Source organism: Streptomyces sp. NPDC059740 (assembly GCF_042733155.1).
Classification (GTDB): Bacteria; Actinomycetota; Actinomycetes; order Streptomycetales; family Streptomycetaceae; genus Streptomyces.
In genome coordinates this window covers 1-57,671 of record NZ_JBHWGP010000002.1, presented here as the reverse complement: position 1 = coordinate 57,671, position 57,671 = coordinate 1, and the positions used below count along the sequence as shown (strand labels likewise).

47 protein-coding genes and 2 tRNA genes (1 of these 49 running past the window's edge) are annotated in these 57,671 nt (G+C 73.3%); 36 read left to right on the top strand and 13 right to left on the bottom strand.

Features of this window, described 5'->3' with window-relative positions; genetic code table 11:
- The 3 genes from ACFV3R_RS03085 to ACFV3R_RS03075 all read left to right on the top strand — a co-directional run.
- Positions 1 to 107 carry the 3' portion of a histidine phosphatase family protein gene (locus ACFV3R_RS03085; protein ID WP_385575458.1) on the top strand. Its footprint begins 547 nt before the window's first position, so only the last 107 of its 654 coding nucleotides appear in the window; the start codon falls outside the window, past its left edge; its stop codon occupies positions 105 to 107.
- Positions 108 to 277: 170 nt separating this feature from the next.
- Positions 278 to 350: transfer RNA gene (locus ACFV3R_RS03080), tRNA-Ala, on the top strand.
- 446 nt (positions 351 to 796) lie between these two features.
- Complete coding sequence (locus ACFV3R_RS03075; RefSeq protein WP_385574466.1) at positions 797 to 1,030, top strand: hypothetical protein; 234 nt, start codon at positions 797 to 799, stop codon at positions 1,028 to 1,030.
- A gap of 24 nt (positions 1,031 to 1,054) precedes the next feature.
- On the opposite strand, the gene ACFV3R_RS03070 is transcribed toward ACFV3R_RS03075, so the two are convergent.
- Positions 1,055 to 2,467 (bottom strand): glycosyltransferase 87 family protein, encoded by a 1,413-nt coding sequence (locus tag ACFV3R_RS03070; protein ID WP_385574463.1) that lies wholly within the window; start codon positions 2,465 to 2,467, stop codon positions 1,055 to 1,057.
- Between the two features lie 268 nt (positions 2,468 to 2,735).
- On the opposite strand from ACFV3R_RS03070, the gene ACFV3R_RS03065 reads away from it, so the two are divergent.
- The 7 genes from ACFV3R_RS03065 to ACFV3R_RS03035 all read left to right on the top strand — a co-directional run bounded on the left by ACFV3R_RS03065 (position 2,736) and on the right by ACFV3R_RS03035 (position 15,226).
- Positions 2,736 to 2,808: transfer RNA gene (locus ACFV3R_RS03065), tRNA-Ala, on the top strand.
- A 512-nt stretch (positions 2,809 to 3,320) separates the two neighbouring features.
- Complete coding sequence (locus tag ACFV3R_RS03060) at positions 3,321 to 5,273, top strand: protease pro-enzyme activation domain-containing protein (protein ID WP_385574460.1); 1,953 nt, start codon at positions 3,321 to 3,323, stop codon at positions 5,271 to 5,273.
- A 425-nt stretch (positions 5,274 to 5,698) separates the two neighbouring features.
- The gene (locus tag ACFV3R_RS03055; protein ID WP_385574457.1) at positions 5,699 to 8,602 is read left to right on the top strand and encodes a leucine--tRNA ligase; all 2,904 of its coding nucleotides are present in this window, start codon (positions 5,699 to 5,701) and stop codon (positions 8,600 to 8,602) included.
- Positions 8,603 to 8,872: 270 nt separating this feature from the next.
- Entirely contained in the window at positions 8,873 to 9,685 is an 813-nt protein-coding gene (locus tag ACFV3R_RS03050) for a hypothetical protein (RefSeq protein WP_385574453.1), read from the top strand.
- A gap of 212 nt (positions 9,686 to 9,897) precedes the next feature.
- On the top strand, positions 9,898 to 10,758 hold the full coding sequence (locus tag ACFV3R_RS03045) for a DegV family protein (protein ID WP_385574450.1): 861 nt from the start codon (positions 9,898 to 9,900) through the stop codon (positions 10,756 to 10,758).
- A 680-nt stretch (positions 10,759 to 11,438) separates the two neighbouring features.
- Positions 11,439 to 12,269: a helix-hairpin-helix domain-containing protein gene (locus tag ACFV3R_RS03040; RefSeq protein WP_385574447.1), complete on the top strand. Its 831-nt coding sequence runs from the start codon at positions 11,439 to 11,441 to the stop codon at positions 12,267 to 12,269.
- 95 nt (positions 12,270 to 12,364) lie between these two features.
- Positions 12,365 to 15,226: a ComEC/Rec2 family competence protein gene (locus tag ACFV3R_RS03035; RefSeq protein WP_385574444.1), complete on the top strand. Its 2,862-nt coding sequence runs from the start codon at positions 12,365 to 12,367 to the stop codon at positions 15,224 to 15,226.
- 324 nt (positions 15,227 to 15,550) lie between these two features.
- On the opposite strand, the gene ACFV3R_RS03030 is transcribed toward ACFV3R_RS03035, so the two are convergent.
- Positions 15,551 to 15,796 carry a hypothetical protein gene (locus tag ACFV3R_RS03030; RefSeq protein ID WP_385574441.1) on the bottom strand — a complete coding sequence of 82 codons (246 nt, stop codon included), beginning with the start codon at positions 15,794 to 15,796 and terminating at the stop codon, positions 15,551 to 15,553.
- Positions 15,797 to 15,980: 184 nt separating this feature from the next.
- Here ACFV3R_RS03030 and holA point away from each other — a divergent pair, with 184 nt between their 5' ends.
- Positions 15,981 to 16,964, top strand: a complete 984-nt coding sequence (holA, locus tag ACFV3R_RS03025) for a DNA polymerase III subunit delta (RefSeq protein ID WP_385574438.1) — start codon at positions 15,981 to 15,983, stop codon at positions 16,962 to 16,964.
- 484 nt (positions 16,965 to 17,448) lie between these two features.
- Here holA and rpsT read toward each other — a convergent pair whose 3' ends face one another.
- Complete coding sequence (gene rpsT, locus ACFV3R_RS03020) at positions 17,449 to 17,715, bottom strand: 30S ribosomal protein S20 (protein ID WP_385574436.1); 267 nt, start codon at positions 17,713 to 17,715, stop codon at positions 17,449 to 17,451.
- Positions 17,716 to 18,011: 296 nt separating this feature from the next.
- Between rpsT and lepA the strand changes: the two genes are divergently transcribed.
- Positions 18,012 to 19,880 (top strand): translation elongation factor 4, encoded by a 1,869-nt coding sequence (gene lepA / locus ACFV3R_RS03015; RefSeq protein ID WP_385574434.1) that lies wholly within the window; start codon positions 18,012 to 18,014, stop codon positions 19,878 to 19,880.
- Between the two features lie 380 nt (positions 19,881 to 20,260).
- A complete protein-coding gene (locus tag ACFV3R_RS03010) occupies positions 20,261 to 22,147 on the top strand; it encodes an AMP-dependent synthetase/ligase (RefSeq protein WP_385574432.1) in 1,887 nt (628 codons plus the stop codon).
- Between the two features lie 122 nt (positions 22,148 to 22,269).
- Here the strand turns inward: ACFV3R_RS03010 and ACFV3R_RS03005 are convergent, their stop codons facing one another.
- On the bottom strand, positions 22,270 to 22,851 hold the full coding sequence (locus tag ACFV3R_RS03005; RefSeq protein WP_385574430.1) for a sugar O-acetyltransferase: 582 nt from the start codon (positions 22,849 to 22,851) through the stop codon (positions 22,270 to 22,272).
- Between the two features lie 201 nt (positions 22,852 to 23,052).
- Here ACFV3R_RS03005 and ACFV3R_RS03000 point away from each other — a divergent pair, with 201 nt between their 5' ends.
- A complete protein-coding gene (locus ACFV3R_RS03000; RefSeq protein ID WP_385574427.1) occupies positions 23,053 to 25,707 on the top strand; it encodes a SpoIIE family protein phosphatase in 2,655 nt (884 codons plus the stop codon).
- A 148-nt stretch (positions 25,708 to 25,855) separates the two neighbouring features.
- The gene (gene hemW, locus ACFV3R_RS02995) at positions 25,856 to 27,088 is read left to right on the top strand and encodes a radical SAM family heme chaperone HemW (protein WP_385574423.1); all 1,233 of its coding nucleotides are present in this window, start codon (positions 25,856 to 25,858) and stop codon (positions 27,086 to 27,088) included.
- A gap of 42 nt (positions 27,089 to 27,130) precedes the next feature.
- Here hemW and ACFV3R_RS02990 read toward each other — a convergent pair whose 3' ends face one another.
- Together ACFV3R_RS02990 and ACFV3R_RS02985 are read right to left on the bottom strand one after the other, a co-directional pair.
- On the bottom strand, positions 27,131 to 27,970 hold the full coding sequence (locus tag ACFV3R_RS02990) for a DUF3097 domain-containing protein (protein WP_385574420.1): 840 nt from the start codon (positions 27,968 to 27,970) through the stop codon (positions 27,131 to 27,133).
- 28 nt (positions 27,971 to 27,998) lie between these two features.
- Complete coding sequence (locus tag ACFV3R_RS02985) at positions 27,999 to 28,757, bottom strand: MBL fold metallo-hydrolase (RefSeq protein WP_385574417.1); 759 nt, start codon at positions 28,755 to 28,757, stop codon at positions 27,999 to 28,001.
- A 308-nt stretch (positions 28,758 to 29,065) separates the two neighbouring features.
- On the opposite strand from ACFV3R_RS02985, the gene hrcA reads away from it, so the two are divergent.
- From hrcA to ACFV3R_RS02960, 5 genes are all read left to right on the top strand, one after another.
- Complete coding sequence (gene hrcA, locus ACFV3R_RS02980; RefSeq protein ID WP_385574414.1) at positions 29,066 to 30,082, top strand: heat-inducible transcriptional repressor HrcA; 1,017 nt, start codon at positions 29,066 to 29,068, stop codon at positions 30,080 to 30,082.
- The gene (gene dnaJ / locus ACFV3R_RS02975; RefSeq protein ID WP_385574411.1) at positions 30,083 to 31,219 is read left to right on the top strand and encodes a molecular chaperone DnaJ; all 1,137 of its coding nucleotides are present in this window, start codon (positions 30,083 to 30,085) and stop codon (positions 31,217 to 31,219) included. It abuts the gene before it with no gap.
- A 140-nt stretch (positions 31,220 to 31,359) separates the two neighbouring features.
- On the top strand, positions 31,360 to 32,499 hold the full coding sequence (locus ACFV3R_RS02970; RefSeq protein WP_385574408.1) for an NAD(P)H-dependent flavin oxidoreductase: 1,140 nt from the start codon (positions 31,360 to 31,362) through the stop codon (positions 32,497 to 32,499).
- A complete protein-coding gene (locus ACFV3R_RS02965; protein WP_385574405.1) occupies positions 32,496 to 33,239 on the top strand; it encodes a 16S rRNA (uracil(1498)-N(3))-methyltransferase in 744 nt (247 codons plus the stop codon). The genes ACFV3R_RS02970 and ACFV3R_RS02965 overlap by 4 nt, the downstream gene beginning before the upstream one ends.
- Positions 33,240 to 33,270: 31 nt before the next feature.
- Entirely contained in the window at positions 33,271 to 33,798 is a 528-nt protein-coding gene (locus ACFV3R_RS02960) for a hypothetical protein (protein ID WP_385574402.1), read from the top strand.
- Positions 33,799 to 33,927: 129 nt separating this feature from the next.
- Here the strand turns inward: ACFV3R_RS02960 and ACFV3R_RS02955 are convergent, their stop codons facing one another.
- Positions 33,928 to 34,356, bottom strand: a complete 429-nt coding sequence (locus tag ACFV3R_RS02955) for an OsmC family protein (RefSeq protein WP_385574399.1) — start codon at positions 34,354 to 34,356, stop codon at positions 33,928 to 33,930.
- A gap of 409 nt (positions 34,357 to 34,765) precedes the next feature.
- Between ACFV3R_RS02955 and ACFV3R_RS02950 the strand changes: the two genes are divergently transcribed.
- The 10 genes from ACFV3R_RS02950 (at position 34,766) to ACFV3R_RS02905 (ending at position 45,303) form a co-directional block, all read left to right on the top strand.
- Positions 34,766 to 35,125: a histidine triad nucleotide-binding protein gene (locus tag ACFV3R_RS02950; RefSeq protein ID WP_385574395.1), complete on the top strand. Its 360-nt coding sequence runs from the start codon at positions 34,766 to 34,768 to the stop codon at positions 35,123 to 35,125.
- 5 nt (positions 35,126 to 35,130) lie between these two features.
- Positions 35,131 to 36,042 (top strand): ribonuclease Z, encoded by a 912-nt coding sequence (locus ACFV3R_RS02945; RefSeq protein WP_385574393.1) that lies wholly within the window; start codon positions 35,131 to 35,133, stop codon positions 36,040 to 36,042.
- Between the two features lie 177 nt (positions 36,043 to 36,219).
- The gene (locus ACFV3R_RS02940) at positions 36,220 to 37,305 is read left to right on the top strand and encodes an S-(hydroxymethyl)mycothiol dehydrogenase (RefSeq protein ID WP_385574390.1); all 1,086 of its coding nucleotides are present in this window, start codon (positions 36,220 to 36,222) and stop codon (positions 37,303 to 37,305) included.
- Positions 37,305 to 37,934 carry an MBL fold metallo-hydrolase gene (locus ACFV3R_RS02935; RefSeq protein ID WP_385574387.1) on the top strand — a complete coding sequence of 210 codons (630 nt, stop codon included), beginning with the start codon at positions 37,305 to 37,307 and terminating at the stop codon, positions 37,932 to 37,934. The genes ACFV3R_RS02940 and ACFV3R_RS02935 overlap by 1 nt, the downstream gene beginning before the upstream one ends.
- Positions 37,935 to 38,177: 243 nt before the next feature.
- A complete protein-coding gene (locus ACFV3R_RS02930; protein ID WP_385574384.1) occupies positions 38,178 to 39,350 on the top strand; it encodes a carbohydrate kinase family protein in 1,173 nt (390 codons plus the stop codon).
- A gap of 165 nt (positions 39,351 to 39,515) precedes the next feature.
- Entirely contained in the window at positions 39,516 to 41,630 is a 2,115-nt protein-coding gene (locus ACFV3R_RS02925; RefSeq protein ID WP_385574382.1) for a PhoH family protein, read from the top strand.
- 133 nt (positions 41,631 to 41,763) lie between these two features.
- Positions 41,764 to 42,261 carry an rRNA maturation RNase YbeY gene (gene ybeY / locus ACFV3R_RS02920; protein WP_385574379.1) on the top strand — a complete coding sequence of 166 codons (498 nt, stop codon included), beginning with the start codon at positions 41,764 to 41,766 and terminating at the stop codon, positions 42,259 to 42,261.
- A gap of 49 nt (positions 42,262 to 42,310) precedes the next feature.
- Positions 42,311 to 43,636 (top strand): hemolysin family protein, encoded by a 1,326-nt coding sequence (locus ACFV3R_RS02915; RefSeq protein WP_385574376.1) that lies wholly within the window; start codon positions 42,311 to 42,313, stop codon positions 43,634 to 43,636.
- A gap of 163 nt (positions 43,637 to 43,799) precedes the next feature.
- Positions 43,800 to 44,153: a cytidine deaminase gene (locus tag ACFV3R_RS02910; RefSeq protein ID WP_385574372.1), complete on the top strand. Its 354-nt coding sequence runs from the start codon at positions 43,800 to 43,802 to the stop codon at positions 44,151 to 44,153.
- A gap of 109 nt (positions 44,154 to 44,262) precedes the next feature.
- Complete coding sequence (locus tag ACFV3R_RS02905) at positions 44,263 to 45,303, top strand: GTPase Era (protein WP_385574369.1); 1,041 nt, start codon at positions 44,263 to 44,265, stop codon at positions 45,301 to 45,303.
- A 43-nt stretch (positions 45,304 to 45,346) separates the two neighbouring features.
- Here ACFV3R_RS02905 and ACFV3R_RS02900 read toward each other — a convergent pair whose 3' ends face one another.
- Positions 45,347 to 45,613, bottom strand: coding sequence for a protealysin inhibitor emfourin (locus tag ACFV3R_RS02900; protein WP_385574366.1), 267 nt, complete (start codon positions 45,611 to 45,613; stop codon positions 45,347 to 45,349).
- A 153-nt stretch (positions 45,614 to 45,766) separates the two neighbouring features.
- Positions 45,767 to 46,828, bottom strand: a complete 1,062-nt coding sequence (locus ACFV3R_RS02895; RefSeq protein ID WP_385574362.1) for a M4 family metallopeptidase — start codon at positions 46,826 to 46,828, stop codon at positions 45,767 to 45,769.
- A 352-nt stretch (positions 46,829 to 47,180) separates the two neighbouring features.
- Between ACFV3R_RS02895 and leuA the strand changes: the two genes are divergently transcribed.
- From leuA to ACFV3R_RS02870, 5 genes are all read left to right on the top strand, one after another.
- The gene (gene leuA / locus ACFV3R_RS02890) at positions 47,181 to 48,950 is read left to right on the top strand and encodes a 2-isopropylmalate synthase (protein ID WP_385574359.1); all 1,770 of its coding nucleotides are present in this window, start codon (positions 47,181 to 47,183) and stop codon (positions 48,948 to 48,950) included.
- A gap of 188 nt (positions 48,951 to 49,138) precedes the next feature.
- The gene (locus tag ACFV3R_RS02885) at positions 49,139 to 49,867 is read left to right on the top strand and encodes a TerB family tellurite resistance protein (RefSeq protein ID WP_385574356.1); all 729 of its coding nucleotides are present in this window, start codon (positions 49,139 to 49,141) and stop codon (positions 49,865 to 49,867) included.
- 101 nt (positions 49,868 to 49,968) lie between these two features.
- A complete protein-coding gene (gene recO, locus ACFV3R_RS02880; RefSeq protein WP_385574351.1) occupies positions 49,969 to 50,754 on the top strand; it encodes a DNA repair protein RecO in 786 nt (261 codons plus the stop codon).
- Between the two features lie 154 nt (positions 50,755 to 50,908).
- A complete protein-coding gene (locus tag ACFV3R_RS02875) occupies positions 50,909 to 51,742 on the top strand; it encodes an isoprenyl transferase (protein ID WP_385574347.1) in 834 nt (277 codons plus the stop codon).
- A 138-nt stretch (positions 51,743 to 51,880) separates the two neighbouring features.
- Positions 51,881 to 52,462: a YcxB family protein gene (locus ACFV3R_RS02870; RefSeq protein WP_385574344.1), complete on the top strand. Its 582-nt coding sequence runs from the start codon at positions 51,881 to 51,883 to the stop codon at positions 52,460 to 52,462.
- Positions 52,463 to 52,504: 42 nt separating this feature from the next.
- Here ACFV3R_RS02870 and ACFV3R_RS02865 read toward each other — a convergent pair whose 3' ends face one another.
- The 4 genes from ACFV3R_RS02865 to ACFV3R_RS02850 all read right to left on the bottom strand — a co-directional run bounded on the left by ACFV3R_RS02865 (position 52,505) and on the right by ACFV3R_RS02850 (position 55,994).
- Positions 52,505 to 52,948 (bottom strand): Fur family transcriptional regulator, encoded by a 444-nt coding sequence (locus ACFV3R_RS02865; protein ID WP_385574341.1) that lies wholly within the window; start codon positions 52,946 to 52,948, stop codon positions 52,505 to 52,507.
- 140 nt (positions 52,949 to 53,088) lie between these two features.
- Positions 53,089 to 53,973 carry a metal ABC transporter permease gene (locus tag ACFV3R_RS02860; protein WP_385574336.1) on the bottom strand — a complete coding sequence of 295 codons (885 nt, stop codon included), beginning with the start codon at positions 53,971 to 53,973 and terminating at the stop codon, positions 53,089 to 53,091.
- Between the two features lie 16 nt (positions 53,974 to 53,989).
- Positions 53,990 to 54,841, bottom strand: a complete 852-nt coding sequence (locus ACFV3R_RS02855) for a metal ABC transporter ATP-binding protein (protein ID WP_385574333.1) — start codon at positions 54,839 to 54,841, stop codon at positions 53,990 to 53,992.
- 145 nt (positions 54,842 to 54,986) lie between these two features.
- Positions 54,987 to 55,994: a metal ABC transporter solute-binding protein, Zn/Mn family gene (locus ACFV3R_RS02850; protein ID WP_385574328.1), complete on the bottom strand. Its 1,008-nt coding sequence runs from the start codon at positions 55,992 to 55,994 to the stop codon at positions 54,987 to 54,989.
- Between the two features lie 221 nt (positions 55,995 to 56,215).
- On the opposite strand from ACFV3R_RS02850, the gene ACFV3R_RS02845 reads away from it, so the two are divergent.
- The gene (locus ACFV3R_RS02845; protein WP_385574325.1) at positions 56,216 to 57,598 is read left to right on the top strand and encodes a glycine--tRNA ligase; all 1,383 of its coding nucleotides are present in this window, start codon (positions 56,216 to 56,218) and stop codon (positions 57,596 to 57,598) included.
- The last annotated feature ends 73 nt before the right edge of the window (positions 57,599 to 57,671 follow it).

Here is a 57,671-nt window from a genome sequence, read left to right as displayed (position 1 = left end):
TCTCCAACTGCTGCTGGTCCGTCCTGGGCGAGGGGGCCCGCGGCTGGCGGCTGCTGGAGCACAACGCGGGCACCCTGCCGGAGCCCGTCCTGGGCGACGACGACTGACGGCCGGGCGGCGGCCGTGCGGCCCTTCCACGCTCCGGAGCCGCGGCACGGCGGCCGGGGCGAGGGTCCCGGCCGCCCCGCAGGACCCGGATTTCCCATCCGGGCAGGTCGCAGGCTAGAGTTCTTCTTGTTCGCGGCGCCGCCCGGGAAACCGGCGGACAGCGCGACACGGGGCTATAGCTCAGTTGGTAGAGCGCCTGCATGGCATGCAGGAGGTCAGGAGTTCAATTCTCCTTAGCTCCACAGTTCGGATGATCCCGTCTGCGGAACGCCGGCCGATGGCCGGTGGACCGTGGGCGGGATTCTCTGTTTGTGCCGCGGACGTCACGAGGGTGGCCGCCTCCCGGCGCCGGCGTGCGGGCGCGGTGCGCGCGACATGCGAAGTGGGTAGAAGGACGGCGTGGCGGGTGCGGGGGCGGCCCCCTGCGGCGGTCCTGACTCCGTGTGAGGGGCGTGGCAGAATCGGACGGCGGCCGCCGGCAGGGGAGGAGAGGACGAGCGATGCCCAGGAGCGTCCCCGGGGCGGTCGGCCCCCTGCCCGGTGCAGCGGTGCCCGCACGCGACCTCACCGGCGGTCCCGCCCCGGCGATCCCGCGTCACGCAGCGGGCCGGGACCGGAGCGGCGGGGGAGAGACCTTGGCCATGACGGTCGGTGCGCTGACGGCGTGCGGCCACACCGGGAGCTGATCATGGGTGCCCACAGCCGGAAGTGCGACTGGTGCGGCAGCGGCACGCCCATCGTCCGCGACATGGAGCCCCTCAACCCCGAGTACCAGTACTGGTGCGAGGAATGCGCCCGGGCGCTCATCATCGTCGGCGACCCCATCGAGACCTACCGGGAACTCGACGGCGAACCCATCTACGGCCGGCTGCTGGAGGAGCACTGCACCCTCAAGCGCTTCTACTCCTTCGCAAGCGCCTGATCCTCCCCGTGCGCTGACCCGTTGTCAGCCGACCGACCCGGCCCGTGCCGCGGCCCCGGTCCGCGCCTGCGGGCCGGCGGCCGCTGCCCGTCCGGTGCCGGCCCGCAGCCGCACCGCCGCCATGGCCAGGAAGCCCAGTCCGGCCAGCGGATAGACGTCGGAGAGCAGCAGTTGGACGGGGCCCTGGTGCAACTCCTGGTGCGCGTGCCAGCGGTGCGGCACCCACCACAGGGCGAACGAGCACAGCGCCAGCGCCAGCCCGGCGCCCGCCGCCCACCAGCGCCGTCCCGCCGCCCGCCGCCACCCGCCCGCGTGCCGGGCCTGCGCGGCCGCCACCACGACCATCGGCGCCCCCCACACCCAGTGGTGCGACCACGAGATGGGGCTCACCAGCAGGGCCGTCACGGCGCAGGTCACCGTCGCCCAGGCGGCGTCCGGGCCGGGGCCGCCGGAGCGGTCTGCCCGCAGCGCGGTCGCGGTGGCCAGCCAGAGGCCGAGCGCGGCCACCACCACCGCCGCCACACTCCACACCGGGCCGGGCTGGGGGGTGTGGAGGAGGCGGGCGAAGGCGCCGTGGAGGGACTGGTCCGCGGTGATCTCGATGTCGCCGACGCGGTCCGTGGCGAAGACCACCTCGGTCCAGAAGCGGCGCGAGTCGTGCGGCAGCAGGGCCGCCCCCACGCCCACGGTCGCCAGGAACGTGACCGTCGCGGTGCAGGCCCGCCGCAGCCAGGGGTTCCAGGCCTCGCGCAGCCCCGTTCCCGAGCGCAGCGCCGTCACCGCCCTGGCCACCCCGACGAGGGCGAACCAGACGACGAAGAGGGCCGGTGTCAGCTTCACGCCCGCGGCGATCCCGGTCCCCACGCCCGCCAGCCGGCTCCCCGGCCGCCGCCGCACGTCCCACAGCACCAGCGCTGCCAGCAGCAGGTTGATCTGGCCGTAGCGCAGCGTCGTCCACACCGGCTCGCACCACACCGCCCCCGCCGACACCGCCAGGGTGACCGCCCAGTGGGCCGCCGGGCGACGCGGACCGGCCGCCTCGCCGCGCGGTGCGGCCGGGCGCAGCAGGGCGAGGCTCTGGTGCACCACGGCCACCAGCAGCAGGAGGTTGCCGGCGGTGGCCAGCGTCCGCATCGGCGCCACCCCGACGAGGGTGAGCGGGGTGAACAGCAGCGCGGCGAAGGGCGGGTAGGTGTTCTGCAGGTGTGCGGAGGTCGCCACCATGTCGTACAGGTCCCCGCCGGACCGGGCCGTGCCCCCCTCGGCGCGGTAGACCATCAGGTCCACCATCGTCACGTGCGCCAGCCGTTGGGCCACCCAGAACGCGGTGAAGGACAGCAGACACCCCGCGGCGGCGCCGAGGAGGGCGCGCGGACGCCGGACCCGGTGGGCCCGGCCGTGGGACTCGACGGAAGGCTGCGGCTCCAGCGCGGTCACGGCGGATGCTCCTGGGGGACGGGCCGGCGGTGGGGCTGCGGCGGGACGGGGTGCGGCCGGGAGGCCAGGGGACAACGGTAGAAGAAAGCGGACACGAGGGACCGGCAGGGGCCCGCCCGGCAACCCGCGTCGCCAGGGATCGTGGACGGCGGCCACCGGAGCCGGGGAACCGATTTGGCAGACCACCGGTGGGGGCGTGTAATGTTGTCGATGTCGCCGCGGGGGAAACCCGGCGGAAGCCCGGAGTCATCCTCCGGAACCGACACTCGGGGCTATAGCTCAGTTGGTAGAGCGCCTGCATGGCATGCAGGAGGTCAGGAGTTCAATTCTCCTTAGCTCCACACTTTCCAGTGAGGGCCGTCCGTAGCGGACGGCCCTCACCGCTGTGTGCGACGGGCCCCTCGGCCCGCCTCGCGGCCTCCGGCAGGTGAGCGGACCGCCCGCCGCCGCTGGTCCGGCCCGTGCCGCCTCCCCGGGGCGGCCCCGGGGCAGGTGCCCGCACGGCCGGGAGCACCGGGAGGCCGGCCCGCCGCATCGCCCCGGGCCGCAGGGCGCAGGTCCGCCGGGGTGTGGTGGCTTCGGCGCCCCGGCTCCTCCTCGTCGCCGGCGTACCCCCGTCCGCAGTCGGGTGTTCCCGCCGGGTCGGGAGGCCGGGGCCTTTCGTGAGGCGTCCACCGGTCCGGTGTCCACCGTCGAACAGGCCCGCGGCCACCTTTACTTGGTGCTTTCTTGGTGAACGCATGCCCCTGACATGAACAGATGATCGAAAGAGTGGCGCCCCACGTGTGTCTCCGCGCACGGACCTCGCTCGCGGCCCACCGCCGCCGCGACACGTCACATCGCAGGGGGTTCCATGAGAACTAGCCGCTCCAGAGCGCGCCTCACGCGCACCGGCCTGGCCTGGGCGGCGGCGCTGCCGCTGGTCGCCGGCACGCTCGCGCTCGGCGCACCCGCCGCCGAGGCCGCCGGCGGCCACAGCCGTCACGCCCTCCAGGGCACCAAGCCGCTGTGGGCCACCAAGGCCGCCGACCGCGGTGCCACCGCCGGCTCCGAGGACGTCACCGCCCGGGTCTACCTCGCGGGCCGTGACGCCCATGGCCTCGCCGCCTACGCCAAGGCGGTCTCCGACCCGCAGTCCGACTCCTACGGGCGGTACCTGACGCCCGCCCAGGTCCGTGCGCGCTACGGCGCGACCGAGCAGCAGACCGCCCAGGTGGTCGCCTGGCTCCGCAGCGCCGGCCTGAAGGTCACCCGCACCACCGACCACTACGTCGGTGTCAGCGGCGACGTCACGGCTGCCGAGAAGGCCTTCGCCACCGACCTGCACGACTACCGCAAGGGCAGCCACACCTACCATGCCCCCGCCGCCGCGGCCTCCGTTCCGGACTCCGTCAAGAACGCCGTCCTGACGGTCTCGGGCCTGGACAACGCCCCGCGCATGTCGCGGCACGACTCCCAGCTCCCGCCGCCGGGGCCGGTGTTCAAGAACGCGGGCCCGCTGTCCGCGTACCACGGCCAGAAGGTCGCCGAGGACCTCCCGTCGGCGTACGGCCAGAAGCAGCCCTACGCGGTCAAGGGCTACACAGGAGCGCAGCTGCGGGCCGCCTACGGCGCGAAGAAGTACACCGGCAAGGGCGTCACCGTCGCCATCACCGACGCCTACGCCTCGCCGACCATAGCCAAGGACGCCAGGCGGTACGCCAACCGCAACGGCGACCAGCCCTACCGCGCCGGGCAGCTCACCCAGGTCGTCCCCAAGAAGTACTCCAGCATCGAGGAGTGCGACGCGGCCGGCTGGTACGGCGAGGAGACCCTCGACGTCGAGGCCGTGCACGCCGTCGCGCCCGACTCCGACATCGTCTACGTCGGCGGGGCCTCCTGCAACGACAGCGACCTGCTGGACTCCCTGGGCAAGGTCGTCGACGGCCACCTCGCCGACATCGTCTCCAACTCCTGGGGCGACGTGGAGGCCAACGAGACCCCGGACGTCGCCGCCGCCTACGACCAGATCTTCCAGCAGGGCGCCGTCGAGGGCATCGGCTTCTACTTCTCCTCCGGTGACGACGGCGACAACGTCGCCTCGACCGGCACCAAGCAGGTCGACACCCCCGCCAACTCCGCCTGGGTGACCGCCGTGGGCGGCACCGCCCTCGCCGTCGGCAAGGGCGACACCTACCAGTGGGAGACCGGCTGGGGCACCGAGAAGTCCTCGCTGTCCAAGAACGGCAAGAACTGGAAGGACTTCCCCGGCGCCTTCACCAGCGGCGCCGGTGGCGGCACCAGCAGCTCCGTCGCCCAGCCGTACTACCAGCGCGGCGTGGTCCCCGACGGGCTCGCCACCGCGAACGGCGGCGCCGCCATGCGCACCGTGCCGGACATCGCCGCGGTCGCCGACCCCAACACCGGCTTCCTCGTCGGCCAGACCCAGACCCAGGCCGACGGCACCCTCGGCTACAGCGAGTACCGCATCGGCGGCACCTCGCTCGCCGCACCCGTCATCGCCGGCGTCCAGGCGCTGGCCACCCAGGCACGGCACGGCGTCGCCATCGGCTTCGCCAACCCCGGCATCTACCAGCGCTACGGCACCGGTGCGTACCACGACGTCACCGACCACCCGCTGGGCGCCGGCAAGGGCCTGGCCGTGGTCCGCGTCGACTACGCCAACAGCGTCGACGACAGCGAGGGCCTGCTGACCTCGCTGCGCACCCTCGGCACCGACAGCTCCCTGTCGGCGACCGTCGGCTACGACGACGTGACCGGCGTCGGCTCGCCCTCGTCCCAGTACGTCACCAGCTACAAACCGTGACCGGTGGGTGACCCGGTCACCCACCCCTCGCGATGCGGCGGTCGGCCGGCCCGGACGGGGACGGCCGGCCGCCGCGCCGCGTTCCGGCCACGGTGGGCGGGCCTCCCGGCGGCGGCCCGTCGCGGCCCTGCGGTAGTCTGACCCCATGCGTGCCGTACGCCTTCTGCTTAGCGGGCCGCGCTGACGAGCACCGACCGACGGCCCGTGTCCCCAAGGGCACACACGCCCCAAGGGCACACACGCCGGCCGTCACTGTCGGAGTCAGCGCGGCGTCCCCTCCTGTGCGAGGGGATTTTTTGTTTCCACCGCGGCACCGCGAGCCCTCCCGGACCCCGGCCCGGGAGGTCGCCGCACCTGGTGGGAGCAGCCAGCCAGGAACGTGCCGGGGCCCGCAGGCAGAGACGACCGATGGAGCTTTGAGGACGATGAGCGAGACGACTCCGGCTGCCGAGACGGCAGCGCCCCACCGCTACACGGCCGCGCTGGCCGCCGAGATCGAGGAGCGCTGGCAGCGCACCTGGGACGCCGAGGGCACGTACGAGGCGCCCAACCCGGCAGGCGACCTCGCCGGCCCGCCCGAGACGGTGGCCCGCCCCAAGAAGTTCATCATGGACATGTTCCCGTACCCCTCCGGTGCGGGCATCCACGTCGGCCACCCGCTGGGCTACATCGCCACCGACGTCTACGCCCGGCACCTGCGGATGACCGGCAACAACGTCCTGCACACCCTCGGCTTCGACGCCTTCGGACTGCCCGCGGAGCAGTACGCCGTGCAGACCGGCACGCACCCGCGCGTCTCCACCGAGGCCAACATCACCAGCATGCGGCGCCAGCTGCGCCGCCTGGGCCTGGGCCACGACCAGCGCCGGTCGATCGAGACGATCGACCCCGACTACTACAAGTGGACCCAGTGGATCTTCCGGGAGATCTTCAACTCCTGGTACGACCCCGAGGCCCGCGCCGCCCGGCCCATCGACACCCTCGTCGCCCAGTTCGCCGCCGGCGAGCGACCCACGCCCGACGGCCGCCCCTGGCAGGACCTGACCCCGCTGGAGCGCGCCGAGGTCCTGGGCCGGTACCGCCTGGCCTACGCCTCCGACGCGCCCGTGAACTGGTGCCCCGGGCTGGGCACGGTCCTGGCCAACGAGGAGGTCACCGCCGAGGGCCGCTCCGAGCGCGGCAACTACCCCGTCTTCAAGGCGAAGCTGCGCCAGTGGAACATGCGCATCACCGCCTACGCCGACCGCCTGCTCTCGGACCTGGACGGCCTGGACTGGCCCGAGGCCATCAAGCTCCAGCAGCGCAACTGGATCGGCCGCTCCGAGGGCGCCAAGGTCCACTTCCCCGTGGGCGACGGGCAGCACATCACGGTCTTCACCACCCGCCACGACACCCTGTTCGGCGCCACCTACATGGTGCTGGCGCCCGAGCACGAACTGGTCTCCGGCAGCGAGGACGGCAGCGTCCGCTCCATCGTCCCCGACGCCTGGCCCGAGGGCACCCGCGAGGCCTGGACCGGCGGGCACGCCACCCCGGCCGACGCCGTCGCCGCCTACCGCAAGCAGGCCGCCACCAAGTCCGACGTCGAGCGGCAGGCCGAGGCCAAGGACAAGACGGGCGTCTTCACCGGCGCCTTCGCCACCAACCCCGTCAACGGCGAACGCGTCCCCGTCTTCATCGCCGACTACGTCCTGATGGGCTACGGCACCGGCGCGATCATGGCGGTGCCCGCGCACGACAGCCGCGACTTCGCCTTCGCGCGCGCCTTCGAACTGCCCATGCGCTGCGTCGTCGAACCCACCGACGACAACCGCGGCACCGACCCGGCCTCCTGGGACCAGGCGTTCTCGGCGAGCGACGGCCTGATCATCAACTCCGACAGCACCGACGTCTCCCTCGACGGCCTGACGGTCGCCGACGCCAAGGCGAAGATCGCGCTGTGGCTGGCCGACACCGGCAAGGGCGAGGGCACCGTCAACTACCGGCTGCGCGACTGGCTGTTCAGCCGCCAGCGGTACTGGGGCGAGCCCTTCCCCATCGTCTACGACGAGGACGGCGTGGCCCACGCGCTGCCCGACTCGATGCTGCCGGTGGAGCTGCCCGAGGTCACCAGCGCCGAGGGCTACACCCCGCGCACCTTCGACCCGGACGACGCCGACACCCAGCCCGAGACGCCGCTGTCCCGCAACGAGGACTGGGTCAACGTCACCCTGGACCTGGGCGACGGCCCCAGGAAGTACCGCCGCGAGACCAACACCATGCCCAACTGGGCCGGCTCCTGCTGGTACGAGCTGCGCTACCTGGACCCGAACAACGACCAGCGTCTGGTCGACCCCGCCAACGAGCGCTACTGGATGGGCCCCGACCAGGACCGCCCGCACGGCGGCGTCGACCTGTACATCGGCGGCGCCGAGCACGCCGTGCTGCACCTGCTGTACGCCCGCTTCTGGTCCAAGGTCCTCCACGACCTGGGGTACGTCTCCTCCAACGAGCCCTTCCACCGGCTCTACAACCAGGGCATGATCCAGGCGTTCGTCTACCGCGACAGCCGCGGCATCCCGGTCCCCGCGGCCGAGGTCGAGGAGCGCGACGGCGCCTACTGGTACGGCGGCGAGAAGGTCAGCCGCGTCCTGGGCAAGATGGGCAAGTCCCTGAAGAACGCCGTCACCCCGGACGAGATCTGCGCCGAGTACGGCGCCGACACGCTGCGCCTGTACGAGATGGCGATGGGCCCCCTGGACGTCTCCCGGCCCTGGGACCCCCGCGCCGTCGTCGGCCAGTACCGGCTCCTGCAGCGCCTGTGGCGCAACATCGTCGACGAGTCCACCGGCGAGGTCACCGTCGTGGACACCGAGCCCGACGAGGACACCCTGCGCGCCCTGCACAAGGCGATCGACGGGACGGGCGCGGACCTGGCGGGGCTGCGCTTCAACACCGCCATCGCCAAGATCACCGAGCTCAACAACCACCTGACCAAGGCCGGCGGTGCCCTGCCGCGCAGCGTCGCCGAGCGCCTGGTGCTGCTCATCGCGCCGCTGGCACCCCACGTCGCCGAGGAGCTGTGGCGCCGCCTGGGCCACACCGACTCCGTCGTCCACCAGGACTTCCCCGTCGCCGACCTGGCGTACGTCGTCGACGAGACGGTGACCTGCGTGGTCCAGATCAAGGGGAAGGTGCGGGCCCGTCTGGAGGTGTCCCCCGCGATCACCGAGGCGGAACTGGAGACGACGGCGCTCTCGCACGAGGCGGTCGTGGCCGCACTGGGCGGCGCGGAGATCCGGAAGGTCATCGTCCGGGCCCCCAAGCTGGTCAACATCGTCCCCGCGTGAGACCGCGGCAAAGCGGCCCGCCCCGGCGGGCCGCCCTCCGCACGGCGGCCTGAGGCGACCCGGGCCGGGCAGCACTGCCCGGGCCCGGGTTTTCCACTACGGGGACGATGGGGGACGCGCCGGAACCATCGAGCACCCTCGCGGGTTTACCGTGGAGAAGGTGTGCGGTGGTCCTGCGGGCCCCGCCCGGTCCGGGCGTCGGCCCGGAGGGCGTGGCGGCAGGGTGCCGTGCGCGCCCCCACCGGCCGCACGACCTCGACGGGAGAGCCCATGGAGACCGTTCTTGCGATCGTCGCCCTGCTCTTCCTCCTCTTCGTGGTCACCGCCGCGGTCGCCACGGTGAAGGTGGCCAAGGTCGCCAAGCGCAGCGTCGACCGCACCGTCGGCCAGGCCCGGCGCAGCGTCGAGGAGTCCACGCTCCGGGCCCGACGCCTCACCCAGCCCGGCGTCTCCGGTGAGCTCGCCGGCCTGCGACTCAGGCTCCGCACCAGCATGCGCGCGACCCAGGACGCCCTGCGCGGCGCCGCCGGCGCCGACTCCTCGCTGAGCGAGGCGCTGGGCCTCTTCGAACGGCTCAGCGACCACGGCCACACCCTTGACGACGAACTGCGCCGCCTGGAGCGCGAACCCGACCGGACGAGAGTGCAGACGCTCCTGCCGGAGCTGCGGGAGCGCACCGACCGCATCGTGACGTCCGCCGACTCCCTGCGATGGGCCGCGCGCGACCGGGCCCGCACCCTGGCCGAGGACGACCTCGCCGCGCTCGGCGCCCAGATCGACGTGGAAGCGGGTGCGCTGCGCGACTGGCACATCCGCGGCAGCGGCCCGCTGGGAACCGAGCCCGGCACCGCAGGAGACGGTGCCACGACCCCACGCCCCGGCGCCGGACCGACCGGACCGGGTGCCGGCGTGCGAGACGCGGCGAAGGACGAAGCGGGTGGCGCAGGGGAGGACGCGGTGGCGGACGGCCGCAGCGGGACCTCCGGCCCGCCCGCCGGCGGTCCGCGGGCGCTCGGACCGCGGGAGAGGACGGCTCCCACCGCTCCGTGGCAGAAGGCCCCGCGGCCCGACAAGGCCTACTGAGAGGCCGGCACCGGACCTGCTGAGAGACCGGCACCGAACCTGCCTCAGGCACGGGAAAGCCTGCTGAGGCGCCGGTGCCGCCGGGGGCAGCGGTCCCGGGTGGCGGCTCGGGAACGCGGGGGAGCGGGGCGGTGCCGGGGCCGGAGAGTTCTTGATCACGAAAGCGGAACCTCTGATGACCCCACCCGGTCGCCCCGACTAACCTCCCAGTCATGTCCCGCCATGTCGCGATCGTCACCGATTCCACGGCCTACCTTCCGCCGGCGACGCTGGAACGGCACCGCATCACCGTGGTGCCGCTGACCGTCGTCCTGGAGGACCGCGCCTGGGAGGAGGGCACCGAGATCTCCGCGCGGTCCCTCGCGGAGGCGCTGGCGCACCGCAGGCCGGTGACCACGTCCCGGCCCGGCCCCGAGACGTTCGCGGCGGCCTACCGCCGTGTCGCGGCGTCTGGGGCCGAGAGCATCGTCTCCCTCCACCTCTCCTCGGAGGTCTCCGGCACCCACGACGCCGCCGTCCTGGGAGCGCGGGAGGCGCCGGTCCCCGTCCACGTGGTCGACACCGGCATGGTGGCCATGGCGCTGGGCTTCTGCGCCCTGGCCGCAGCGGAGGCCGTCGCGGCGGGGCGCGACACGGACGAGATCGTCGCCGCAGCCCGCGCCCGGGCGGAGCGGACCTCGGCCTTCTTCTACGTCGACACCCTCGACTACCTCCGGCGCGGCGGACGCATCGGCGCAGCCCACGCCCTCATCGGGTCGGCACTCGCGGTCAAACCGCTGTTGCGCCTCGCCGACGGCCGGATCGAGCCCCTGGAGAAGGTACGGACGGCCTCCCGCGCCATCGCACGCCTGGAGGAGATCGCCGTCGAGGGCGCGGCTGCGGGGCGGCGGGGAGAGGAGCGGGTGGACATCGCCGTACACCACCTGGCGGCCGAGGACCGGGCCGAGGCACTCGCGGACCGGTTGCGCCACCGCGTACCGGGCCTGGGAGACCTGCACCTGAGCGAAGTCGGCGCGGTCATCGGCGCGCACACCGGACCGGGACTGCTGGGAGTGGTCGTCTCGCCCCGGTGAGCCTTCCCAGGATCGGACGGTCGCGGTGGTTCCGTGGCGGCGGTGCTGCAATGCCACTCCAAGGAGTGGCGGTTTTATCCACAACTCCCCTGTTGTGCACAGATTCTGAGGCCTGCGCCCGGCGCCCTGCCCCGCGCCCTACCGTCGTGGACATGGACCTCTCCTCACTCTCCGTGCCCCACCGTGCCTCCGCCGCCTCCTCCGTCCCCGCCGAACTGCCCCGCGCGCAAAGGGGCGGTGCGGAAGTCCGCCGACCTGCCCGGTGTCGCCCCTCGGCGGGCCGGACCGCCATGGCTGCCGCACTTCACTCCCGCGCCCAGGCCCTCCTGACGACCGGCGACCGTCCCCAGGCCGCCCGGCCCGGCGCCGCGCCGCCACGCTTCCTCGCCTCCGAGTGGTCCGGCCCGCCCCGCCGCACCACCGCACCCGAACCGACGGACGTCTGCGAGGCGAGCGGTCCGCAAGCGCCGACGTCGTCTCCTGCCGGCAAGTTCCCCGAGTCCTCACTCGCCCCCCAGCCGTCGGCGATGCCGGCCCCCGCGGACGCGGACGCCGGTTCACGGGCAGGGGGACCGGGTGCGGCGGGACTGACGTGGACGTCCTGGCCCATGCCCGCGACCGCGCCCGTTCCACTCGCGGTGCCTTCCCCCGCGTTGCCTTCCCCCGCGGTACCTTCCCCCGTGGCGCCTCCCGAGGCCGGCGCTGCCGACTCCACCGGCCCCGGAAAGCCCCCGGCCGCCCTCCCCGGCGCAGGCGGGGAGCGCGCTCGCCGGGCGCTCGACCGGCTCGCCCCCACGTGGACGAGGCTTCCCCTGTGGGTGCAGGCCCGGTGCGGTCTCAGCCGTCGTGCGCTGGCGGCCCTGCTCACGGTCTTCGCCGTGGGACTCGGCCTGGCGGTCGTCCACTTCGGGGCCGCCGCCCCGAAAGAAGTGCCTCCCGCCACGCTGGTCACCCCGGCAGCCGTGTCCCAGAGGTCCACCGCGCCGCCCACCACCGGCACCGGCCGGGCCGCACAGCCCAGGGGAACGCTTGTCGTCGACGTCGCCGGACGGGTGCGGGACCCCGGGGTGCGACACCTGCCCGCAGGTGCCCGCGTCGCCGACGCACTCAGGGCAGCCGGCGGGACCCTCAAAGGAGCCAACACCGACAACCTCAACCGCGCCCGGCTCCTCGTCGACGGCGAGCAGATCCTCGTCGCCGGTCCCGGCACAGCGGCTGGGCCCGCCGCGCCGAGTGTGACCGAGGGGACCGTCGGCAAGGGGCCCGGCCCTGCCCTCGCGGGAGCGCCACCGGCATCCGCCGGCGGTGCGGCTGGGGCGGCCGTCGTGCACCTGAACACGGCCACCCCGCAGGAGTTGGAGACGCTGCCCGGGGTGGGCCCGGTGCTGGCACAGCACATCGTCGAATACCGCACGCAGCACGGCGGCTTCACCTCCGTCAGCCAGCTCCGCGACGTCAACGGCATCGGCGACCGGCGGTTCAGCGACCTCCGCCCCCGGGTGCAGCCATGACCCCGCCCTCCCCTCACCCCGCCTCCTCCCGCCCCCGCGCCACCCAGCAGGCTCCACGCCGGGTGACCGCTCCCCCCACGCCCACCCCCACGCAGGTGACCACCCCTCCCGGCACCGTCCCTCCCAACACCGTCCCTCCCGGCACCGCCCGCCCCGCGCCGGCCCCGGCCGACCCCGCGGGCCGGAGCGGCACCGTCGCTTCCCTGGCCACCTCACGCGACCTGCGGCTGGTCGGTCCCGCGCTCGCCGCGTGGGGGGCCGCAGCGGTCGGCCTGCACGCCGACTCGAACGCTGTGCTCGCCGGTGCCCTGGCCGCGGTGTGCGTCGCCGGCCTGGTCCTGTGGGCGGCGTGGCGACAGCGGCCGAGGACGACGGTCGGCACGACTACGACCGACCCGCCGGCGGACTCCACCCGGCGCGGCAAGGCCCACTTCGCCCTGGCGGCCGTCCTCCTGGCCGGCGCCGTCGGTGCCGCGACCGCCACCCTGCACGCCGCCGACCTGCGCCGCGGTCCCCTCCCCCAACTGGCACGCCAGCGCGCTGACGCCGTCGTCGACCTCGAAGTGACCGGAGACCCGGAGCTCACCCGAGCACGGGCCTCCGGCGCCCGCCGCGGTCCCACGCTGGTGCGTCTCACCGGCGACGCCACCGCCGTGCACCCCGCAGGACGTCCCGCGGTCACGACGCACACCCCCGTGCTCGTCCTCGTCCCCGTCGACGAGCCGACCCGGGCGAGCTCGGGGCCCGGCTACACGAGCCCGAAGCGACCGGTCGGGGGCAACAGGCCCCCGCCGGGGGCGCAGGGCACCAGCACCAGGGCGTGGCTCTCCCTGCTCCCCTCCACCCGGCTGCGTGTCACCGCCCGAGTCACCGAACCCCTGCCCGGTGGCGTCCCGACCGCCGCCGTGCTGCGGGTGACCGCCACCGGACCGCCGCACCAGACCGCCCCCGCCGGCCTCACGCAACGTCTCGCCGGCACGCTCCGCGCCGGCCTGCGCGACGCCACCGACGGCTTGGGCCCGGACCCCCGCGGGTTGTTGCCCGGCCTGGTGGTGGGTGACACCTCACGGGTACCGGCCGATCTGGAGGAGGCGTTCCGCGCCACCGACCTCACCCACCTGCTGGCGGTCTCCGGCAGCAACCTCTCCATCCTGCTGGCGCTCCTCATCGGCCCACCCCACCTCGCCGGCCGCGCCGAACGCCGCGGGCTCGCACCGCGGTTGGGCCTGCCCCTGCGCACCACGGCGTTCGCCGGGGGAATGCTGGTGGCCGGGTTCGTGGTGGTGTGCCGTCCCGAGCCGAGTGTCCTGCGGGCCGCTGCCTGCGGACTGATCACCCTGCTCGCCCTGGCCACCGGCCGCCGCCGCGCACTGGTGCCGGCGCTCGCAGCCGCCGTCCTCCTCCTCGTCCTCGTCGACCCCTGGCTCGCCGGAAACTACGGCTTCGCGCTCTCCGTCCTCGCCACGGGGGCCCTGCTGCTCGTCTCGCCCGGCTGGGCGGAACACCTGCGGCGACGAGGTGTGCCCCCACGACTGGCTGAGGCACTGGCTGCAACGGCGGCTGCCCAACTGGTCTGCGCCCCACTCGTGGTCGTCATCGCCGGTCGTGTCAGCCTCCTCGCCGTCCCGTGCAACCTGCTGGCGGAGGTCGCCGTGATCCCGGCCACCGTCCTCGGCTTCGCCTGTCTGGCGACCGCCTCCTGGGCACCGCTGCCGGCCGCCGTCCTCGCGTGGGTCGCTGCCTGGCCGGTCCGGTGGATCGCCTTGGTGGCGCGCACCGGGGCGAGCGCGCCCGGCGCCGGTTTCGCGTGGCCGGGCGGGGCATGGGGTGGTCTGCTGCTCCTGCTCTGCCTCCCGGTGGTCGTGCTGGTGGGGCGAGCCTTGCTCCGGCGGACCTGGCTCTGCGCGGTCGTGGTGGTCTGCCTGGTGCTCTTCGTCCTCCGGCCCCTTCCACTCGCCCGGCTCGTCGTGGGCTGGCCGCCTCCCGACTGGCGGATGGTGGCCTGTGACGTCGGGCAGGGTGACGGCCTGGTCCTGGCGACGGGCGGCGACAGCGCCGTGGTCGTCGACACCGGGCCGGACCCCGGAGCCATCGACGGTTGCCTGCGCGACTTGGGGGTGCGGCGCATCCCCCTGCTCCTCCTGACGCATTTCCACGCCGACCACGTCGACGGCCTGCCGGGGGTGCTGCACGGTCGCGCCGTAGGCGTGGTGGAGACGACGGGGCTGGGAACCCCGCCGGGGCAGGCAGCCTTCGTCCGCCGCGAGGTGTCACGGGCCCACGTCCCGCTGGTCCAGGCCTCGATGGGGGAGCGTCGGCGGGTCGGGCCGGTCTCCTGGGAGGTGTTGTGGCCGCAACCGCCTCCTGGCGACCCCACGACCGTGCCACCGGCCGTGGAAGGCGGTACTCCTGCCGACCCCGGCGCGACACCTGACCCCGGGGAGGACGTCAATCCGAACGACACCAGTGTGGCACTGCTCGTCCGCACCTCGGGCCTGACGCTGGCATTGCTCGGCGACCTCGAACCGGCCACCCAGGAGGCGCTGTTGGCGGCACATCCGGACCTGCCGCGCGTCGACGTGGTCAAGGTGGCCCACCACGGTTCGGCGCACCAGTCCCCGCAACTGCTGGCCCGGCTCGCGCCGAGGCTTGCCCTCATCTCCTGTGGGACGGGCAATCCCTACGGGCACCCCGCCCCCGTCACCCTGGCGATGCTGCGTGCCGTGGGCGCCACGGTGCTGCGCACGGACACCTCGGGCAGTATCGCGGTGACCGGCGTCCACGGGCGACCGGCCACCGTCGTCCGGGGCAGGGGCCGTCTGCGGGGCCGGGACGGCCGGGGCTCCCGCGGGCCGGGCACGCCTGCGCGCCGCAGCCGCTCGGCCGCACGCCGGCTGTCACGACGCGGCCCGGGGAAGCGCCGCCCCCGACTGTCGGCGGCGCACCCGCCAACCTGAACAGCGGCTGGCGGAGGGGCGGAGGGGGCAGGGTGGGGGAGGGGGGAGGGGGCCCAGGAAGAAGAGGAACACCCATCCCGCTCCCCCGACCAGCCACCACTGCCCGACCAGCTCACCACTCCAACCAGCCGGCACACCCCGACCAGCTCAGCGCCCCGACCAGCCGGCACACCCCGATCAGCTCACGACCCCAACCAGCCGGCACACCCCGACCAGCTCAACGCCCCGACCAGCCGGCACACCCCAACCAGCTCACGACCCCAACCCAAGCTCAGCGCCCCGACCAGCCGGCACACCCCGACCAGTCCGCACACCCCACCCAGCTCACCGCTCCAGCCAGCCGTCGTGGGCCTGTGCCACCTGGTCGAGTTCGCGTGGGTCACAGACACCGTCCGGGTCGTCCAGGACGACCAGCCACTGCGCGTCCTCCGCGTCGTCCTCGCCCGCCAGGGCGTCGCGGACCAGTTCCGGTTCGTCCAGCGTGGGGAAGCGGGCCGTCAGCCCTTCGGCCACCTCCTCGGCGGCGTCGCGTTCGGGAAGTACGAGTACATGGTGTCGTGCGTCGCTCACCGTCCCATTGTCCGGGACCCGGCCCCGGGCTCCCGAGGGGCCCGCCGCCTCCTCCGGACCCCGACGGGCAACGGGGCGGCGCATGGGCAGGAGCCGCGGGAACGGAGGCGACGGGACGGGGCACGAGGCCGGGCACCAGGCGGCGGAGCGGGGGTTGTCACCCCGCCGTGGGATGCTGGAGCCGATGGCCAGGAAATCCGCACAAGACGACCCGCTCGCCCCTGTCACGATCGCCGTCGGGCAGGAGGAACTGCTGCTGGACCGTGCCGTGCAGCAGGTGGTGGCCGCTGCACGGGCCGCCGACGCCGACACCGACGTCCGCGACCTCACTCCGGAGAAGCTCCAGCCCGGCACGCTGGCCGAGCTGACCAGCCCCTCGCTCTTCGCCGAGCGCAAGGTCGTCGTGGTCCGCAACGCCCAGGACCTCTCGGCGGACACCATCAAGGACGTCAAGGACTACCTCGGAGCACCGGTCGAGGAGATCACCCTCGTCCTGTTGCACGCGGGCGCGGCCAAGGGCAAGGGGTTGCTGGACGCGGCTCGGAAGGCGGGGGCACGTGAGGTCGCCTGTCCGAAGATGACCAAGCCTGCGGACCGCCTCGCCTTCGTCCGGGCGGAGTTCCGGCAGTCCGGACGTTCGGCGACACCGGAGGCGTGCCAGGCGCTCGTCGACGCCATCGGAAGCGACCTGCGGGAGCTCGCCTCGGCCTGCTCGCAGCTGGTCGCCGACATCGAGGGGACCATCGACGAGGCGGTCGTCGGCCGCTACTACACCGGGCGCGCGGAGGCGTCGAGCTTCACCGTCGCCGACCGGGCGGTCGAGGGGCGTGCCGCGGAGGCGCTGGAGGCGCTGCGCTGGGCGGTGTCCACGGGGGTGGCTCCTGTGATGATCACGAGCGCCCTCGCGCAGGGAGTCCGGGCGATCGGGAAGCTGGCCTCCGCCCCCCGCGGCGCCCGACCAGGAGACCTCGCCCGCGACCTGGGCATGCCGCCCTGGAAGATCGACCGCGTGCGGCAGCAGATGCGGGGCTGGACCGCCGACGGTGTGGCGACGGCCCTGCGGGCGGTGGCCGAGGCCGACGCCGGCGTCAAGGGAGGCGGCGACGACCCGGCGTACGCCCTGGAGAAAGCCGTCGTCACCATCGCCCGCGCCGCCGGCTCCCGCTGAACGCACCCCTCCGCCGACGGCGCCACAAGCCCCGGCAGCCCCGGGTCGGCCTCCCCGGGCCCCGGCGCGCGGAGCCGGCCTCGATCGACGACGCAGGCATCCGCCCGCGGCGCGGCGGTGATCCGCCCACTTCCGGGCAGGACGGGTGCCTCCCGCGCACAGGCCGGCACCCCCACCCACCACGGACAGGGCGACACGGCGGCGACCCGCACCCCCGGCGGACACGACGAAGGCCCCGCACCACCCGGGGAAGGGCTGGCGCGGGGCCTTCGTCGTCGAGCTGAGTTCTCAGGCTCTTGGTACCGCACCCGCGTGGCGAACGCAGGCCGCGTGCGGTACGGACCCCGGCCCGAGGCCGGGGGCGGTGCCGGAAGGAGCGGTGAGAGGGGCCGCTGTGTCCTTGCCGGTACCAGGTGGAGTCACGCGGAAGCTTGGTCCGCGAAGGTCGATCCGGAGGTTCCCGACCGGGGCCGGGGGCCGAGGATCAGCCCTTGAGGGCGGAGACCTTCTTGGCCAGGGCCGACTTCTTGTTCGCAGCGGCGTTCTTGTGGATGACGCCCTTGCTGACGGCCTTGTCGAGCTTCTTGCCCGCCTCGGCGACGGCGGCGGTGGCCTTCTGCAGGTCACCGGCCTCCACAGCCTCACGGGTACGACGGATCGCGGTCTTCAGAGAGGACTTGACAGCCTTGTTGCGCTGACGAGCCTTCTCGTTGGTCTTGATCCGCTTCATCTGGGACTTGATGTTCGCCACGAAAGAGCCTTCTCAGGTTCGTTGGTCTGCTGTCGCCTCGGAGACACCCGGAACCACCGACACCCCGGACCTGCCGGACCGCCGTCGCGTGGGGGAACCTCCGAGAGAGCACCTCGGCCGCGGGCGGCACGAAGCGCAGTGGGTCAGACTACCAGCGAGGTCCACGCCCTCCCAAACCAGGCGGCGGACGGCGCTCATGGGACGATGGGGGAGACGTACACCGGAAGACCTGTGACCGCAGTCTCACCCGAGTACCGCCCGACCGCGTTGTCTGACGTTCACTGAATGGACCCTGCGTGCCCGCGACCCCTACGAACGTGCCGGAGCCGAGCCGAACGGACCCGGCTCTCATCCGTAACTTCTGCATCATCGCGCACATCGACCACGGCAAGTCGACGCTCGCCGACCGGATGCTCCAGCTCACCGGTGTCGTCGACCAGCGTCAGATGCGCGCGCAGTACCTCGACCGCATGGACATCGAGCGCGAGCGCGGCATCACGATCAAGTCCCAGGCGGTCCGTCTCCCCTGGGCGCCCACCGAGGACAGTGGCACGACCCACATCCTCAACATGATCGACACCCCGGGCCACGTCGACTTCACCTACGAGGTCTCCCGCTCCCTCGCCGCCTGCGAGGGGTGCATCCTGTTGGTGGACGCCGCCCAGGGCATCGAGGCCCAGACCCTCGCCAACCTCTACCTGGCGATGGAGCACGACCTCCAGATCATCCCGGTCCTCAACAAGATCGACCTGCCGGCGGCCCAGCCGGAGAAGTTCGCCGAGGAGCTGGCGAACCTCGTGGGATGTGAGCCCTCCGACGTGCTGCGGGTCTCCGCCAAGACGGGCGTCGGCGTGACGGAGCTGCTGGACAAGGTCGTCCGTGACGTTCCGGCTCCTGTCGGAGTCAAGGACGCCCCCGCCCGGGCGATGATCTTCGACTCGGTCTACGACGCCTACCGCGGTGTCGTGACCTACGTGAAGGTCGTCGACGGCACGCTGAGCAAGCGCGAGCGCATCAAGATGATGTCGACCGGCGCCACCCACGAGCTGCTGGAGATCGGCACCAACTCGCCGGAGATGAAGGCCGCCGACGGCCTGTCCGTGGGCGAGGTCGGCTACCTGATCACCGGTGTGAAGGACGTCCGGCAGTCCAAGGTCGGTGACACGATCACCCGGCTCCAGGAGCCGGCGGACCAGCCGCTGGGCGGGTACAAGGACCCCAAGCCCATGGTGTTCTCCGGCCTCTACCCGCTGGACGGCTCGGACTACCCGGAGCTGCGCGAGGCACTGGACAAGCTCCAGCTCAACGACGCCGCCCTGACCTACGAGCCCGAGACCTCCGCGGCGCTCGGCTTCGGCTTCCGCGTCGGCTTCCTCGGCCTGCTGCACCTGGAGGTCATCCGGGAGCGGCTGGAGCGCGAGTTCGGCCTCGACCTCATCGCCACCGCCCCCAACGTCGTCTACGGCGTCACGATGGAGGACGGAACGGAGCACGAGGTCACCAATCCGAGTGAGTTCCCCACCGGCAAGATCGCCGAGGTGCGGGAGCCGGTGGTGCGGGCCACGCTGCTGGCGCCCAGCGAGTTCATCGGCGGGATCATGGAGCTGTGCCAGAACCGGCGCGGCGTGCTCCTCGGCATGGACTACCTCTCCGAGGACCGGGTGGAGATCCGGTACACGCTGCCGCTGGCCGAGGTCGTCTTCGACTTCTTCGACCAGCTCAAGTCCAAGACGCGCGGTTACGCCTCCCTCGACTACGAGCCCACCGGCGACCAGGTGGCTGACCTCGTCAAGGTCGACATCCTGCTGCACGGCGACAAGGTGGACGCGTTCTCCGCGATCACCCACAAGGACAAGGCCTATGCCTACGGCGTGCGGCTGGTCGCCAAGCTGCGCGAGCTCATCCCGCGGCAGAGCTTCGAGGTACCCATCCAGGCCGCCATCGGCAGCCGCGTCATCGCCCGCGAGACGGTGCGCGCCATCCGCAAGGACGTCCTCGCCAAGTGCTACGGCGGAGACATCTCCCGGAAGCGGAAGCTGCTGGAGAAGCAGAAGGAGGGCAAGAAGCGCATGAAGATGGTCGGCAGCGTGGAGGTGCCGCAGGAGGCGTTCATCGCCGTGCTCTCCTCGGACTCCTCCGGCCCGGAGACCAAGGGCAAGAAGTAGGACCCGCAGCCCGGGCCGGGGTCCGGAGCGAGGGTGAGGGCGTGGTGCCGCTACGGCGGTGCCACGCCCTTCTGCGTCAGCCCGCTCTCTCTCCGTCGGTGAAGGGACGCCGCCGGTGGCCCGTCGATGACGGGCACGGGGCGCATCGTCAACGACGGGCGCGGGTGCATCGTCACTTCGAGTGACGGTCGAGGACCCCGGTGTCGACCGCCATCCAAGGGTGTGAAGGGCCCGTGCAGAGCACAGCTATCGCCCTGGTCACATCCGTACCTGCGTGCCTGCCACCCTCTTACATGGCGGCCGGGTCGCCTCTAGTCTGATCACTGCTCGAAGGTTACTCACGAGTCACCAGCAATATGAGGCGGGCCCCGGAGGATGCCGTGACGGACACCCAGACACAGATCGAGAACCGGCCACCATCCGTGGCAACGCTCTTCCTCGAGCGGGTCGCCGCCACTCCGGACGCCGAGGCGTACCGCTATCCCGTGCCGTCCCGGGACGGCGGGAAGGACGAGTGGAAGTCGCTGACCTGGGGCGAGGCCGCCGAACGGGTCTCCTCCATCGCCGCCGGCCTGATGGCCCTCGGCGTCCGCGCGGAGGAGCGGGTGGCGCTGGCCGCCGCGACCCGCCTGGAGTGGATCCTCGCCGACCTCGGTGTGCTGTGCTCGGGCGCGGCCACCACCACGGTCTACCCCAGCACCAACGCCGAGGAGACGGCCTTCATCCTCGCCGACTCCGAGAGCCGGGTGCTGATCGCGGAAGACGCCGCGCAGCTCGCCAAGGCCCGGGAGCGGCGCGCCGAACTGCCGCACCTGTCACACGTCGTGGTGATCGAGGAGGCCGACGCCAAGCCGGCGGCGGACGACCCGGCGGACTTCGTGCTCTCCCTCGCCGAGCTGGAGCGGCGGGGCGCCGAGCACCGCGAGAAGAACCCCACCTGCGTGAAGGAGTCGGTGGCCGCACTCCGCGCCGACCAGCTCGCCACCCTCATCTACACCTCCGGCACCACCGGTCGTCCCAAGGGTGTCCGCCTCGCCCACGACGCCTGGGCCTACATGGCGGTGGCCATCGAGACCGCCGGCATGGTCACGGCCGAGGACGTCCAGTACCTGTGGCTGCCGCTGGCGCACGTCTTCGGCAAGGTGCTGACGGCAGGCCAGATCACCGCCGGACACGTCATCGCCGTGGACGGCCGGGTCGACAAGATCGTGGAGAACCTGCCGATCGTGCGGCCGACCTACATGGCGGCGGTACCCCGCATCTTCGAGAAGGTGTACAACGGCGTCGCCTCCAAGGCCCGCGAGGGCGGGGCCGCGAAGTACCGCATCTTCCAGTGGGCGGCGGGTGTCGCCCGGGAGTACGCGCGGGTCTCGCAGGACAACTTCCGGCGCACGGGCAACCGTTCGGTCCCCGCCGGGCTGGCCGCCAAGCACCGGATCGCCGACGCACTCGTCTACGGCAAGATCCGGGAGGCGTTCGGCGGCAGACTGCGCGCCGCGGTCTCCGGCTCGGCCGCGCTCGCGCCGGAGATCGGTTTCTTCTTCGCCGGCGCCGGCATCCACATCCTGGAGGGCTACGGTCTGACCGAGTCCAGCGCGGCGAGCTTCGTCAACCCCGGCGAGGCCTACCGCACCGGAACCGTCGGCAAGCCGCTGCCGGGCACCGAGGTCCGTATCGCCGAGGACGGCGAGGTCCTGCTGCGCGGCCCCGGCATCATGCAGGGCTACCACGGCCTGCCCGAGAAGACGGCCGAAGTGCTGGAGTCCGACGGCTGGTTCCACACCGGTGACATCGGCGAGCTGTCCGTCGACGGCTACCTGCGCATCACCGACCGCAAGAAGGACCTGATCAAGACCTCCGGCGGCAAGTACATCGCGCCGGCCGAGGTCGAGGGCCAGTTCAAGGCCGTCTGCCCGTTCGTCTCCAACATCCTCGTGCACGGTGCCAACCGCAACTTCTGCACCGCCCTGATCTCGCTCGACGAGCCCACCATCATGAAGTGGGCCGAGGAGCACGGCCAGGGCGGCCGCCGCTACGAGGACGTGGTGGCGAGCGACGCGGTCCGCGCGCTCATCGACGGTTACGTGGAGCGGCTCAACGAGGGCCTCCAGCGCTGGCAGAAGATCCGCAAGTTCCGCATCCTGCCCCGTGACCTCGACATCGAGCACGGTGAGGTGACACCCAGCCTGAAGGTCAAGCGCCCCGTGGTGGAGGCGAGCTTCCAGCACCTCCTGGACGAGATGTACGCCGGCACCCGCGAGGCCTGACCGCCGCCCACGGCCCGGGCGGTCCGCGTCCGCACCGCGTACCGCCCGCGCCCGGGGCGGGTGCTGCCCGCACCCGCCCCGGGCGCGGTCCTGCCCCGGCCGGCCGTCGGGCGCCGGAGTTCTCAGAGGTCCCGGACGCGGCGGGCGGGATTGCCGACGGCGAGAACGTCGGCGGGGACGTCCTTGGTGACGACCGATCCGGCGCCGATGACGCTGTTGCTGCCGATGCTCACCCCCGGGCAGACGATGACGCCTCCGCCGAGCCAGACGTTGTCCCCGAGGGTGATGGGGAGCGCGGCCTCCAGCTTGTCGCGCCGGAGCTCCGGCTCCAGGGGGTGGGTGGGTGTCAGGAGCTGGACACCAGGACCGATCTGGCAGTCCTCGCCGACGGTGATCGCCGCCACGTCCAGAGCCGTCAGGTTGTGGTTGACGAAGGTCCGGGCTCCGATGGAGATGTTGCTGCCGTAGTCCACGTACAGCGGTGGCCGCACCTCGACCTCCTCACCCACAGAGCCGAGCAGCTCGGCGAGGAGCGGCCGGGCGGCGGAGGGGTCGTCCAGGAACGCGGCCTGGTAGCGCGCGGCCAGCCGCATGGCGCGCTGCTGCCTGCCGGCGATCTCGGGATCGTCGGCGACGTAGAGGTCGCCCGCCAGCATGCGCTCCAGGTGGGTGCGCGGGTCGTTGGCAAAGTGGTCCGTCGCCATGCGAACGACACTACGTTCCCCGAGGTGCGTCCGTGCGCTCCGCCCGGGCAGGGCGCCGAAGCGGCCCGCTGCGGACCTGGTGCGCGGCCGCCGTCACCCGGTCCGCTGGAGTTTCGTGACTCTTCGTGTGCGCAAGCCGTCTGTCTGTCACTCTGGCGGAGGCGTCGCTCGGCGCCGGCGGAGGCAGCGGGGAGAGGGTGTATGAGGACGACGGCGACGTCGCAACGGAAGGTCGAAGTCGTGCGGGCATGGCCGTCCCCACGACCGGCGGCCGGCGCCCCCGTACCGGAGGAGGCCGTACGGCAACCGCACCCCACCCGCCCCGACTCCCCGCGGCGCAGCGGCGGACCCGGCGAGCCGGCTCGCGACGTCGGGGCCCCGGCGCTCCCGGACGTGCTGCCGCAGCCCGTCCCTCAGACCCCGCCCCGGCCGGCCGCCCCACCGGACGCACGCACCAGCCTGCCCGGAGACCCGGGAGCCGCCGCGACGGCGCGGCGGTTCGTCCGGGACCGTCTCCGGCAGTGGCGGGACGAGGGCGTCCACGGCGCCGACGGTATCGACGAGGTCCTGGTCGACGAGGCCGTACTGCTGGTCAGCGAGCTGGTGACCAACGCCGTCGTCCACGCCGGCACGGGCGTCGACGTCCGCTGCCACCTCGCCCCGCCGACCGCACCGCCATCGGCGGCCGACACCTTCGGCGAGACCGCGGACCGCGCGCCGCAGGACGGCGGGGCCGGGGGCCGGGAGGGCTCGGCCTCGCCCGCCACGGTGACCGTCGAGGTCCGCGACCACCACCCGGCGCGCGCCGTGCGGGGCCACGAGGAGTGGGCCGGGACGGAGGCCGCCGGCGGCCGGGGGCTCCACCTGGTCGGCGCGCTCGCCGAGGCCTGGGGCATCACCTACAGCCGCGCCTCCAAGACCGTCTGGTTCCGGATGGTGGTGACGCCCCGGCTGCCACCGGCGGCCTCCCCCCTCACCACCCCCGACCTCGCCACGCCGGCCCTCCCCGCCGCCGGCCATCCGGACCGCCCCGGTACCACCGCGCCGTCCGGGCGGTCGGCGACGGCCACCGCACCCCAGCCGCTCGGGCCCCCTGCCGCTGCCGCCACCGCACGCGGGGACTCCCTCGACGCATGGCGGGCGGAGGCGCGCCGGGGCCGGAACACCTACGGCACCGGATCATGGACCCCCGGGCCCCTTGAGCCCTTCGAAGCACCCGGCAGCGACACGACGCCGTCCCGACCCGCCACCACCGCCCCCGACGGCCACGCAGCACCGGCCTCCTCACACCCGGCCCCGCCGGACCAGGCCGCCCCGGACCCGGTCGCCACCGTGTCCCCGGCAGCCGCCGTAGCCCCGTCCCGCTCCGAGCGGGCGAAGGCACCGGCCGACCCGGGCAGGCCCCCGCTCGCGACCGGCACCGCCACGGCGTCGGCCCCGCCGACGGCGGGGTGCGCCTCGCGGCGGGAGACGCAGTGGCCCGACCACGGCACCCTCTCCTTCCTCGCGGAGGCCTCCGACCTTCTCGGCGGCCAACTCGACGCCGACCAGGTCGCAGCCCTCACCGCCCAGCTCCTGGTCCCCCGGGTCGCCGACTGGTGCGCCGTCTGGCTGGACGACGCGGGCCCCGGCCCGCACGCGGAGGGCACCGCGATGCGCGAGGAGAGCGGACCGGCCTCCCGCCTGGCCCGGGTGTGGCACGCCAACGAGAGCCGCACCGACGCCCTGCGGGCCGTCCTGGAGAAGACGCCACCGACCCTCGCGGCACACGGCCACCCCCTCCCCACCGGCAGCGCGGCGGCCCCCGTCCCCTGGTCCTGGCCCGAGGGGACGAGCCACCCCGACGGGTCGGACGGTGCGGCGCTGGCCTGCGCGCTGGTCGCCGGAGGCCGCTGCCACGGCACGCTGATCATGGGGCGCTCCGGACTCGGCCGCTTCCCCGGCGCGGTCCTCGGGCTGCTGGAGGACCTCTCCCGCCGGGTGGCCAGGGCCCTGGCCACCGCCCACGCCTACTCACGTCAGGAGCGCATCAGCCGTGTCCTGCAACGCCGGCTGCTGCCCAAGGGCCGCCCCGCGGTGCCCGGCATGGAATCGGCCGTGGTCTACGAACCCCGGGAGGGCACCTGGGCCGGCGGCGACTTCTGGGACCTGTTCGAGGCGGACCGGGACCGCTGGTGCTTCGCCCTGGGCGACGTCTGCGGCAGCGGCCCGGAGGCCGCAGCCGTCACCGGCCTGGCCCGCCCCGTCCTGCGCCTCCTGGCCCGCGAAGGCTTCGGCGTCGCCCACGTGCTGGACAGGCTGAACAAGACCATGACGCGCGAGGCCGCCGACTCGGTCATGGCCGTGGCGGCGGCCGTGGCGGCAGCCGACGCCACCCGGTCCGAACCCGTCATGGGGCTGCGGGACGAGGACGAGCAGACCCGCTTCCTCTCCCTCCTCTACGGGGAGATCCGACCCCTCCAGGGCGGCGAGCGCGGCGTGCGCTGCACCCTCGCCAGCGCCGGCCACCCGCTGCCCCTGGTGCTCGGGACGGACGGCCGGGTCCGGGTGGTGGCGGCGCCGCAGATGCTGCTGGGCGTTGTCGAGGACGCGGTCTACAGTTGCGAGTCCTTCGACCTGAAGCCCGGCGAGACCCTGTTGTGCGTCACGGACGGGGTGACCGAACGCCGCTCCGGCCTGACCCAGTTCGACGACCAGGACGGCCTCTCCGCGGCGCTGGCCGCCTGCGCCGGCCTGTCGGCGGAGGACACCGCGGAGCGCATCCGCCGCACCGTCCACGACTTCGCCACCACCCCGCCCGACGACGACCTCGCCCTCCTCGTCCTGCGCGCCCTGCCCCGCCCCGCCACCTGCTGAGCCGAGCGGGGGCCGGACCCGGACCGCCGGGAGCCCGACGGCTCCCGGCCCGGACGCCGGGGGCCGGGCGCGCACCGGGCCGGAGCCCGGAAGCCGGGCGGGGGCCGGGCCCGGCCGGTTCGGGTCCGCGATGCCGGACAATGGGGGAATGCCTTCCGCCCTGCCCGACGGCGAGCCCGTGCCCGTGGACGGGTCCCTGCCCGCCCACGCCCTGCGAGACGCCGCCCGGCGCCCGCTGGGCTTCTACCTCCACGTCCCGTACTGCGCCACCCGCTGCGGCTACTGCGACTTCAACACCTACACCGCCGCCGAGCTGCGCGGCTCCGGCGGCGCCCAGGCCACCCAGGAGACCTACGCCGACAACCTCGTCGAGGAGGTGCGGCTCGCCCGCAAGGTCCTCGGCGACGCCCCCCGGCCGGTGCAGACGGTCTTCGTCGGCGGCGGCACCCCCACGCTGCTGCCCGCCTCCCACCTCGGACGGATGCTCGCCTGTGTGCGGGAGGAGTTCGGCCTCGCCGAGGACGCCGAGATCACCACCGAGGCCAACCCCGAGTCGGTCGACCCCGGCTACCTGGCCGAACTCCGTGCGGCCGGCTTCAACCGGATCTCCTTCGGCATGCAGAGCGCCCGCCGGCACGTGCTGCGCGTCCTGGACCGCACCCACACCCCCGGCCGCCCCGAGGCCTGCGTCGCCGAGGCCCGCGCCGCCGGCTTCGACCACGTCAACCTCGACCTGATCTACGGCACCCCGGGGGAGAGCGACGAGGACTGGCGCGCCACCCTCGACGCCGCCCTCTCGGCCGGCCCCGACCACGTCTCGGCGTACGCCCTCATCGTCGAGGAGGGCACCGGCCTGGCCCGGCGCATCCGCCGCGGCGAGGTGGAGATGACCGACGACGACGTCCACGCCGACCGCTACCTCATCGCCGAGGAGGTGCTGGGGGCCGCGGGATACCAGTGGTACGAGGTGTCGAACTGGGCCCTCACCCCCGCCGCCCGCTGCCGCCACAACGAGCTGTACTGGACCGGCGCCGACTGGTGGGGCGCCGGCCCGGGAGCCCACAGCCACGTCGGCGGCATCCGCTGGTGGAACGTGAAGCACCCCGCCGCCTACGCCCAGGCGCTCCAGGAGGGCCGCACCCCCGGGGCCGGCCGCGAGGTGCTGGGAGCGGAGGACCGCCGGGTCGAGCGCATCCTGCTGGAGCTGCGCCTCTCGGCCGGCTGCCCGCTGGAGCTCCTCGCCCCCGCCGGCGCCCGCGCCGCCCGCCGCGCTCTCGACGACGGCCTCCTGGAACCCGGCCCCTACGCCGAGGGCCGCGCCGTCCTGACCCTGCGGGGCCGGCTGCTGGCGGACGCCGTGGTCCGCGACCTGGTCGACTGAAGGCGTCCCGCCCGCCCCGGACCACCCGGGCGGGCGGGACGCTCACACCCCGCCCGCCTCCGGCGCGGTCACGAAGTCGATCAGCTCCTCCACGCGGCCCAGCAGCGCGGGCTCCAGATCGCGGTAGGAGTGCACGGAAGCGAGGATGCGCCGCCAGGCCGCCCCGGTGTTCTCCGGCCAGCCCAGGGCCCGGCACACGCCGGTCTTCCAGTCCTGGCCGCGCGGCACGGCCGGCCAGGCGGGGATGCCCACGGAAGCGGGCTTCACCGCCTCCCAGACGTCGATGTAGGGGTGGCCCACGACCAGCGCGTGCTCCCCGGTCACCGACGCGGCGATCCGGGACTCCTTCGAGCCGGGCACCAGATGGTCCACCAGCACGCCGAGCCGCGCGTCCGGCCCCGGGGCGAAGGCCGAGACGATCGCCGGCAGGTCGTCGACGCCCTCCAGGTACTCCACGACGACGCCCTCGACCCGCAGGTCGTCGCCCCAGACCCGCTCCACCAGCTCCGCGTCGTGCCGTCCCTCGACGTAGATGCGCCCGGCGCGCGCCACCCGGGCCCGCGCGCCCGGGACGGCGACCGACCCCGAGGCGGTGCGGGCCGGTGCCGTGGGGGCGGTGCGCCCCCGGGGCCGTACCAGGGTCACGACCCTGCCCTCCAGCAGGAAGCCCCGCGGTTCCAGGGGGAAGACGCGGTGCCGGCCGAAACGGTCCTCCAGGGTCACCGTCGGGCCCTGCGCGGTCTTCTCGCACCGGATGACCGCACCGCAGAAGCCCGTGGTGACCTCCTCCACGACCAGGTCCGGTTCCGCCTCGACCTCGGGGGCGGGCTGCCGCTTCTTCCACGGCGGCGTCAGGTCGGCGTCGTACGATCTGCTGCGCATGGGGCAGACGATAGGAACGGCGCGCGCGTCAACTCCGCGACACGCCGAAGCGCCGTGCGAGGGTGTCACGTTGCTCACGGACGAAACGGGCATCGACCACCCGCCCGTGCCCCGGCACGTAGTGGGCGTGCTCACCGCCCAGCGACAGGAGCCGGTCCAAGGCCGCCGGCCACCGGGCGGGCACCGCGTCCGGGCCCGCCTGCGGCTCCCCCGACTCCTCGACGAGGTCGCCGCAGAACACCACCGCCGGGTGCCCCTCCCGCTCCGGGACGACGACGGCGAGATCGTGCGCGGTGTGCCCCGGGCCGACGTTGGCCAGCAGCACCTGACGGTCACCGAGGTCGACGGTGAGGGTGTCGCTCACGCCGTGGCCGGGGACGACGGGCGCCGCCGCGGCCTCCTCGACCGCCTCGTGCGGCATCCCGTGCGCCCGCGCGTCGCGCAGCAGCTCCTCCCGCCCGTGGCTGAGCGCCTCCGCCGCCCCCACCGCCGCGTACACGGCCACCCCGCCCGCGTCCTGCGGCCGGTCGCCGGTGAACGCCGCGGCGCCCAGCACGTGGTCGAAGTGGGGGTGGGTGAGGGCGAGGTGCGTCACCGGGCCGCCGACGATCGCCGTCACCTGGTGGGCCAGCGCGCCGCCCTCGGCGAGGGTGGCGCCGGCGTCCACCACCAGGAGCCCGGTGGCGCCGGCCACGGCGCCCACCGTCTCGTCCCAGCCGGGCAGCCGTCGCCTGCCCACTCCGTCACCGATCCGTTCCCAACCGGCCTCTTCCCACGTGGTCCGCATGGGGCGACGCTAACGCCGGGAGCGCCGTGGACCGAAGGCCCGCGCCGCACGGCCCGGGCACGGGCGGTCCCGACCGGGGCCGGCCGCACGCTAGGGTGTCGGCCCGCGCCCGACCGGGCGCCGCGCGGGGGCGGGCCTCAGCGGGCCGCTGCCCCGGTCGCTCTCCCGCCCGGGCGCGAACGTCGGCGCCCTTGCCCTGCCTGTGTACTCCGGCCGTACACTGGGTCGGGGTCTGGCACTCGGATGGAAGGAGTGCCAGGAACGGTGAAACCACGACAGAGGTCCAGGCCGGAGCGGAGGTGCGCGGGATGCTGAGTGAGCGCAGGCTCGAGGTGCTGCGTGCCATCGTCCAGGACTACGTCGGCACCCAGGAGCCGGTCGGTTCCAAGGCCCTCACCGAGCGGCACAGTCTGGGCGTGTCCCCGGCCACGGTGCGCAACGACATGTCGGTGCTGGAGGAGGAGGGCTACATCGCGCAGCCCCACACCAGCGCCGGGCGCATCCCCACGGACAAGGGGTACCGGCTCTTCGTCGACAAGCTGGCCGGCGTCAAGCCGATGACCTCGCCCGAGCGGCGCGCCATCCAGAACTTCCTGGCCGGCGCGGTCGACCTCGACGACGTGGTGGCCCGCACCGTCCGGTTGCTGGCACAGTTGACGCGGCAGGTCGCCGTCGTGCAGTACCCCTCGCTGACCCGCTCCACCGTCCGCCACGTCGAGCTGCTGTCGCTGGCCCCGGCCCGCCTGATGCTCGTGCTGATCACGGACACCGGACGGGTCGAACAGCGTATGGTCGACTGCCCGGCGCCGTTCGGCGAGGCCTCGCTGGCGGACCTGCGGGCCCGGCTGAACAGCCGGGTGGTGGGTCGCCGCTTCACCGACGTCCCCCAGCTCGTGCAGGACCTCCCGGACTCGTTCGAGGCGGAGGATCGGGGTACCGTCTCGACGGTCCTCTCCGTCCTCCTGGAGACCCTGGTGGAGGAGACCGAGGAACGGCTGATGATCGGCGGCACCGCCAATCTGACGCGTTTCGGGCACGACTTCCCCCTGACCATCCGGCCGGTGCTGGAGGCGTTGGAGGAGCAGGTCGTGCTGCTCAAGCTCCTCGGTGAGGCGAAGGACCCCGGCATGACCGTCCGCATCGGACATGAGAACGCTCACGAGGGACTGACTTCCACGTCCGTCGTGGCGGTCGGCTACGGTTCGGGCGACGAGGCGGTCGCCAAACTCGGTGTGGTCGGACCGACCCGCATGGACTACCCCGGAACGATGGGAGCGGTACGCGCAGTGGCACGTTACGTCGGACAGATCCTGGCGGAGTCGTAAGTGGCCACGGATTACTACACGGTCCTGGGCGTCCGGCGCGACGCCTCGCAGGACGAGATCAAGAAGGCTTTCCGGCGGCTGGCGCGTGAGCTGCACCCGGACGTGAATCCGGACCCCAAGACCCAGGAGCGGTTCAAGGAGATCAACGCCGCCTACGAGGTGTTGTCGGACCCGCAGAAGAAGCAGGTCTACGACCTCGGCGGCGACCCCCTGTCGCAGAACGGCGGCGGAGGCGCGGGCGGCTTCGGCGCCGGCGGCTTCGGCAACTTCTCCGACATCATGGACGCCTTCTTCGGCACGTCCCAGCAGCGCGGCCCGCGATCCCGCACCCGCCGCGGCCAGGACGCCATGATCCGGCTCGACATCGAGCTGCACGAGGCCGCCTTCGGCACCACGAAGGACATCCAGGTCGACACCGCCGTGGTCTGCACCACCTGCAGTGGTGAGGGCGCCGCCCCCGGCACCTCCGCGCAGACCTGCGACATGTGCCGCGGCCGGGGCGAGGTCTCCCAGGTCACCCGGTCCTTCCTCGGCCAGGTCATGACCTCGCGGCCCTGCCCGCAGTGCCAGGGCTTCGGCACGATCGTGCCCACGCCCTGCCCGGAGTGCGCCGGCGACGGCCGGGTCCGCTCCCGTCACACGCTGACGGTGAAGATCCCGGCGGGTGTGGACAACGGCACCCGCATCCAGCTCGCCGGGGAGGGCGAGGTCGGCCCCGGCGGCGGCCCGGCCGGCGACCTCTACGTCGAGATCCACGAGACGGCCCACCCCGTCTTCCAGCGGCGCGGTGACGACCTGCACTGCACGGTCACCATCCCCATGACGGCGGCGGCCCTGGGCACCAAGTGCCCGCTGGAGACGCTGGACGGCATGAAGGACGTCGACGTGCGGCCCGGCACCCAGTCCGGCCAGTCGATCCCGCTGCACCAGCACGGTGTCACGCACCTGCGCGGCGGCGGCCGGGGCGACCTGATCGTCCACGTGGAGGTGCAGACCCCGAGCAAGCTGGACGCCGAGCAGGAGGAGCTGCTGCGCCGCCTGGCCAAGCTGCGGGGTGAGGAGCGGCCCACCGGCCAGTTCCAACCGGGGCAGCAGGGCCTCTTCTCGCGGCTGAAGGACGCCTTCAACGGCCGCTGACGCCGCCCACCGCACGGACGAACGCGCCGCCCGGGACCCTCGCCACGAGGACCCCGGGCGGCCGGCGCGCCGGTGCGATGTGATCTACGCGGCACCGCCGTCGACTCGGTGCGCCGCAGCGGGCGTGACACGATACGCACATGCCTCTCGCGCTCACCGATCTGTGCCGCCACCCGATCGTGCAGGCCCCCATGGCCGGCGGGCCCTCCGGGCCCGAACTGGCCGCCGCCGTCGGCGAGGCGGGCGGACTGGGGCACCTGGCCGCCGGCTACAAGAGCGTCGACGCCATGCGCGAGGAGATCCGCGAGCTGCGGGGCCGCACGACCGCCGCCTTCGGCGTCAACCTCTTCATGCCGCAGCCCTCCGCCGGCGGCGCGGCCGACGCGGTCGCCGCCTACCGCGACCGGCTGGCCCCCGAAGCGGCCCGCCTGGGCGTCGAGTTCGGCGACCCGGACGGCTCCACCGACGACGCCTACGAGGCCAAGGTCGACGCCCTCCTCCAGGAGCGCGTCCCCGTGGTCTCCTTCACCTTCGGCTGCCCCTCCCGCGCGGTCCTGGACGCCTTGGCCGAGGCCGGCACCCGCACCGTGGTGACCGTCACCTCGCCCGCCGAGGCGCGCGCCGCCCAGTGGTCCGGCGCGGACGCCGTCTGCGTCCAGGGCTTCGAGGCCGGCGGCCACCGCGGCACGCACACCGACGACCCGGCCGAGGACGGCACCGGCTCCCCGCTGGGCCTGCTCTCCCTGGTCGCGCAGGTCCGCGAGACGGTGCAGCTCCCGATCATCGCGGCGGGCGGCCTGATGCGCGGCGCCCAGATCGCGGCGGTGCTGGCCGCCGGTGCGGACATGGGCCAGCTCGGCACGGCGTTCCTGCTCTGCCCCGAGTCGGGCGCCAGCGCGACCCACCAGCAGGCCCTGACCAACCCGGCCTACACCCGCACGGCCATGACCCGCGCCTTCTCCGGCCGGCCGGCCCGCGGCCTGGCCAACCGCTTCCTCACCGAGCACAGCGACCACGCGCCCGCCGCCTACCCGGCCGTCCACTACCTGACCTCCCCGCTGCGCAAGGCCGCCGCGAAGGCCGGTGACGCCGACGGGCTCCACCTCTGGGCGGGCCAGGGGTTCCGGCAGATCCGCAAGCTGCCGGCCGGGCAGTTGGTGCGCACCCTCGCCGGCGAACTGGCAGCGGCCCGCGAAGCCCTCGCCGGCCGCGCCCCGCAGCCGGCCGCCGGGCTCCCCGGCGCGCCGTTCTCCGCCCGCGACACCGCCCACCGCCCGTGACCGCCCCCGTCTTCCTCGCCGAGGGCCTCGCCGCCGCCCGGCCCGGCGCCACCGTCTCCCTGGACGGGCCCGAGGGCCGGCACGCGGTGTCGGTGCGCAGGCTGCGCGTGGGGGAGGAGCTCGTCCTCACCGACGGCGCGGGCACCGGCGTCCACGGCACCGTCACCGCCGTCTCCGGCAAGGACCACCTGGACGTCGAGGTCACCGCGGTCCGTACCGAGGAGGCGCCGGCCCCGCGCATCACCGTCGTCCAGGCGCTCCCCAAGGGCGACCGCGGCGAACTCGCCGTGGAGACCATGACGGAGACCGGCGTCGACGCCGTCGTTCCCTGGCAGGCCGCCCGCTGCGTCACCCGCTGGAAGGCCGAGCGCGGCACCAAGGCGCTGGCCAAGTGGCGTGCCACGGCCCGGGAGGCGGGCAAGCAGTCCCGCCGGCTGACCTTTCCGCATGTCGCCGAAGCCGCCACCACCGAGGACGTCGCCCGTCTGCTGGCCGGAGCCGATCTCGCCGCCGTCCTCCACGAGGAGGGCAGCACCCCGCTGGCCACCGCGCCCCTGCCCGAGTCCGGCGAGATCGTCCTGGTGGTCGGCCCCGAAGGCGGAGTCTCCCCCGAGGAGTTGACCACCTTCGCCGAGGCCGGCGCCCACCCCTACCGCCTGGGCCCGTCCGTGCTCCGCACCTCCACCGCGGGCACGGCCGCCGCGGCGCTGCTGCTGGGGCGGACGGGGCGGTGGGGGTGAGCCGGGCGCTCCGGCAGCAGTTGAGGACCGCATGAGCGAGGTGGCCGGGAACCCGCGCCGCAAGGGAGAAGCGGCAGTGTCGGGCGTCGGATCCCTTGCGGCCTTCATCGCCACGGGAAGATTCTGCGGGCTGGGAATCGGGTCAAGCCTGGCCGAGGTCGACCAGGCAGTCCGCGTGGACTGCATCGAGGAAACGGATGCGGTGAGCTCCTCGCTCCGGCGGGACTACGGGCTGGTGGAGGTCTACTTCGCCGAGGGACCCGAGTGGGCCGTCACGGGCATGATGCTCGAGCAGCACAGGCTCGCCTTCCACCCGGAGCTGCTCGCACAGTGGGGTGACGGGACGGGGGTTCTCCTTCCGCGCCACGTCACCTGGGAAGAGCTGCGGAGGCACCTGTCGCGCACCCCGCACCCCCCGGGTCTGGAGTGCATCAGCCAGGGCGAGTACGTGGAATACCGTGCAGCCGGAACCAGGGTCTCCGTCATCGTGCTGGACGGCCACGAGGAGTACGGGGACCGGCCCAGGCCGGGAGACGTGTTCAGCATCAGCCTGGGCTGACCCCGCACACCTGGCACCGCACGCAGGACGAACGCGGCCCCGAGGGCGGAAGTCGGAGCCCCCCCCGGCAAAAAGCCACCGCCCCCCGCGCCCGACGGCACGAGAGGCGGTGGCGTGGAAGCGGAACGCTCAGACCAGCTGCGCGTCCAGCGTGATGTCCTTGACCCCGGCCAGGGCCTGGCTCACCGGGCAGTTGGCCTTGGCGTCCTGGGCGGCGGCTTGGAACTCCTCCTCGGAGAGGCCCGGCACCGAGGCGCGGACGGTCAGCCTGATGCCGGTGATGCCCTCACCCGGCTGGAAGGTGACCTCGGCCCGGGTGTCCAGGGAGGAGACCGTGTGGCCCTTGCCGGCCAGGCCGTGCGAGAAGGCCATCGAGAAGCAGGAGGAGTGGGCCGCCGCGATCAGCTCCTCGGGGCTGGTCCGCCCGTTGGGGGCCTCGGCGCGGGAGGGCCAGCTCACGTCGTAGGTGCCGATGCCGGAGGAGTCGAGGGAGACGTTCCCCTTGCCCTCGAGGAGATTGCCTTCCCAGTGGGTCGTGGCGGTACGTGAGGTTGCCATGGGTGGTCTGCTCCTGTGGTGAGCGGATCTACGGACTTCGTGCCGGTCCAGCTTAGGGGTCCTTGCCATATGCCCGCCCGGGTCGCGTGGTCTGGTGTCGCACCTCGCAGCGTTGCCGAAAAGCCCTAGTAGCTCCGCTACGAGGACTCTCCGGCGCCTTGCGATGCACGGCGCCAGACCACGCGACCTCATCGGACGCTCATATGGCAAGGACCCCTTAGCGAGGAGCGGGCCCGCCCAAGGGTGCCCGCGGCTCGCCGACACGCGCTCCGGGCGGGCCGCGACCAGGGGTGTCCGCCGGGCCCGTCCACCGGGTGGGGGACCCGGTCCGCGGGGCCGGGACGATACGATCCGATTCCGTGTCAGCGCAGGTCCGCGAGGGCCGCGAGTTCTCATGGGAGGAGCCGCAGTGGCGACAGAAGCCCAGGCGGACTGCCTGTTCTGCAAGATCGTGACAGGTGACGTTCCGGCGACCATCGTGCGGGAGACCGAGACGACCGTCGCCTTCCGCGACATCAACCCCCAGGCGCCCACGCACGTGCTGGTGATCCCCAAGGTGCACCGGCCGGACATCGCCGCCCTCGCCGCCAGCCACCCGCAGATCGCCGCGGACGTGCTCACCACGGCCGGCGAGGTCGCGGCCATGGAGGACCTCGTCGACTCGGGTTACCGCGTGGTGTTCAACACCGGGTCGGGCGCGGGCCAGACCGTCTTCCACGCCCACGCGCACCTCCTCGGCGGCCGTGGCCTGAACTGGCCCCCCGGGTAACCGCCGTGTCCCCCCGGGAGTTCGTCGTCCTCGGCAGCGCCAGCCAGGTCCCGACCCGCCGGCGCAACCACAACGGCTACCTGCTGCGCTGGGACGACGAGGGCCTGCTCTTCGACCCCGGCGAGGGAACGCAGCGGCAGATGACGCTGGCCGGGGTCGCCGCGCACGACGTCCACCGCATCTGCGTCACGCACTTCCACGGGGACCACAGCCTCGGCCTGGCCGGCGTCGTCCAGCGGATCAACCTCGACGCCGTCCCCCACCCCGTCACCGCCCACTACCCGGCCAGCGGGCAGCAGTACTTCGAGCGGCTGTGCCACTCCACGGCCTACCGCGAGCGGGTCACCCTGCGGCAGCAGCCCGTGTCGGGGGAGGGGGCCACCCTCGTCGAGGCCGGGGCCTTCACCCTCACCGCACGCCGCCTCTCCCACCCCGTCGAGGCCTACGGCTACCGGCTCGACGAACCCGACGGCCGCCGCATGCTGCCCGACCGGCTCGCCGCCCGCGGCATCACCGGGCCCGACATCGGCGTCCTGCAACGCACCGGACGCCTGAAAGAGGTGCGCCTGGAGGACGTCAGCGAGGTCCGCCCCGGACAGAGCTTCGCCTTCGTCATGGACACCCGGCTGTGCCCCGCCGTCCACGAGCTGGCGCACGGCTGCGACATGCTCGTCATCGAGGCCACCTTCCTGGACCAGGACGCCGCCCTCGCCGAGGAGCACGGCCACCTGACGGCGGGCCAGGCCGCGGGCGTGGCCCGCGACGCCGGCGTGCGCCACCTCGTCCTCACCCACTTCTCGCAGCGCTACACCGACCCCGAGGACTTCCGGCGCCAGGCCCGCGACGCCGGCTTCACCGGTGAGCTGACCGTCGCCGAGGACCTCCTGCGCGTCCCGCTGCCCCGGCGCCGCGGCTGAAGCGCGGGCCCGCCCACTGGGGCGCCCGGGCCCGCCCCTGCCTGCGCCTTCGCCACCCGCCCGCACCCCGCCGCCCGGACTGCGCGTTCTCCGCCCGCCGACCGGGCACGATGCGTACCGTGGGCAACCGTTCATGATCAGGGACCACACCGAGAACCGAGAAAGGGGCTGCGGAGGATGGCACAGGAAGTACGTGGCGTCATCGCACCGGGGAAGGACGAACCGGTACGCCTGGAGACGATCGTCGTGCCCGACCCGGGGCCCGGCGAGGCGGTGGTGAAGGTCCAGGCGTGCGGCGTCTGCCACACCGACCTCCACTACAAGCAGGGCGGGATCAACGACGACTTCCCGTTCCTGCTGGGGCACGAGGCGGCCGGGATCGTGGAGTCGGTCGGCGAGGGCGTCGAGGACGTCGCGCCCGGCGACTTCGTGGTGCTGAACTGGCGCGCGGTCTGCGGCAAGTGCCGGGCCTGCAAGCGGGGCCGGCCGCAGTACTGCTTCGACACGCACAACGCCCGGCAGAAGATGACCCTGCGGGACGGCACCCCGCTGGAGCCGGCCCTCGGCATCGGCGCCTTCGCCGACAAGACGCTGGTCGCCGCCGGCCAGTGCACCAAGGTCGACCCGGACGTCTCACCGGCCGTCGCGGGCCTGCTGGGCTGCGGGGTGATGGCGGGCATCGGTGCCGCCCTGAACACCGGCGGGGTCAGCCGCGGCGACAGCGTCGCCGTGTTCGGCTGCGGCGGCGTCGGCGACGCGGCGATCGTCGGCGCGCGGCTGGCCGGCGCCACCCGGATCATCGCCGTCGACATCGACGACCGCAAGCTGAACAAGGCCCGCGAGGTCGGTGCCACCCACACCGTCAACTCCCGCACCACCGACCCCGTCGAGCACATCCGCGGGCTCACCGACGGCTTCGGCGTGGACGTCGCCATCGAGGCCGTCGGCCGGCCCGAGACCTACCGGCAGGCCTTCTACGCCCGCGACCTGGCCGGCACCGTCGTCCTGGTCGGCGTACCCACCCCCGAGATGACCCTCGAACTGCCGCTGCTGGACGTCTTCGGCCGGGGCGGCGCGCTCAAGTCCTCCTGGTACGGCGACTGCCTGCCGTCCCGCGACTTCCCCATGCTCGTCGAACTGCACCGCCAGGGCCGCATCGACCTCTCCGCGTTCGTCACCGAGACCATCGGCCTGGACGAGGTCGAGCACGCCTTCGCCCGCATGCACGAGGGCGACGTGCTGCGCTCGGTGGTGATCCTCTGATGCCCGCCCGCGTCGACCACCTCGTCACCCACGGCACCTTCTCCCTCGACGGCGGCACCTGGGAGGTGGACAACAACGTCTGGATCGTCGGCGACGACGAGGAGGCGATCGTCATCGACGCCGCCCACGACGCCGAAGCCGTCCAGGCCGCCCTCGACGGCCGCACCCTGCGGGCCGTCGTCTGCACCCACGCCCACGACGACCACGTGGCCGCCGCCCCCGCCCTCGCGGCCCGCACCGGCGCAACCATCCACCTGCACCCCGACGACCTGCCGCTGTGGCGGCTGACCCACCCCACCACCGCACCCGACCGCGACCTCGCCGACGGCCAGGTCCTCACCATCGCCGGCGTCGACCTCACCGTCCTGCACACCCCGGGCCACGCCCCCGGCGCCGTCTGCCTCTACGCACCGGACCTCGGCACCGTCTTCACCGGCGACACCCTCTTCCAGGGCGGACCCGGGGCCACCGGCCGGTCCTTCTCCGACTTCCCGACCCTGGTGGACTCCATCCGCGACAAGCTGCTGACCCTGCCGCCCGAGACCCGGGTGTGCACCGGACACGGGGAGTCCACCACGATCGGCCAGGAGGCACCCCACCTCCAGGAGTGGCTCGACCGGGGGCACTGAGCACCGGCGGCCCGCGGTGGACCGGTTCGCCGCGGGCCGACCCGCCCGCCCCCCCTCCGGCGCGGCAGGGAGAACTCCCTGCAAGGGCTGGCACACTGACCCCACAGGGACGGTAACGCGCCACCCGGACCGCGCCTTCCGCCCCGGCCGGCCGAACACGGAACGCGCGTGGGGCCGCACGGACCAGGCACGCCGCGGCCCGTACCGGCGGACTCGCAGGCAACTCGCAGACAGGGGCAGCAGGTGAACACAGACGACATCCGGCCACCGGCAGGCGGCGGCCCCACGCCCACTCTGGACCCGCTGGCAGCGGTACGCGCCGACGGCGACCCCGCCACCGACGTCTACCTCACCGGCACCGTCTTCCTCGACATCGTCTTCACCGGCCTGGACTCCGCCCCCGTGCGCGGCACCGAGTCCTGGGCGCGCGGCATGGGCTCAAGCCCCGGCGGCGTCGCCAACATGGCCACCGCCCTCGCCCGCCTCGGCCTGCGCACCTCGCTGGCCGCGGCCTTCGGCGACGACGTCTACGGCGAGTACTGCTGGGAGTCGCTGGAACAGGGCGAGGGCATCGACCTGGCGCTCTCCCGCCGCGTGGCGGGCTGGCACTCGCCGGTCACCGTCTCCATGGCCTACGAGGGCGAACGCACCATGGTCTCGCACGGCCACGAGGCGCCCGCCGAGGAGGAGGCCGTCCGCTCCGCCTTCGGCGGCAGCCACGCCCCCGGCTGCCCGCCCGCCGCACGGGCCTGCGTCGCCTCCCTCGTCCCCGGCAGGCCCGAGGGCTGGCTGGGGTGCGCGGCCTCCCGCGGCAGCAGCATCTTCGCCGACGTCGGCTGGGACGAGTCCGGGCGCTGGGACCCCGCCGACCTCACCGACCTGCGGCACTGCGAGGCGTTCCTGCCCAACGCCGAGGAGGCGATGCGCTACACCCGCACCGACGACCCGCGGGCCGCCGCCCGCAAACTCGCCGACCTGGTGCCGATCGCGGTCGTCACCATGGGCGCGGCGGGCGCCTACGCCGTCGACGGCCGCACCGGCGAGGAGGCCGAGGCACCCGCCGTCGACGTGGAGGCGCTGGACCCCACCGGGGCGGGCGACGTCTTCGTGGCGGGCTTCGTCACCGGCACCCTGGCGCGGTGGCCGCTCGCCGACCGCCTCGCCTTCGCCAACCTCACCGCGGCACTGTCGGTGCAGGAGTTCGGCGGCTCGCTCTCGGCCCCCGGCTGGACGGAGATCGCCGCCTGGTGGCAGCACCTGCGCTCCTTCGACGACCAGGACCGCGCCGCCCTGCGCCGCTACGCCTTCATGGACCGGCTGCTGCCCGCCTCCTGCGGCGGCCTGCCGCTCGCCCGGGCGGTGCCCACCATCGGCTTCCGCCGCCCCGGTCCGCCCCCGGCCCGGCCCCGCACCTGACACCGCGGCCGGCGGCCCCGGTTCCGCGGCGGGTGCCACGCGGCGGCACGGCACCCGGTCCGCCCTGCGAAAAGCCGTCGGCCCTGTCGGCGGCCCGTCGTACCCTGGGACACCGAAGGATCACGGACCTCAAAGAGAGGGTTGTGCAGGCCACAGAGCCGGCCCATGACGCAGACACCCACAGGCCCCCAGGCACGCGCACAGATCAGCATTCCGGCCAAACACCCCATGGTCACGGTCCTGGGGTCGGGCGACTCGCTGCTGCGCGTGATCGAGCGGGCGTTCCCCGGCACCGACATCCACGTCCGCGGCAACGAGATCAGCGCCGTCGGTGACGAGCACGAGGTCTCGCTCGTCCAGCGCCTCCTCGACGAGATGCTACTGGTCCTCCGCACCGGCCAGCCCATGACGGAGGACGCGGTCGAGCGCTCCATCGCCATGCTGCGGTCCGCGGGCGACGGCGAGGGCGAGGAGGGCGCGGAGACCCCCGCTACCGTCCTGACGCAGAACATCCTGTCCAACCGCGGGCGCACCATCCGCCCCAAGACGCTCAACCAGAAGCGGTACGTCGACGCCATCGACCAGCACACCGTCGTCTTCGGCATCGGCCCCGCCGGCACCGGCAAGACCTACCTGGCGATGGCCAAGGCGGTGCAGGCGCTCCAGTCCAAGCAGGTCAACCGCATCATTCTGACCCGGCCCGCGGTCGAGGCGGGGGAGCGGCTGGGCTTCCTGCCCGGCACCCTCTACGAGAAGATCGACCCCTACCTGCGCCCGCTCTACGACGCGCTGCACGACATGCTCGACCCCGACTCCATCCCCCGCCTGATGGCCGCCGGGACGATCGAGGTGGCGCCGCTGGCTTATATGCGGGGTCGTGCGCAGCCGGTGTTCAGCAAGGTGCTCACACCTGACGGCTGGCGTCCGGTCGGGGACCTGAGGGTCGGCGATCTGGTCACCGGCTCGAACGGTGAGCCCACTCCAGTCCTGGGGGTGTACCCCCAGGGGGAGAAGGACATCTACCGGGTGACCGCTCAGGACGGTTCCTGGACGCTCTGCTGCGGTGAGCACCTGTGGACGGTGCGAACCGCATCCGACCGGCGCCGTGACAAGCCGTGGCGGGTGTTGGAAACACAGCAGATGATCGGCAACCTCCGTGCCGCCCACGCTCGGCGTTACGAACTGCCGATGCTGACCGCACCAGTGCGCTATCCCGAACGTGAAGTCCCCATGGATCCCTACGCCCTGGGGCTTCTCCTCGGTGACGGCTGCTTGACGGGCTCGACGACCCCCTCCTTCTCCTCGGGGGACCCGGAACTGGCGCGGATGCTGGAGTCAGTGCTGCCGGGCGTCGTGGTCCGGCACAAGCGTGGGCCGGACTACGTCCTCAACCGGGAGAAGTCGCCGGGCGATGTGGTCACTCTCGAGAACCCGGTGACAGGGGTGCTGCGGAAGCTCGACCTGCTCGGCACGCGTTCGCACACCAAATTCGTGCCGGACGAGTATCTGCGCAACTCGGCGGACGTCCGGTTGGCCGTGCTACAGGGGTTGCTCGACGCCGACGGCGGTCCGGTCACCCAGCGCGACCGCACCTGCCGCGTCCAGTACAGCACGACCTCGATCCTGCTGCGCGATGACGTGATCTCCCTGGTGCAGTCGCTGGGAGGTGTGGCCTACACCCGTCGTCGCATGGCGGTAGCCCGACGGCGGGGCAAGGCTCTTGCCGGGCACAACTATGACGCCCACGTCGTCGACATCAGGCTCCCCGAGGGGATCGCGCCGTTCAGATTGGCACGCAAGCTCGACGTCTACACAGCAAGCGGCGGTGGGCGTCCCATGCGCTTCATCGATTCCATCGAGCCCGCAGGGCGAGAGGAGACCGTGTGCATCCAGGTTGCCGCTGAGGACTCTCTCTACGTCACCGACAACTACCTGCTGACGCACAACACCCTCAATGATGCCTTCATCATCCTGGACGAGGCTCAGAACACCAGTCCGGAGCAGATGAAGATGTTCCTGACCCGGCTCGGCTTCGAATCCAAGATCGTCATCACCGGTGACGTCACGCAGGTCGACCTGCCGGGCGGCACCAAGAGCGGTCTGCGGCAGGTGCAGGAGATCCTGGCCGGGGTGGACGATGTCCACTTCGCCAAGCTGGACAGCACCGACGTCGTCCGCCACAAGCTGGTCGGCCGTATCGTCGACGCCTACGAGAAGTACGACGCCACCCAGGGCGAGCGAGAGTCCGACGACCACCAGCGGCGACCGCGCCGCCGGTAGCAGCGGTCCACCTCCGCCGTCACCGACCGGCGCCCCCGGTCGGTGACGGGGCCCGGTGGACCCGCCCCCGCGAACCGCAGTCCCGCCCCGCGGGACACCGCACACCCCAGCGAGAGACCGAGAAACCCACCCCATGTCGATCGACGTCAACAACGAGTCCGGAACCGACATCGACGAGCAGGCGGTCCTCGACGTCGCCCGCTACGCCCTGTCCCGGATGCGCATCCACCCCCTCTCGGAGCTCTCCGTCATCGTCGTCGACGCCGACGCGATGGAGCAGCTCCACATCCAGTGGATGGACCTGCCCGGCCCCACCGACGTGATGTCCTTCCCGATGGACGAGCTGCGCCCGCCCGCCAAGGACGACGAGGATCCCCCCCAGGGGCTGCTGGGCGACATCGTGCTGTGCCCCGAGGTCGCCAGGAAGCAGGGCGAGGAGGCCCCCACCGGGCACTCCATGGACGAGGAGCTGCAACTGCTGACCGTCCACGGCGTCCTGCACCTCCTGGGCTACGACCACGAGGAACCGGACGAGAAGGCGGAGATGTTCGCCCTGCAGGCCGCGATCGTCGACGGCTGGCGCGCCGAGCGCGGCCTCACCGGGCCCTCGCCGGCGCCCACCACCCGATGACGGCCCAGCCCCCGCCGCCCTCCGCCACCTTCAGGACCACGAGGAGACCGTGACCACCCAACTGATCGTCGTGGCGATCCTGCTCGTCGTCGTCGCCTGGCTCGCGGCGTGCGCCGAGGCGGGCCTGGCCCGCACCACGAGCTTCCGGGCGGAGGAGGCCGTCCGGGCCGGCCGCCGCGGCAGCGCGAAGCTGGCCTCGGTGGCCGCCGACCCGACCCGCTACCTCAACCTCGCGCTGCTCGTCCGCGTCGGCTGCGAGATGGCGGCCGGCGCGCTGGTCACCTTCGCGTGCCTGCGCGGCTTCGCGCAGACCTGGCAGGCGCTCACCGTCGCCATCGGCGTCATGGTGCTCGTCTCCTACGTCGCCATCGGCGTCTCGCCGCGCACCATCGGCCGGCAGCACCCGCTCAACACGGCCACCGCGGCGGCCTACGTGCTGCTGCCGCTGGCCCGGGTGCTCGGCCCGGTGCCGCAACTGCTCATCCTCATCGGCAACGCGCTCACCCCCGGCAAGGGCTTCCGCAAGGGCCCGTTCGCCTCCGAGGCCGAGCTGCGGGCCATGGTGGACCTCGCCGAGCAGGAGTCGCTCATCGAGGACGAGGAGCGGCGCATGGTGCACTCGGTCTTCCAGCTCGGCGACACCCTGGTGCGCGAGGTGATGGTGCCGCGCACCGACCTGGTCTCGGTGGAGCGGTTCAAGACCATCCGCCAGGGGCTCACGCTCGCGCTGCGCTCCGGGTTCTCGCGCATCCCGGTCACCGGGGAGAACGAGGACGACGTGGTGGGCGTGGTCTACCTCAAGGACCTCTCCCGCAAGGTTCACATCAGCCGGGACGCCGAGACGGAGCTGGTCTCCACCGCCATGCGGCCCGCGGTCTTCGTGCCCGACACCAAGAACGCCGGTGACCTGCTGCGCGAGATGCAGCGCGACCGCAACCACGTGGCCGTCGTGATCGACGAGTACGGCGGCACCGCCGGCATCGTCACCATCGAGGACATCCTGGAGGAGATCGTCGGGGAGATCACCGACGAGTACGACCGGGAGCTGCCGCCGGTGGAGGACCTCGGTGAGGACCGCTACCGCGTCACCGCCCGACTCGACATCGGCGACCTGGGCGAGCTGTACGGCCTGAGCGGGCTGGACGACGAGGACGTGGAGACGGTCGGGGGCCTGCTGGCCAAGCTGCTGGGCCGGGTGCCGATCGCCGGTGCCGCCGCCGAGATGGACCTGAGCGCGCACGTCACCGAACGGCCGCTGAAGGCGCTGCGGCTGACGGCGGAGTCGCCGGCGGGACGGCGCAACAAGATCGTCACGGTGCTCAGCGAGCCGGTGTGGCTGCCTGAGGAGGCGGAGGACGTGCCGGGCGGCGAGTGAGGGCCGCCGGTGGCGGCACCGCTCCCGGCAGTGGCGCCGCCACCGGCCCGGGGCCGTGCGCAGACGGGACGCGAGCCGGGGCCGACCGGGTCTCCTCGGCCCGGCCCGTGGTGCGGCCTCCCTCGCCGGTCCGGCCGGCAGCGCCCCGCATATGCTCGGTGCCATGACCGACGCAGCAGAGCTGGACCCCGAAGACCGCAAGATCGTGACCCTGGCCCGCTCGGTGCGGGCCCGCAACGGTGTGGCCGAGGGCGCGGCCGTGCGGGACGAGACGGGACGCACCTACGTCGCCGGCAGCGTCTCGCTGCCCTCCCTGCGGCTGAGCGCGCTGCAGACCGCCGTGGCGATGGCGGTGGCCAGCGGCGCCCACTCGCTGGAGGCCGCTGCCGTGGTCAGCGAGGCGCAGACGCCCGCCGAGGACGACCGGGCCGCGGTCCGTGACCTGGGAGGCCCCGAGACCCCCGTGCTGCTGGCGGGCCCCGACGGCGCGGTGCGCCTCACGGTGCAGGCCGGCTGAGCCGGCGGGCCACCGGCCCGGGCCCGGCGGACGCCGCTCGTCCTCGTGCGCCGGGGCCCCGTCCGGGGCCCCGGCGGGCTGGTCGGCGGCGGCCCGCGCATCGGGGAGAATGGTCGCCATGAGCGTTCGAACAGACTCCTCCTCCGCGCCGTACCGCGCCGGCTTCGCCTGCTTCGTCGGCCGGCCGAACGCGGGCAAGTCGACCCTGACGAACGCCCTGGTCGGCCAGAAGGTGGCCATCACCTCCAACCGGCCGCAGACCACCCGGCACAGCGTGCGCGGCATCGTGCACCGGCCGGACGCCCAGCTCGTGCTGGTCGACACCCCGGGGCTGCACAAGCCCCGCACGCTGCTGGGGGAGCGGCTCAACGACGTGGTGCGCACCACCTGGGCCGAGGTCGACGTCATCGGCTTCTGCCTGCCGGCAGACCAGAAGATCGGCCCCGGTGACCGTTACATCGCCGCCGAGCTGGCCGGCATCAAGAAGACCCCCAAGATCGCCGTCGTCACCAAGACGGACCTGGTCGACTCCAAGGCGCTCGCCGAGCAGCTGCTCGCCGTCGACCGCCTGGGCCGGGAGCTGGGCATCGAGTGGGCGGAGATCGTGCCGGTGTCGGCCGTCGACGCCCACCGGGCGATCGAGGCCGCGAAGAGCCGCACGGCCGAGGCGGAGAGCGGCGGCAGCGGGGCCGCCGCACAGGCGGGCGTGGCGCTGCCCGGACAGGTCGGGCTCCTCGCCGACCTGCTGGTGCCGCTCCTGCCCGAGGGCCCGGCGCTCTACCCGGAGGGCGACCTCACCGACGAGCCCGAGCAGGTCATGGTGGCCGAGCTGATCCGGGAGGCCGCGCTGGAAGGTGTCCGCGACGAGCTGCCGCACTCCATCGCCGTCGTCGTCGAGGAGATGCTGCCCCGCACCGACCGGCCCGCCGACCGGCCGCTGCTGGACGTGCACGCCACCGTCTACATCGAGCGGCCCAGCCAGAAGGGCATCGTCATCGGGCCCAAGGGCCGCCGCCTGAAGGAGGTCGGCACCAGGTCGCGCCAGCAGATCGAGGCGCTGCTCGGCACACCCGTCTTCCTCGACCTGCACGTGAAGGTCGCCAAGGACTGGCAGCGCGACCCCAAGCAGCTACGGCGGCTGGGCTTCTAGCCGGGCTGCCCGGGCCGGTCGGGCCTGCCGCGCCCGCACCCGGTCAGGAACCCTCCTTGAGGACCCGGCCGACCAGGTCGCGCTGGTCGCCGGTGAGCCGGGGATCGGCGAAGTAGACCGTGCGCTCGTCGACGCGGAGGGCGTAGCTGTAGCCGTCCGGCACTCCGTCGGGAGGGTTGTCCTCGCCGTCCGCGAGTGCCCGGTCGGCCAAGGCGTGCCACTCCGCGGCGTCCGAGCGCTCCTCGGTGTCCACCTCGGCTTTACGGCTGATTCCGGCGAATCCGCCACTTCGTCGCACTTCGATCCGCATGCAGAACCCCTACCCACTGGGGCGCTGCCTATGGGCCGGCCGACCCGATCGGCCCGATCGGCCGGCCCCGCTCCGGGCGCGGTCCGCGACCGGGGTCCGGGCCCGCAGCCCGGGGCGGCCCGGTCGGGGCCGCCCCGTCGCGGACGGTGGGCGTCACCGGATGTCGACGCCCACGCCGTTCCAGGCCTTGGCGACGGCCTGGGCCGCGTCCCCGTCGCCGAAGCGGGCGCGGGCCGCGGCCACCGTCAGCTTGGCGAAGTCGGCGAACTGGGCGTTGGAGGCCAGCTTGCCGCCGGTGAGCACGTCGTACCAGACCTGGCCCGCCCGCTCCCAGGCGTTGCCGCCGAGCGCCTTGGCCGCCAGGTAGAAGGCGTGGTTGGGGATACCGGAGTTGACGTGCACGCCGCCGTTGTCGTCGGTGGTCCTGACGAACCCGTCCATGGTGGCGGGCTGCGGGTCCTTGCCCAGCTTGTCGTCGTCGTAGGCGGTGCCCGGCGCCTTCATCGAGCGCAGCGCCTTGCCCTGGACGTCGGGGCCGAGGAGCCCGGAGCCGATCAACCAGTCGGCCTCCGCCACGCTCTGGCCCAGGGCGTACTGCTTGATGAGCGAGCCGAAGACGTCGGAGACCGACTCGTTGAGAGCCCCGGACTGGCCCTGGTAGTCGAGGTTGGCCGTGTACTGGGTGACGCCGTGGGTCAGTTCGTGACCGATGACGTCGACGGGGATGGTGAAGTCGAGGAAGAGCTCGCCGTCGCCGTCGCCGAAGACCATGCGCTTGCCGTCCCAGAAGGCGTTGTCGTACTTCTGCCCGTAGTGGACGACACCGTCGAGCGGCAGGCCGTGGTTGTCGATGGAGTGGCGGCCGTAGACCTTCAGGTACAGGTCGAAGGTGGCGCCGAGACCGGCCTGGGCGCGGTTGACGGAGGCGTCCTTGGCGGGCGGGTCGTCCTCGGAGTGGACCTTGCGGCCGGGCAGGTTCTCGGTGTGCCCGGCGTCGTAGATGGTGCGCTCGGGCTTGTCGGAGGGCGCGGCGCCGGCGGGCCCGCTGGTCGCGGCCACCATGGCCAGGCGGTGGTCGCGGTGGCGGCTGTCGTGCTCCAGGGTGAGGCGGGCGTGTTCGGCGCGGTGGTCCTCGCTCCCGGCGAGGTGGTCGAGGATGTGCGGCGGGACGATGGTGCAGAAGACCGGTGTGTGTGGCGCGTGGTTGGCGTTCATACCCGTGTTATCGCCCGTCGTGAGAACCGAGTAACTCTCCGCAGTCGACTTTCTGTGGTGCGCCGCTCCGTCCCCCGGGCCCGGAGGCGGGCGGCGGGTCTGCTTCCCCGGAAGCGGACGGCGGGTGACGTGGAGCATAGGGCGCGCTCCGGCGTTCTCGCATACTGGAACCGGATCGCCCACCGACGAGCGTCTCCGCTATGGTGCTGACCACTATGCGTTTCGGGCTGCTTCTCCTTAGCTGCCGCGGCGAGGGCCTGTAGTCGAAGGTCGACCCCCTCCCCGCGGAGTTCGGTGATGCGCCAATCGCCCCGTCGGCCGCCTTCAGCGGAACACGAGGAGCCCTTCGCAGATGACCCAGTCCCAGCCTTCCGTAGGCCGCCCCACCCCGATCACCGCCGCGACCGTCACGCAGCGGCCCTCCGGGCTGCCGATCCACCGCTACGGGCAGTACGAGGCCGTCCGGATCCCCGACCGGACCTGGCCCGACCAGCGCATCACCAAGGCTCCCCGCTGGCTCTCGACCGACCTGCGGGACGGCAACCAGGCGCTGATCGACCCGATGTCGCCGGTGCGCAAGCGGAAGATGTTCGACCTGCTGGTCGCCATGGGCTACAAGGAGATCGAGGTCGGCTTCCCCTCCTCGGGCCAGACCGACTTCGACTTCGTGCGCTCCATCATCGAGGAGGGCGCGATCCCCGAGGACGTGACCATCTCCGTCCTGACCCAGGCCCGTGAGGAACTGATCGAGCGGACCGTGGAGTCGCTGCGCGGCGCCCACCGCGCCACCGTCCACCTGTACAACGCCACCGCGCCCACCTTCCGCCGGGTCGTCTTCCGCGGATCGCGCGAGCAGGTCAAGCAGATCGCCGTCGACGGCACCCGGCTGGTCATGGAGTACGCCGAGAAGCTGCTGGGCGAGGAGACCGTCTTCGGCTACCAGTACAGCCCGGAGATCTTCACCGACACCGAGCTGGACTTCGCCCTGGAGGTCTGCGAGGGCGTCATGGACGTCTGGCAGCCCGAGGCCGGCCGCGAGATCATCCTCAACTGCCCGGCGACGGTGGAGCGTTCCACGCCCTCCACGCACGCCGACCGGTTCGAGTGGATGTCGCGCAACCTCTCGCGCCGCGAGTTCGTCTGCCTGTCCACCCACCCCCACAACGACCGCGGCACCGCGGTGGCCGCCGCCGAACTGGCCGTCATGGCCGGCGCCGACCGCGTCGAGGGCTGCCTGTTCGGGCAGGGCGAGCGGACCGGCAACGTGGACCTGGTCACCCTGGGCATGAACCTGTTCTCCCAGGGCGTCGACCCGATGATCGACTTCTCGCAGATCGACGAGGTCCGCCGGACCGCCGAGTACTGCAACCAGATGGAGGTCCACCCGCGCCACCCCTACGCGGGCGACCTGGTCTACACCGCCTTCTCCGGCTCCCACCAGGACGCCATCAAGAAGGGCTTCGACGCCATGGAGGCGGACGCCGCCGCCCAGGGCAAGTCCTTCGAGGACCTGCAGTGGGACGTCCCCTACCTGCCCATCGACCCCAAGGACGTCGGCCGTTCCTACGAGGCCGTCATCCGCGTCAACTCCCAGTCCGGCAAGGGCGGCATCTCCTACGTCCTGAAGAACGACCACGCGCTGGACCTGCCGCGCCGGATGCAGATCGAGTTCTCCCGGATCATCCAGGCCAAGACCGACGCCGACGGCGGCGAGGTCACGCCGGCCGCGATCTGGTCGATCTTCCAGGACGAGTACCTGCCGGTGCCCGACAACCCCTGGGGCCGTATCTCCCTGCGCACCGCGCAGACCTCGACCACGACCGAGGGCACCGACGCCCTCACCGTCGAGGCGGTCGTGGACGGGGCGGACGTGGTGCTCACCGGCAGCGGCAACGGCCCGCTGGCCGCGTTCTTCGACGCCCTGCACGCCGTCGACGTCGACGTACGGCTGCTGGACTACAGCGAGCACACGCTGAGCGAGGGCGCCGGCTCCCAGGCCGCCGCGTACATCGAGTGCGCCATCGACGGCAAGGTCATGTGGGGCGTGGGCATCGACGCCAACATCGTGCGCGCCTCGCTGAAGGCCGTCGTCTCCGCGGTCAACCGCGCCTCCCGCGCCTGACCACGGCCCGCGGAGCCGTCCTCCCGCCCGTCCGGGGGAGGTCGGCTCCGGGCGCGCGGGCGCGGCTGCCCGCGCCGGCGCGGGGGTCGATACCCGGCCACCTCCGTACGAGGTACTGACGCCCGCCGCCCGATGTGGCTAACATCACGTCACGGCGACGAGGCCGGGGCGTTACGGAGGTCTGCGTGATGCACAAGCTGCGCTTGGTGGGCGTGCGCACCGTCTGGCACACCACCGCGGACGGCGAGTTCTTCTGCTCGGCGTGCGGTGGGGACCGCAACTACCGCCACCGAAGCGGCCGCAGACGACTGACGGTGCTCGGTGTGCCCGTACTGGCCCGCGGTGACGCCACCCCCGTCGTGGAGTGCTCGTCCTGCCGCGGCCACTTCGGCCCCGAGGTGCTGGACCGCCCCACCACCACCCGCTTCTCCGCCATGCTGCGCGACGCCGTGCACACCGTCACCCTCGCCGTGCTCGCCGCGGGCGGCGCCACCACCCCCGCCGTGCGTGAGCGGGCCGTGGCGACGGTACGGGCCGCCGGCTTCACCGAGTGCACCGAGGAGCAGCTCGTCACCCTGCTCGCCGCACTCGCCGCCGACCCCGCCCTCGACCCCAGGCCGCGCCGGGAGGGCCCGGCCGGCCCGCACGCCGCCCCCACCTTCGGCGCCCTGCACCCGGCCGCCACCGTCCTGGCCCTGGAACTGCACGACGCGCTGCGCCCCCTGGCCCCCCACCTCCAGCCGGCGGGACGTGAGCGGCTGCTGCACCAGGCCGCCCGGGTCGCGCTCGCCGACGGCCCGTTCACCCCCACCGAGCGTGAACTGCTGCACACCGTCGGCGCCGTGCTGCTGCTCGACGAGGCGGTCGTCACCGCTCTGCTGGAGGAGGCGGACCAGGCCGACCCGGACGCCGCCTGACCCGCTTCCCGCCCGCTCCCCGCACCCGGTCCGGCCACCGCCCGCGCGGTGACCGCCGGCCTCGTCAGCAGCCACCGCCGCGAGGGCGGACAATGGACTCCATGAGTCTGTTCCGCGACGACGGCATCGTGCTGCGCACCCAGAAGCTGGGAGAGGCGGACCGGATCATCACCCTGCTCACCCGCGGTCACGGCCGGGTACGGGCGGTGGCCCGCGGGGTGCGGAAGACCAAGTCGAAGTTCGGCGCCCGGCTGGAGCCTTTCAGCCATGTCGACGTGCAGTTCTTCGCCCGCGGCGCGGAGCTGGTGGGCCGCGGCCTGCCACTGTGCACGCAGAGCGAGACCATCGCTCCCTACGGCGGCCCCATCGTCACCGACTACGCCCGCTACACCGCGGGCACCGCCATGCTGGAGACCGCGGAGCGGTTCACCGACCACGAGGGCGAGCCCGCCGTCCAGCAGTACTTGCTGCTGGTGGGCGGCCTGCGCACCCTCGCCCGGGGAGAGCACCAGCCCTCCCTGGTGCTCGACGCCTTCCTGCTGCGCTCCCTCGCCGTCAACGGCTACGCCCCCAGCTTCGAGGCCTGCGCCAAGTGCGGGATGCCCGGGCCCAACCGTTTCTTCTCGGTCGCCTCGGGCGGCATGGTCTGCGGCGAGTGCCGGGTGCCGGGAAGCGTCGTACCCTCCTCGGAGGCCATTGTTCTGCTGGGCGCCCTGCTCACCGGGGACTGGGCCGCCGCCGACGCCGCCGAGCCCCGCCACGTCCGTGAGGGCAGCGGCCTGGTGGCGGCCTACCTGAGCTGGCACCTGGAGCGGGGACTGCGCTCCCTGCGCTACGTGGAACAGTGGGCGGAGCAAGGAGGCCCCAGGCGCGCCGACCGGACGTGACGGACGGTGCGCCGCCGGGCGCGACCGGGTCCGACCGCAGGTGCGGGGCGGACCGACGAGGGCGGGCAGCCGCGTCGCGCAGCGCGCGGCACCGGGTGGTGCGCCGGCGACGGCCGGCGCCACCGCAGGACGACACATAGGAGACGTGGACCGCATGGCACGACGCGGGATTCTGGGCCGTTCCCGGCGCGAGTACAAGACGCCCGAGCCGCACCCCTCCGGCGCGCGACCGCCGAAAATCCCCGGCGAACTGGTGCCGAACCACGTGGCCGTGGTCATGGACGGCAACGGCCGCTGGGCCAAGGAGCGCGGCCTGCCCCGCACCGAGGGCCACAAGGTCGGTGAGGGCGTCGTCCTGGACGTGCTCAAGGGCTGCCTGGAGATGGGGGTGAAGAACCTCTCCCTGTACGCCTTCTCCACCGAGAACTGGCGGCGCTCCCCCGAGGAGGTGCGCTTCCTCATGAACTTCAACCGCGACGTCATCCGGCGCCGCCGCGACGAGATGGACGAGCTGGGCATCCGCATCCGCTGGGTGGGCCGGATGCCCAAGCTGTGGAAGTCGGTCGTCCAGGAGCTCCAGGTCGCCCAGGAGCAGACCACCGGCAACGACGCGATGACGCTCTACTTCTGCGTCAACTACGGCGGCCGGGCGGAGATCGCCGACGCCGCCGCGGCGCTGGCCCGCGACGTCAAGGAGGGCCGCCTGGACCCGTCGAAGGTCACCGAGAAGACCCTCGCCAAGTACATGTACTACCCGGACATGCCGGACGTCGACCTGTTCCTGCGCCCCTCCGGCGAGCAGCGCACCTCCAACTTCATGCTCTGGCAGAGCGCCTACGCGGAGATGGTCTACCAGGACGTCCTCTGGCCCGACTTCGACCGCCGCAACCTGTGGGACGCCTGCCTGGAGTACGCCCAGCGCGACCGGCGGTTCGGCGGGGCGATCGAGAACGAGACGGCCTCGGCCGAGGGGACGGGCACGGCCTGAGCCACCGCCCGGGGGCGGCTCTCCCGTCGAGCGCCGACGGGTACCGGCCCCCGCCCGGGCCCCCGCACGCCCTCGCCCGCAAGGTTCCTAGGATGGTCCGGCAAGCCGGCGACGGGTCCGGCGCGGGGCGGGGGGCCGATGAACAGGGCGGAGAACGCGGGTGCCGGGCAGGCGTGGGGAACGGGCGCCGCAGGGACCGCCGAGGCAGCACCGCAGCAGGTGCGGCTGGTCTACCAGCTGACCCGGCGCGACTGGCGGGAGGCGCTGGCAGCCCGCGCCAGGGTGTCCCGGGCCGCACGGTGGCAACGCCGCCTCCTCCTGGTGTGCCTGGCATCCGTGGTGTGCTGCTACGCGGCTCTGCTGATCGTGGCACCGGAGCGGTTCACGGTGCAGGCCGCGGTGGCCCCGGTGGCCTTCCTCCTCGCACTCCTCGTCCTGCCGAGGTTGCGGGCGGCGCAGCTGCACCGACTGACCGAACGCAACGGTGCCTTGACCGTCGTGGCGGCGGCCGACGGCCTGCACGTGGCACACCGCCTCGCCGCGGGGCACAACTCCTGGCAGGCGACCCCGCGTTACGTGGAGACCGCGCGCCTGTTCGTCCTGCTGAGCGGCGACCCGAACGCCTCGCACCTGGTCGCGCTGCCCAAAGCCGGCGTGCAGGACCCCGGCGGACCAGATGCCCTGCGGGCCGTGCTCGACGGGCACCTGCGACGCGTCTGATTTCCCCCCGCCCCGGCACGCTGCGAGGTCCGGGGCGGCGCCCTACGCCTTCCGGGCGCCCGTCGTGCTCTCGCCGCGCTCCGCGCAGTCGCCGCAGGTGCCGAAGACCTCGATGGTGTGGTCGACGTCCCGGAAGCCGTGCTCGCGGGCGATCTGCTCGGCCCAGTCCTCCACGGCCGGGCCCTCGACCTCCACCGCCCTGCCGCAGGAGCGGCACACCAGGTGGTGGTGGTGCTCGTCGGTGTGGCAGCGGCGGTAGACCGACTCGCCGTCGGTGGTGCGCAGCACGTCGACCTCGCCGGCGTCCGCGAGGGACTGGAGGGTGCGGTAGACCGTCGTCAGGCCCACCGAGTCGCCGCGGTGCCGGAGCATGTCGTGCAGCTCCTGGGCGCTGCGGAACTCCTCCACCTCGTCCAGCGCCGCGGCGACGGCGGCCCGCTGCCGCGTCGACCGCCCGCGCACCGGGGAACCCGCGCCTGTCGCCACCGTTGCCTCCCTCGACCTGGGACGTCTGGCCCCGCCCTCTCGTGGTGGCCATTGTGCCAGGCTGCGACGGGAAACCGCCGGTCCGCGCCGCACCGGAACCGGACCGGCGCGCTCCGGCGCGACGGAGGGGAGCGGGCCCCTCACTCCGGACCCGCCGGTCCGGCCGGCGCCGGCTGCCCGGCGCCGGCCGGGGCGGGCGCGGCGACGGCGGCTGCCCGGCGCGCCGCCAGCGGGGCCGCGACCACGGCGGCGACCGCGAAGACGGCGATGGCCAGCAGGACGATGCTCGCCCCGGGCGGCACGTCCACGTAGAAGGAGAAGACGGTGCCCGACAGGGTGCAGGCCACGCCCATCGCGGTAGCGAGGGCGAGCGTGGTGACGAAGCCGCGGGTGAGCTGCTGGGCCGCCGCCACGGGCACCACCAGCAGGGCGCTCACCAGCAGCAGGCCCACCGCCCGCATGGAGACGGTGACGGTCACCGCCGCCGTCACGGCCAGCAGCAGGTTCAGGGCGCGCACCGGCAGCCCCAGTACGCGCGCGAACTCCTCGTCCTGGCAGACCGCGAACAGGCGGCGGCGCAGCCCCAGGGCGACGGCGAGGACGAAGGCGGCCAGGACCGCGGTCACCGTGACGTCCTGGGGGGAGACGCTGGTGATCGAGCCGAAGAGGTAGCTGGTCAGATTGGCGGTGGAGCCGCCGGGGGCCAGGTTGACCAGCAGCACGCCGCCGGCCATCCCGCCGTAGAACAGCATCGAGAGGGCGATGTCGCCGCGGGTGCGGCCGTACCAGCGCACCAGCTCCATGGCGACGGCGCCCAGCGCCGCGACGACCACCGCCGTCCACACCGGCGAGGTGCGCAGCAGGAAGCCGAGGGCGACGCCGGTCAGCGCCACGTGGCCGATGCCGTCACCCATGATCGCCTGGCGGCGCTGGACGAGGTAGATGCCGACGGCGGGCGCGCACACGCCGACCAGGACGGCCGCGAGCAGCGCCCGCTGCATGAAGGGGTAGGTCAACAGGTCCATGGTGGTCTTCGTCCCGTCAGGTCAGCAGCCCGGGGCGGGCGGGGAGGGCGTCGGCGGGGGCGTGCGGGTGCACGTGGTCGTGGCCGGGCAGGGCGTGCTGCCCCACGGCCGGCGGCGGCGGACCGTCGTGCGTCACGCAGCCGTCGCGCAGCACCACGGCACGGTCGATGAGCGGCTCCAGCGGGCCGAGCTCGTGGAGGACCAGCAGCACGGTCGTGCCCGCCGCGACCTGCTCGCGCAGGGTGGCGGCCAGCACCTCCTGGCTGGCGAGGTCCACGCCGGCCATCGGTTCGTCCATGATCAGCAGCTCGGGCCGGCCCACCAGGGCCCTGGCTATGAGGACCCGCTGGTGCTGGCCGCCGGAGAGGGCCGCCACCGGGTCGCCGGCCCGGTCGGCCATGCCCACCAGGTCCAGGGCGCGGGTGACGGCGGCGCGTTCGGTGCGGGCCCTGGCGGGCGTGCGCAGCCGGGGGCGGGCGCCGGCGAGCAGCCCGGAGGTCACGACCTCGCGGACGGTGGCCGGCACGCCGCCGGTCGCGGTGGTGCGCTGGGGGACGTAGCCGATCCGGGCCCACTGCCGGAACCGGCGCAGCGGGCTGCCGAAGAGCTCCAGCTCGCCGGCGGTCAGCGGGACCTGCCCCACCACGCTGCGCACCAGGGTGGACTTGCCGGAGCCGTTGGCGCCCAGGAGCGCCACCACCTCGCCGCGGCGGACGGTGAGGCCGACGCCGCGCAGGACGGGCCGGCCGCCCAGGGCCGCGACGCCGCCGCGCAGCGAGAGAAGGACGGGGGCCGGGTCCTGCGTGCGGGACGGGCCGGGGGCGGGGTGCGGCTGCCGGTCGGGCCGGGACTGCCGGGGCAGGGGCATGGCGTCTGCTCGATTCTGTGCCGGGGTCGCGGGGCCCGCGGAGGGCCGGGCGGCCGGGGGAGGAGGGGGAGGAGCCGGTGGTCGCCCGGGCCCGGTGGCCGCCTCGCGTCGCGGGGCAGCCGGGGAGGGGCGACGGGCCCGGGCCTCAGGAGGCCCCGAGGGCCTTGCGCAGCGCCGTCAGGTTGGCGTCCATGACCTGGAAGTAGTCCCGGCCGCGGGAGGCCTTGGTGATGCCTTCCAGCGGGTCCAGGACGTCGGTGCCCGCCCCCACGTCCCTGGCCAGGGTCTTCGCGGTCGTCGGGCTGGCGAGGGTCTCGAAGAAGACGGTGTGCACGTGGTGGCGGTGGGCCAGTTCCTGGAGCTCGCGGATGCGCGCGCCGCTGACGTCGCCGCTCTCGGGGTCGACGCCGCTGACGGCCTCCTCGGTCAGGCCGTAGCGCTCGGCGAGGTAGCCGAAGGCGGCGTGGGTGGTGATGAAGGTGTCCGAGGTGCGGTGCTCCAGCCCCTCGCGGTAGCGCCGGTCGAGGGCGTCGAGCCGGTTCACGAGGGTGTCGGTGTTCTTCTCGTAGGTCGCGCGGTGCCCGGGGTCGGCCGCGGCGAGGGTGCGGCCGACGCCCTTGGCGACCTGGGCGAACCGGACGGGGTCGAGCCAGATGTGCGGGTCGGCACCCGCCCCGTCCTCGTCCGCGTCGCCGGTGCCGTTGTCGCCGGTGGTGTGGTGGCTGCCGTCGACCTCGGAGCCGTGCTGTTCGAGGTGGGAGAAGGCCGCCGCGTCGGCGACGTGGGCGACGCCGGACTGCCGCACGGCCTCGTCCACCGCGGGCTGGAGGCCGTGGAGGTAGAGGACGGCGCCGGACTCGCCGAGGGCGGCGGTCTGGCGGGGGCTGAGCTCCAGGTCGTGCGGTTCGGTGCCGGGGGAGGTGAGGTCGGTGACGGCGACGTGGTCGCCGCCGATCTGCCGGGCCAGGAACTCCAGGGGGTAGAAGGACGCCGTCACCTTCAGCCGTCCGTCACCGTCCCTGCCGTCCCCGCCGCCGGTGGCGGAGCAGGCGCCGAGGGCCAGGAGCGCGCCGGCGGCCGTGAGGGCGGTCAGCGCCCTGGCGGCGCGGCGCGGAGGACGGGGGACGGCGAGGCGACGGCGACCTATGTTCATGAAAGTCATTTTCAACAAAGATGGAAATGATTGTCAACAGCGTGAGGAGGGTGTGGAGGAGTGCGGGCGCCCCGGGGTGTACACCCCCACCGATTTGATCCGGGGGGTACGGCCGCCGGTAACCTGAAGCATTCGCTCGACCCGTATCCCGACCAGCACCCCCTCAGGCGCTCTCCGCGCCGCCCGCATCCCCCGTCGTCGTCGTTAATGAAGAGAGCACCGTGGCCGCCGACAAGATCGACACCATCGTCAGCCTCAGCAAGCGCCGTGGCTTCGTCTACCCCTGCAGCGATATCTACGGTGGTCAGCGTGCCGCCTGGGACTACGGGCCGCTCGGTGTGGAGCTGAAGGAGAACATCAAGCGCCAGTGGTGGCGCGCCATGGTGACCTCGCGCGAGGACGTCGTGGGTCTGGACTCCTCGATCATCCTGGCCCCCGAGGTGTGGGTGGCCTCCGGTCACGTGGCCACCTTCACCGACCCGCTGACCGAGTGCACCTCCTGCCACAAGCGCTACCGCGCCGACCACCTGGAGGAGGCGTACGAGGCCAAGCACGGCCGGCTCCCCGAGAACGGCATGGCGGACATCAACTGCCCCAACTGCGGCAACAAGGGCGGCTTCACCGAGCCCAAGCAGTTCTCCGGGCTGCTCTCCACGCACCTCGGCCCGACCCAGGACTCCGGCTCGGTGAGCTACCTGCGTCCCGAGACCGCGCAGGGCATCTTCACCAACTTCGCCAACGTGCAGCAGACGGCGCGCAAGAAGCCGCCGTTCGGCATCGCGCAGACCGGCAAGTCCTTCCGCAACGAGATCACGCCGGGCAACTTCATCTTCCGCACCCGCGAGTTCGAGCAGATGGAGATGGAGTTCTTCGTCAAGCCGGGCGAGGACGAGGAGTGGCACGAGTACTGGATGGAGCAGCGCTGGAACTGGTACCGGGACCTCGGTATCCAGGAGGCGAACATCCGCTGGTACGAGCACCCCAAGGAGAAGCTGTCGCACTACTCCAAGCGCACGGCTGACATCGAGTACCGCTTCAACTTCGGCGGCACCGAGTTCTCCGAGCTGGAGGGTGTGGCCAACCGCACCGACTACGACCTCTCCTCGCACGCCAAGGCCTCCGGCCAGGACCTGTCGTACTACGACCAGGAGGCCGGCGAGCGGTACACCCCGTACGTCATCGAGCCGGCGGCCGGCGTCAACCGCGCCATGCTCGCCTTCATGCTCGACGCCTACAACGAGGACGAGGCGCCCAACGCCAAGGGCAAGATGGAGAAGCGCGCCGTCATGCGCCTCGACCCGCGGCTGGCCCCGGTCAAGGTCGCCGTCCTCCCGCTCTCCCGCAACCCGGAGCTCTCCCCGAAGGCCAAGGGCCTGGCCACGGACCTCCGCAAGAACTGGAACATCGAGTTCGACGACGCGGGCGCCATCGGCCGCCGCTACCGCCGCCAGGACGAGATCGGCACGCCGTTCTGCGTCACTGTCGACTTCGACACCCTTGAGGACAACGCGGTGACGGTGCGCGAGCGCGACACCATGAAGCAGGAGCGGGTCTCCCTGGACCAGATCTCCTCCTACCTCGGCGGTCGTCTGCTGGGCTGCTGAGCCCCCCGGGCGCGGCGGCGGAAGCCGCGCCCGCAGACGCACGACGCGCGACGCCGGCCGGACGGTCCACCCG

Excerpts from the sequence above, each read along its gene's own strand:
- ACFV3R_RS03075 (WP_385574466.1), top strand. The coding sequence starts at position 797 with ATGGGTGCCCACAGCCGGAAGTGCGACTGGTGCGGCAGCGGCACGCCC.
- holA (WP_385574438.1), top strand. The coding sequence starts at position 15,981 with ATGGCCAGGAAATCCGCACAAGACGACCCGCTCGCCCCTGTCACGATC.
- ACFV3R_RS03060 (WP_385574460.1), top strand. The coding sequence starts at position 3,321 with ATGAGAACTAGCCGCTCCAGAGCGCGCCTCACGCGCACCGGCCTGGCC.
- ACFV3R_RS02850 (WP_385574328.1), bottom strand. The coding sequence starts at position 55,994 with ATGAACATAGGTCGCCGTCGCCTCGCCGTCCCCCGTCCTCCGCGCCGC.
- leuA (WP_385574359.1), top strand. The coding sequence starts at position 47,181 with ATGACCCAGTCCCAGCCTTCCGTAGGCCGCCCCACCCCGATCACCGCC.
- ACFV3R_RS02970 (WP_385574408.1), top strand. The coding sequence starts at position 31,360 with ATGCCTCTCGCGCTCACCGATCTGTGCCGCCACCCGATCGTGCAGGCC.
- ACFV3R_RS02870 (WP_385574344.1), top strand. The coding sequence starts at position 51,881 with ATGAACAGGGCGGAGAACGCGGGTGCCGGGCAGGCGTGGGGAACGGGC.
- ACFV3R_RS02905 (WP_385574369.1), top strand. The coding sequence starts at position 44,263 with ATGGTCGCCATGAGCGTTCGAACAGACTCCTCCTCCGCGCCGTACCGC.
- ybeY (WP_385574379.1), top strand. The coding sequence starts at position 41,764 with ATGTCGATCGACGTCAACAACGAGTCCGGAACCGACATCGACGAGCAG.
- ACFV3R_RS02960 (WP_385574402.1), top strand. The coding sequence starts at position 33,271 with ATGAGCGAGGTGGCCGGGAACCCGCGCCGCAAGGGAGAAGCGGCAGTG.
- ACFV3R_RS02985 (WP_385574417.1), bottom strand. The coding sequence starts at position 28,757 with ATGCGGACCACGTGGGAAGAGGCCGGTTGGGAACGGATCGGTGACGGA.
- ACFV3R_RS03050 (WP_385574453.1), top strand. The coding sequence starts at position 8,873 with ATGGAGACCGTTCTTGCGATCGTCGCCCTGCTCTTCCTCCTCTTCGTG.
- ACFV3R_RS02885 (WP_385574356.1), top strand. The coding sequence starts at position 49,139 with ATGCACAAGCTGCGCTTGGTGGGCGTGCGCACCGTCTGGCACACCACC.
- ACFV3R_RS02990 (WP_385574420.1), bottom strand. The coding sequence starts at position 27,970 with ATGCGCAGCAGATCGTACGACGCCGACCTGACGCCGCCGTGGAAGAAG.
- ACFV3R_RS02925 (WP_385574382.1), top strand. The coding sequence starts at position 39,516 with ATGACGCAGACACCCACAGGCCCCCAGGCACGCGCACAGATCAGCATT.
- ACFV3R_RS02900 (WP_385574366.1), bottom strand. The coding sequence starts at position 45,613 with ATGCGGATCGAAGTGCGACGAAGTGGCGGATTCGCCGGAATCAGCCGT.
- ACFV3R_RS03045 (WP_385574450.1), top strand. The coding sequence starts at position 9,898 with ATGTCCCGCCATGTCGCGATCGTCACCGATTCCACGGCCTACCTTCCG.
- recO (WP_385574351.1), top strand. The coding sequence starts at position 49,969 with ATGAGTCTGTTCCGCGACGACGGCATCGTGCTGCGCACCCAGAAGCTG.
- ACFV3R_RS02940 (WP_385574390.1), top strand. The coding sequence starts at position 36,220 with ATGGCACAGGAAGTACGTGGCGTCATCGCACCGGGGAAGGACGAACCG.
- ACFV3R_RS03000 (WP_385574427.1), top strand. The coding sequence starts at position 23,053 with ATGAGGACGACGGCGACGTCGCAACGGAAGGTCGAAGTCGTGCGGGCA.
- ACFV3R_RS02955 (WP_385574399.1), bottom strand. The coding sequence starts at position 34,356 with ATGGCAACCTCACGTACCGCCACGACCCACTGGGAAGGCAATCTCCTC.
- hemW (WP_385574423.1), top strand. The coding sequence starts at position 25,856 with ATGCCTTCCGCCCTGCCCGACGGCGAGCCCGTGCCCGTGGACGGGTCC.
- ACFV3R_RS02910 (WP_385574372.1), top strand. The coding sequence starts at position 43,800 with ATGACCGACGCAGCAGAGCTGGACCCCGAAGACCGCAAGATCGTGACC.
- ACFV3R_RS02895 (WP_385574362.1), bottom strand. The coding sequence starts at position 46,828 with ATGAACGCCAACCACGCGCCACACACACCGGTCTTCTGCACCATCGTC.
- ACFV3R_RS02855 (WP_385574333.1), bottom strand. The coding sequence starts at position 54,841 with ATGCCCCTGCCCCGGCAGTCCCGGCCCGACCGGCAGCCGCACCCCGCC.
- ACFV3R_RS03005 (WP_385574430.1), bottom strand. The coding sequence starts at position 22,851 with ATGGCGACGGACCACTTTGCCAACGACCCGCGCACCCACCTGGAGCGC.
- ACFV3R_RS03055 (WP_385574457.1), top strand. The coding sequence starts at position 5,699 with ATGAGCGAGACGACTCCGGCTGCCGAGACGGCAGCGCCCCACCGCTAC.
- hrcA (WP_385574414.1), top strand. The coding sequence starts at position 29,066 with ATGCTGAGTGAGCGCAGGCTCGAGGTGCTGCGTGCCATCGTCCAGGAC.
- ACFV3R_RS02875 (WP_385574347.1), top strand. The coding sequence starts at position 50,909 with ATGGCACGACGCGGGATTCTGGGCCGTTCCCGGCGCGAGTACAAGACG.
- ACFV3R_RS02935 (WP_385574387.1), top strand. The coding sequence starts at position 37,305 with ATGCCCGCCCGCGTCGACCACCTCGTCACCCACGGCACCTTCTCCCTC.
- ACFV3R_RS02860 (WP_385574336.1), bottom strand. The coding sequence starts at position 53,973 with ATGGACCTGTTGACCTACCCCTTCATGCAGCGGGCGCTGCTCGCGGCC.